At 61.1% G+C, this 54,678-nt stretch carries 58 protein-coding genes and 4 pseudogenes (2 of these 62 running past the window's edge); 22 read left to right on the top strand and 40 right to left on the bottom strand.

Annotated features, from left to right (window positions below; all coding sequences use genetic code 11):
* The 3 genes in view from AC1RQI_RS03160 to AC1RQI_RS03150 are tightly spaced (each overlapping or abutting the next) and all read right to left on the bottom strand, a layout consistent with a single transcriptional unit that may run on beyond the window.
* Positions 1–964: the 5' portion of a CobW family GTP-binding protein gene (locus tag AC1RQI_RS03160; protein WP_481903612.1), read on the bottom strand. Its footprint begins 14 nt before the window's first position; only the first 964 of its 978 coding nucleotides appear in the window; the start codon lies at positions 962–964; its stop codon lies off the left edge, out of view.
* Entirely contained in the window at positions 961–1,425 is a 465-nt protein-coding gene (locus tag AC1RQI_RS03155; RefSeq protein WP_481903610.1) for a cupin domain-containing protein, read from the bottom strand. The genes AC1RQI_RS03160 and AC1RQI_RS03155 overlap by 4 nt, the downstream gene beginning before the upstream one ends.
* Positions 1,425–3,164, bottom strand: a complete 1,740-nt coding sequence (locus tag AC1RQI_RS03150; RefSeq protein ID WP_416632911.1) for a potassium/proton antiporter — start codon at positions 3,162–3,164, stop codon at positions 1,425–1,427. The genes AC1RQI_RS03155 and AC1RQI_RS03150 overlap by 1 nt, the downstream gene beginning before the upstream one ends.
* Positions 3,165–3,319: 155 nt before the next feature.
* On the opposite strand from AC1RQI_RS03150, the gene AC1RQI_RS03145 reads away from it, so the two are divergent.
* From AC1RQI_RS03145 to AC1RQI_RS03125, 5 genes are all read left to right on the top strand, one after another.
* Entirely contained in the window at positions 3,320–3,706 is a 387-nt protein-coding gene (locus AC1RQI_RS03145) for a hypothetical protein (protein WP_481903609.1), read from the top strand.
* Positions 3,707–3,765: 59 nt separating this feature from the next.
* Positions 3,766–4,128, top strand: a complete 363-nt coding sequence (locus tag AC1RQI_RS03140) for a metallophosphoesterase (RefSeq protein WP_481903608.1) — start codon at positions 3,766–3,768, stop codon at positions 4,126–4,128.
* Positions 4,129–4,149: 21 nt separating this feature from the next.
* Positions 4,150–4,479 carry a metallophosphoesterase family protein gene (locus AC1RQI_RS03135; protein ID WP_481903607.1) on the top strand — a complete coding sequence of 110 codons (330 nt, stop codon included), beginning with the start codon at positions 4,150–4,152 and terminating at the stop codon, positions 4,477–4,479.
* A gap of 4 nt (positions 4,480–4,483) precedes the next feature.
* Complete coding sequence (locus tag AC1RQI_RS03130) at positions 4,484–5,008, top strand: L,D-transpeptidase family protein (protein ID WP_481903606.1); 525 nt, start codon at positions 4,484–4,486, stop codon at positions 5,006–5,008.
* Between the two features lie 104 nt (positions 5,009–5,112).
* Entirely contained in the window at positions 5,113–5,406 is a 294-nt protein-coding gene (locus AC1RQI_RS03125; RefSeq protein WP_416632915.1) for an Lpp/OprI family alanine-zipper lipoprotein, read from the top strand.
* 40 nt (positions 5,407–5,446) lie between these two features.
* On the opposite strand, the gene queE is transcribed toward AC1RQI_RS03125, so the two are convergent.
* Positions 5,447–6,109 carry a 7-carboxy-7-deazaguanine synthase gene (gene queE / locus AC1RQI_RS03120; RefSeq protein WP_481903605.1) on the bottom strand — a complete coding sequence of 221 codons (663 nt, stop codon included), beginning with the start codon at positions 6,107–6,109 and terminating at the stop codon, positions 5,447–5,449.
* A complete protein-coding gene (gene queC / locus AC1RQI_RS03115) occupies positions 6,109–6,771 on the bottom strand; it encodes a 7-cyano-7-deazaguanine synthase QueC (protein WP_481903604.1) in 663 nt (220 codons plus the stop codon). The genes queE and queC overlap by 1 nt, the downstream gene beginning before the upstream one ends.
* Before the next feature lie 362 nt (positions 6,772–7,133).
* On the opposite strand from queC, the gene AC1RQI_RS03110 reads away from it, so the two are divergent.
* Positions 7,134–7,379, top strand: coding sequence for a hypothetical protein (locus AC1RQI_RS03110; RefSeq protein WP_416632918.1), 246 nt, complete (start codon positions 7,134–7,136; stop codon positions 7,377–7,379).
* A 22-nt stretch (positions 7,380–7,401) separates the two neighbouring features.
* On the opposite strand, the gene AC1RQI_RS03105 is transcribed toward AC1RQI_RS03110, so the two are convergent.
* The 3 genes from AC1RQI_RS03105 to AC1RQI_RS03095 are packed head-to-tail and all read right to left on the bottom strand — an operon-like array spanning position 7,402 to position 11,946.
* Positions 7,402–7,785, bottom strand: a complete 384-nt coding sequence (locus tag AC1RQI_RS03105; protein ID WP_416632919.1) for a response regulator — start codon at positions 7,783–7,785, stop codon at positions 7,402–7,404.
* A 51-nt stretch (positions 7,786–7,836) separates the two neighbouring features.
* Positions 7,837–8,388 carry a hypothetical protein gene (locus AC1RQI_RS03100; RefSeq protein ID WP_481903603.1) on the bottom strand — a complete coding sequence of 184 codons (552 nt, stop codon included), beginning with the start codon at positions 8,386–8,388 and terminating at the stop codon, positions 7,837–7,839.
* A gap of 24 nt (positions 8,389–8,412) precedes the next feature.
* Positions 8,413–11,946, bottom strand: a complete 3,534-nt coding sequence (locus AC1RQI_RS03095) for a response regulator (RefSeq protein WP_481903602.1) — start codon at positions 11,944–11,946, stop codon at positions 8,413–8,415.
* A 92-nt stretch (positions 11,947–12,038) separates the two neighbouring features.
* On the opposite strand from AC1RQI_RS03095, the gene AC1RQI_RS03090 reads away from it, so the two are divergent.
* On the top strand, positions 12,039–13,160 hold the full coding sequence (locus AC1RQI_RS03090) for a hypothetical protein (protein WP_481903601.1): 1,122 nt from the start codon (positions 12,039–12,041) through the stop codon (positions 13,158–13,160).
* A gap of 4 nt (positions 13,161–13,164) precedes the next feature.
* Here AC1RQI_RS03090 and AC1RQI_RS03085 read toward each other — a convergent pair whose 3' ends face one another.
* From AC1RQI_RS03085 to AC1RQI_RS03075, 3 genes are all read right to left on the bottom strand, one after another.
* On the bottom strand, positions 13,165–13,425 hold the full coding sequence (locus AC1RQI_RS03085) for a hypothetical protein (protein WP_416632923.1): 261 nt from the start codon (positions 13,423–13,425) through the stop codon (positions 13,165–13,167).
* A gap of 109 nt (positions 13,426–13,534) precedes the next feature.
* The gene (locus tag AC1RQI_RS03080; protein ID WP_481903600.1) at positions 13,535–14,845 is read right to left on the bottom strand and encodes a serine hydrolase domain-containing protein; all 1,311 of its coding nucleotides are present in this window, start codon (positions 14,843–14,845) and stop codon (positions 13,535–13,537) included.
* A 63-nt stretch (positions 14,846–14,908) separates the two neighbouring features.
* Positions 14,909–15,748, bottom strand: coding sequence for an ion transporter (locus AC1RQI_RS03075; protein WP_416632926.1), 840 nt, complete (start codon positions 15,746–15,748; stop codon positions 14,909–14,911).
* 133 nt (positions 15,749–15,881) lie between these two features.
* Between AC1RQI_RS03075 and AC1RQI_RS03070 the strand changes: the two genes are divergently transcribed.
* Together AC1RQI_RS03070 and AC1RQI_RS03065 are read left to right on the top strand one after the other, a co-directional pair.
* Positions 15,882–16,484, top strand: a complete 603-nt coding sequence (locus AC1RQI_RS03070; protein WP_416632927.1) for a TetR/AcrR family transcriptional regulator — start codon at positions 15,882–15,884, stop codon at positions 16,482–16,484.
* Between the two features lie 43 nt (positions 16,485–16,527).
* Positions 16,528–17,754: an NADH:flavin oxidoreductase/NADH oxidase family protein gene (locus tag AC1RQI_RS03065; RefSeq protein ID WP_481903599.1), complete on the top strand. Its 1,227-nt coding sequence runs from the start codon at positions 16,528–16,530 to the stop codon at positions 17,752–17,754.
* A gap of 1 nt (position 17,755) precedes the next feature.
* On the opposite strand, the gene AC1RQI_RS03060 is transcribed toward AC1RQI_RS03065, so the two are convergent.
* From AC1RQI_RS03060 to AC1RQI_RS03015, 10 genes are all read right to left on the bottom strand, one after another.
* Positions 17,756–19,282 (bottom strand): methyl-accepting chemotaxis protein, encoded by a 1,527-nt coding sequence (locus AC1RQI_RS03060; RefSeq protein WP_481903598.1) that lies wholly within the window; start codon positions 19,280–19,282, stop codon positions 17,756–17,758.
* 124 nt (positions 19,283–19,406) lie between these two features.
* A complete protein-coding gene (locus AC1RQI_RS03055; protein WP_481903597.1) occupies positions 19,407–20,318 on the bottom strand; it encodes an alpha/beta fold hydrolase in 912 nt (303 codons plus the stop codon).
* Complete coding sequence (locus AC1RQI_RS03050; RefSeq protein WP_481903596.1) at positions 20,308–23,379, bottom strand: efflux RND transporter permease subunit; 3,072 nt, start codon at positions 23,377–23,379, stop codon at positions 20,308–20,310. The genes AC1RQI_RS03055 and AC1RQI_RS03050 overlap by 11 nt, the downstream gene beginning before the upstream one ends.
* A gap of 2 nt (positions 23,380–23,381) precedes the next feature.
* On the bottom strand, positions 23,382–24,464 hold the full coding sequence (locus AC1RQI_RS03045; protein WP_481903595.1) for an efflux RND transporter periplasmic adaptor subunit: 1,083 nt from the start codon (positions 24,462–24,464) through the stop codon (positions 23,382–23,384).
* A complete protein-coding gene (locus tag AC1RQI_RS03040) occupies positions 24,461–25,114 on the bottom strand; it encodes a TetR/AcrR family transcriptional regulator (RefSeq protein WP_416632934.1) in 654 nt (217 codons plus the stop codon). Before AC1RQI_RS03040 ends, AC1RQI_RS03045 begins: the two co-directional genes overlap by 4 nt.
* Before the next feature lie 77 nt (positions 25,115–25,191).
* Complete coding sequence (locus AC1RQI_RS03035; protein WP_481903594.1) at positions 25,192–25,857, bottom strand: SCO family protein; 666 nt, start codon at positions 25,855–25,857, stop codon at positions 25,192–25,194.
* A gap of 8 nt (positions 25,858–25,865) precedes the next feature.
* Positions 25,866–26,759, bottom strand: coding sequence for a heme o synthase (gene cyoE / locus AC1RQI_RS03030; RefSeq protein ID WP_416632936.1), 894 nt, complete (start codon positions 26,757–26,759; stop codon positions 25,866–25,868).
* A gap of 14 nt (positions 26,760–26,773) precedes the next feature.
* Positions 26,774–27,835, bottom strand: coding sequence for a COX15/CtaA family protein (locus AC1RQI_RS03025; RefSeq protein WP_481903593.1), 1,062 nt, complete (start codon positions 27,833–27,835; stop codon positions 26,774–26,776).
* A 14-nt stretch (positions 27,836–27,849) separates the two neighbouring features.
* Complete coding sequence (locus tag AC1RQI_RS03020) at positions 27,850–28,446, bottom strand: hypothetical protein (protein WP_481903592.1); 597 nt, start codon at positions 28,444–28,446, stop codon at positions 27,850–27,852.
* On the bottom strand, positions 28,447–29,106 hold the full coding sequence (locus AC1RQI_RS03015; RefSeq protein ID WP_416632939.1) for an SURF1 family protein: 660 nt from the start codon (positions 29,104–29,106) through the stop codon (positions 28,447–28,449).
* Positions 29,107–29,204: 98 nt separating this feature from the next.
* Between AC1RQI_RS03015 and AC1RQI_RS03010 the strand changes: the two genes are divergently transcribed.
* On the top strand, positions 29,205–29,414 hold the full coding sequence (locus tag AC1RQI_RS03010; protein WP_416632940.1) for a twin transmembrane helix small protein: 210 nt from the start codon (positions 29,205–29,207) through the stop codon (positions 29,412–29,414).
* A 17-nt stretch (positions 29,415–29,431) separates the two neighbouring features.
* Here AC1RQI_RS03010 and AC1RQI_RS03005 read toward each other — a convergent pair whose 3' ends face one another.
* Genes AC1RQI_RS03005 through coxB form a run of 3 tightly spaced genes read right to left on the bottom strand, consistent with a single transcriptional unit; the run spans position 29,432 to position 32,775 of the window.
* Positions 29,432–30,319 carry a cytochrome c oxidase subunit 3 gene (locus tag AC1RQI_RS03005; protein WP_416632941.1) on the bottom strand — a complete coding sequence of 296 codons (888 nt, stop codon included), beginning with the start codon at positions 30,317–30,319 and terminating at the stop codon, positions 29,432–29,434.
* 55 nt (positions 30,320–30,374) lie between these two features.
* Positions 30,375–31,961: a cytochrome c oxidase subunit I gene (gene ctaD, locus AC1RQI_RS03000; protein WP_416632942.1), complete on the bottom strand. Its 1,587-nt coding sequence runs from the start codon at positions 31,959–31,961 to the stop codon at positions 30,375–30,377.
* A gap of 31 nt (positions 31,962–31,992) precedes the next feature.
* Positions 31,993–32,775 carry a cytochrome c oxidase subunit II gene (gene coxB / locus AC1RQI_RS02995; RefSeq protein ID WP_416632943.1) on the bottom strand — a complete coding sequence of 261 codons (783 nt, stop codon included), beginning with the start codon at positions 32,773–32,775 and terminating at the stop codon, positions 31,993–31,995.
* Positions 32,776–33,046: 271 nt separating this feature from the next.
* Between coxB and AC1RQI_RS02990 the strand changes: the two genes are divergently transcribed.
* Together AC1RQI_RS02990 and AC1RQI_RS02985 are read left to right on the top strand one after the other, a co-directional pair.
* Complete coding sequence (locus AC1RQI_RS02990; protein ID WP_416632944.1) at positions 33,047–33,700, top strand: hypothetical protein; 654 nt, start codon at positions 33,047–33,049, stop codon at positions 33,698–33,700.
* Between the two features lie 22 nt (positions 33,701–33,722).
* Positions 33,723–34,109 (top strand): DoxX family protein, encoded by a 387-nt coding sequence (locus AC1RQI_RS02985; protein WP_481903591.1) that lies wholly within the window; start codon positions 33,723–33,725, stop codon positions 34,107–34,109.
* Positions 34,110–34,128: 19 nt separating this feature from the next.
* Here the strand turns inward: AC1RQI_RS02985 and AC1RQI_RS02980 are convergent.
* Positions 34,129–34,251: pseudogene (locus AC1RQI_RS02980) on the bottom strand (IS5/IS1182 family transposase); the annotation flags it as partial.
* Positions 34,252–34,562: 311 nt separating this feature from the next.
* Between AC1RQI_RS02980 and AC1RQI_RS02975 the strand changes: the two are divergent.
* Together AC1RQI_RS02975 and AC1RQI_RS02970 are read left to right on the top strand one after the other, a co-directional pair.
* Positions 34,563–35,213 (top strand): hypothetical protein, encoded by a 651-nt coding sequence (locus AC1RQI_RS02975; RefSeq protein WP_481903590.1) that lies wholly within the window; start codon positions 34,563–34,565, stop codon positions 35,211–35,213.
* Positions 35,214–35,353: 140 nt separating this feature from the next.
* Positions 35,354–35,599 (top strand): annotated as a pseudogene (locus AC1RQI_RS02970) (IS4 family transposase); the annotation flags it as partial.
* Between the two features lie 46 nt (positions 35,600–35,645).
* On the opposite strand, the gene AC1RQI_RS02965 reads toward AC1RQI_RS02970, so the two are convergent.
* The 4 genes from AC1RQI_RS02965 to tnpA are packed head-to-tail and all read right to left on the bottom strand — an operon-like array spanning position 35,646 to position 38,187.
* Positions 35,646–35,915, bottom strand: a complete 270-nt coding sequence (locus AC1RQI_RS02965) for a hypothetical protein (protein ID WP_481903589.1) — start codon at positions 35,913–35,915, stop codon at positions 35,646–35,648.
* Positions 35,905–37,527 carry an IS66 family transposase gene (tnpC, locus tag AC1RQI_RS02960; protein ID WP_481903588.1) on the bottom strand — a complete coding sequence of 541 codons (1,623 nt, stop codon included), beginning with the start codon at positions 37,525–37,527 and terminating at the stop codon, positions 35,905–35,907. Before tnpC ends, AC1RQI_RS02965 begins: the two co-directional genes overlap by 11 nt.
* Before the next feature lie 28 nt (positions 37,528–37,555).
* On the bottom strand, positions 37,556–37,900 hold the full coding sequence (tnpB, locus tag AC1RQI_RS02955; RefSeq protein WP_481903587.1) for an IS66 family insertion sequence element accessory protein TnpB: 345 nt from the start codon (positions 37,898–37,900) through the stop codon (positions 37,556–37,558).
* The gene (gene tnpA / locus AC1RQI_RS02950) at positions 37,897–38,187 is read right to left on the bottom strand and encodes an IS66 family insertion sequence element accessory protein TnpA (RefSeq protein WP_481903586.1); all 291 of its coding nucleotides are present in this window, start codon (positions 38,185–38,187) and stop codon (positions 37,897–37,899) included. Before tnpA ends, tnpB begins: the two co-directional genes overlap by 4 nt.
* Positions 38,188–38,254: 67 nt before the next feature.
* Between tnpA and AC1RQI_RS02945 the strand changes: the two are divergent.
* Positions 38,255–38,935, top strand: a pseudogene (locus AC1RQI_RS02945) (transposase); the annotation flags it as partial.
* 224 nt (positions 38,936–39,159) lie between these two features.
* On the opposite strand, the gene AC1RQI_RS02940 reads toward AC1RQI_RS02945, so the two are convergent.
* Positions 39,160–39,801, bottom strand: a complete 642-nt coding sequence (locus AC1RQI_RS02940) for a hypothetical protein (protein ID WP_481903585.1) — start codon at positions 39,799–39,801, stop codon at positions 39,160–39,162.
* A 32-nt stretch (positions 39,802–39,833) separates the two neighbouring features.
* Entirely contained in the window at positions 39,834–40,397 is a 564-nt protein-coding gene (locus tag AC1RQI_RS02935; protein ID WP_481903584.1) for a hypothetical protein, read from the bottom strand.
* A gap of 278 nt (positions 40,398–40,675) precedes the next feature.
* Here AC1RQI_RS02935 and AC1RQI_RS02930 point away from each other — a divergent pair.
* Positions 40,676–40,896, top strand: a pseudogene (locus AC1RQI_RS02930) (IS4 family transposase); the annotation flags it as partial.
* A 143-nt stretch (positions 40,897–41,039) separates the two neighbouring features.
* On the opposite strand, the gene AC1RQI_RS02925 reads toward AC1RQI_RS02930, so the two are convergent.
* Together AC1RQI_RS02925 and AC1RQI_RS02920 are read right to left on the bottom strand one after the other, a co-directional pair.
* Positions 41,040–41,303, bottom strand: coding sequence for a YheV family putative zinc ribbon protein (locus AC1RQI_RS02925; RefSeq protein ID WP_416632946.1), 264 nt, complete (start codon positions 41,301–41,303; stop codon positions 41,040–41,042).
* Positions 41,304–41,320: 17 nt separating this feature from the next.
* A complete protein-coding gene (locus AC1RQI_RS02920) occupies positions 41,321–43,372 on the bottom strand; it encodes a M3 family metallopeptidase (protein ID WP_416632947.1) in 2,052 nt (683 codons plus the stop codon).
* An 83-nt stretch (positions 43,373–43,455) separates the two neighbouring features.
* Here AC1RQI_RS02920 and AC1RQI_RS02915 point away from each other — a divergent pair, with 83 nt between their 5' ends.
* Both AC1RQI_RS02915 and AC1RQI_RS02910 read left to right on the top strand, forming a co-directional pair.
* A complete protein-coding gene (locus AC1RQI_RS02915) occupies positions 43,456–43,995 on the top strand; it encodes a gamma carbonic anhydrase family protein (protein ID WP_416632948.1) in 540 nt (179 codons plus the stop codon).
* Positions 43,996–44,131: 136 nt separating this feature from the next.
* Complete coding sequence (locus AC1RQI_RS02910; RefSeq protein ID WP_481903583.1) at positions 44,132–44,590, top strand: Hsp20/alpha crystallin family protein; 459 nt, start codon at positions 44,132–44,134, stop codon at positions 44,588–44,590.
* An 84-nt stretch (positions 44,591–44,674) separates the two neighbouring features.
* On the opposite strand, the gene AC1RQI_RS02905 is transcribed toward AC1RQI_RS02910, so the two are convergent.
* The 7 genes from AC1RQI_RS02905 to AC1RQI_RS02875 form a co-directional block, all read right to left on the bottom strand.
* Complete coding sequence (locus AC1RQI_RS02905) at positions 44,675–45,511, bottom strand: flagellar motor protein MotB (RefSeq protein ID WP_416632950.1); 837 nt, start codon at positions 45,509–45,511, stop codon at positions 44,675–44,677.
* Between the two features lie 12 nt (positions 45,512–45,523).
* The gene (locus AC1RQI_RS02900; RefSeq protein ID WP_481903582.1) at positions 45,524–46,297 is read right to left on the bottom strand and encodes a motility protein A; all 774 of its coding nucleotides are present in this window, start codon (positions 46,295–46,297) and stop codon (positions 45,524–45,526) included.
* A 91-nt stretch (positions 46,298–46,388) separates the two neighbouring features.
* Complete coding sequence (aroE, locus tag AC1RQI_RS02895) at positions 46,389–47,207, bottom strand: shikimate dehydrogenase (RefSeq protein ID WP_481903581.1); 819 nt, start codon at positions 47,205–47,207, stop codon at positions 46,389–46,391.
* Positions 47,200–48,126: an oxygen-dependent coproporphyrinogen oxidase gene (gene hemF, locus AC1RQI_RS02890; protein ID WP_481903580.1), complete on the bottom strand. Its 927-nt coding sequence runs from the start codon at positions 48,124–48,126 to the stop codon at positions 47,200–47,202. The genes aroE and hemF overlap by 8 nt, the downstream gene beginning before the upstream one ends.
* A gap of 33 nt (positions 48,127–48,159) precedes the next feature.
* Positions 48,160–48,732, bottom strand: coding sequence for an L-threonylcarbamoyladenylate synthase (locus AC1RQI_RS02885; RefSeq protein ID WP_481903579.1), 573 nt, complete (start codon positions 48,730–48,732; stop codon positions 48,160–48,162).
* Positions 48,733–48,791: 59 nt separating this feature from the next.
* Positions 48,792–49,949, bottom strand: coding sequence for a DNA-processing protein DprA (gene dprA, locus AC1RQI_RS02880; RefSeq protein ID WP_481903578.1), 1,158 nt, complete (start codon positions 49,947–49,949; stop codon positions 48,792–48,794).
* Positions 49,950–49,979: 30 nt separating this feature from the next.
* Positions 49,980–51,002: a LysM peptidoglycan-binding domain-containing protein gene (locus AC1RQI_RS02875; RefSeq protein WP_416632957.1), complete on the bottom strand. Its 1,023-nt coding sequence runs from the start codon at positions 51,000–51,002 to the stop codon at positions 49,980–49,982.
* 192 nt (positions 51,003–51,194) lie between these two features.
* Here AC1RQI_RS02875 and def point away from each other — a divergent pair, with 192 nt between their 5' ends.
* The 4 genes in view from def to trkA are tightly spaced (at most 30 nt apart) and all read left to right on the top strand, a layout consistent with a single transcriptional unit that may run on beyond the window.
* Positions 51,195–51,701: a peptide deformylase gene (gene def / locus AC1RQI_RS02870; protein ID WP_416632958.1), complete on the top strand. Its 507-nt coding sequence runs from the start codon at positions 51,195–51,197 to the stop codon at positions 51,699–51,701.
* 14 nt (positions 51,702–51,715) lie between these two features.
* On the top strand, positions 51,716–52,657 hold the full coding sequence (gene fmt / locus AC1RQI_RS02865) for a methionyl-tRNA formyltransferase (protein ID WP_481903577.1): 942 nt from the start codon (positions 51,716–51,718) through the stop codon (positions 52,655–52,657).
* A complete protein-coding gene (gene rsmB / locus AC1RQI_RS02860) occupies positions 52,654–53,970 on the top strand; it encodes a 16S rRNA (cytosine(967)-C(5))-methyltransferase RsmB (protein ID WP_416632960.1) in 1,317 nt (438 codons plus the stop codon). The genes fmt and rsmB overlap by 4 nt, the downstream gene beginning before the upstream one ends.
* Before the next feature lie 30 nt (positions 53,971–54,000).
* Positions 54,001–54,678, top strand: partial view of a Trk system potassium transporter TrkA gene (gene trkA, locus AC1RQI_RS02855; protein ID WP_416632961.1) — the 5' portion only. Its footprint extends 705 nt past the window's final position; only the first 678 of its 1,383 coding nucleotides appear in the window; the start codon lies at positions 54,001–54,003; its stop codon lies beyond the right edge, outside the window.

Here is a 54,678-nt window from a genome sequence, read left to right as displayed (position 1 = left end):
GGAGCTGGCCCAGGCGCTGATCCAGCGCCTGGGCATCCGGGGGCTCATCCATGATGACTTCCAGTCGGCTCTCCCCCGAAGGCTCAACCATCGCCTCGCTCAGGGCCCCGTCGGCCATGTTCAGCGCCACCCAACCGTCGTCCGTGCGCATCACGCCCTTGATCCGGCGCCAGTGGCTCCCATTGCAGAACGCCACAAGTCCCTGGTGATCAAAACAGTAGTCCGGGCTGAGTCGCCAGCCACAACTGTAATGGCCGTCACCGCTGTTGCAGAACTGCTGCCACGGCGTCTCAGTGAGCGGGGTTGGCGCGCTTGGGCCCGCCTCGTGATGGTGATCATGAGCGTGGGGATCGCTCGCGGGCCGATCACTGCGGGGTTGGGTGAGCCATTCCAGCGCCAGTTGGCCCCGCGCGGTTTCGCCGACCAGCGCCTTGGGGGGCTGAAACCCAGCGGCCCAAGCATGGAAACGGGCCCTGTCCGCGTCGGTGCAGAGATCGCACTTATTAGCCACCACCACATCCGCCACTGCGGCCTGGTCACGGAAATGCACATTATTCAGGACCCGCTCTTCCTGTAGCCGCCGCGGATCCACCAGGCAGAGCACGGACTGCAGGTGGAGCACCCCTTCGTAGCTGCCTCCGGTCAGGGTATCAATCACCTGGCTCGGATGGCCCAGCCCCGTGGGCTCAATCAACAGCCGGTCGGGCCTTTCCCTGCGGATCAGTTCGTTCAACGCCACCTGCATCGGCAGGCCCGCGACGCAACACATGCAGCCTCCCGGCACCTCACGCACGGCAACGCCGCCGGCCTCCATCAGGGCACCGTCAACGCCCACTTCGCCGAATTCATTGACCAGCACGGCCCAACGTTCGCCCTCCGGGCGCCGCTGCATCAGATCCAGAATCGCCGTACTCTTGCCCACACCCAGGAAGCCCAGGATCAGGTGTGCCGGTATCGTGCTCATCGTGCCAGCCTGCGGATCAGTCGTTCATCCTCCGGAAAAGCAGCCATCAGCATGTCCGGATCCCCCCATTCGAAATCCTCAAAATCAAATCCCGGGCTCACCGTGCAGCTCACCAGCACATAGCCTGTCTCGGGCGCGGGTTCGGCGGCAAACCAGGTGCTGGGCTCAATCGTCAGTGTCAGCTCGGACTGACTGCCCAGCTTATGGGTCGCGATGCCATTGTCGTCAGCGCAATGGACCAGTACTGGCCCACCCGCATGCCAGTGCCAGAGCTCGTGGCTGCACAGCCGGTGCCAGGCGCTGTACTGACCCTGCTCCAGAAGATAGTGAATCGCCGTCATGGTCGGACGGCTGCCGTGCTCGGTGCGGACATTGACGGGGCTGGCAAAGAAACGGCGATACCAGCCGCCTTCCGGGTGGGGGGCCAGTCCCAGCTCCTGTTTCCAGTGTTCTGCGTTCATCATGACTCCGTGTTTTGTGCGTTGGCGCTGCGACTGTGCAGGTTCAGGCCGATCCGGGTCACGGCATCGCCCGAAACCGCCTTGACCACCAGCTTGATCGGTCCCATCCGCAGCTTGTCGCCCACTACCGGATGCCCATGGCTCCGGCGGAAGCACTCGGATAATGTCTCGCCGGGATCATAGCCGGAAATGTCGATCCCATAGAAGAGCTCCACGTCCCCGACAGTGGCATCGCCATTGAGCACAAACTCACCAAAGAACTGGCGGTCCGCCAGAGGGCTGCTCCGCGAGTGGGTGTCGAAGAGTTTGCTCATCTCTTCCAGCTGCCCCGGCGAGGCCATAACGGCCACCAGATCGCCTTCCTGGAGCTCGGTCTGAGGATCCGGATGGAACAGCTGGCGGTCCCGGAACACACCGGCACAGATCACATGCCGGGGCAGCATCAACTCACTGAAGGGTAGCGGTTCCCGCCAACGCTCGCCGGTCAGCTCAAACACCATCAGCTCATGGTCACCCGATCCGGGCAGGTCCAGTGGCAACCGCCGGCGCGGTTCCTGGCCTGAAGGCACCTCAAGGTGGAGACGATGGGCCAGCGGCGCCAGGGTTGTCCCCTGGACCAGCAATGATACCAGCACCACACAGAATGCCACGTTGAACAACAGATGCGCGTGCTCGATGCCCGCCATAACCGGGAACAGCGCCAGCACAATGGGCACCGCCCCACGCAACCCAACCCAGCTGATGAAAACCTTTTCCCGGGTATGGAACCCAAAAGGCCAGAGCGTGGCCAATACCGCAATGGGTCTGGCCAGAAGAATCAGAACCGCGGCAATTGCCAACCCGGGCACCAGCAGGGCCACCAGCTCACTCGGCGTGACCAGCAGTCCCAGGATCAGGAACAGCGCCATCTGCGCAAGCCATGCCAGCCCGTCGTGCATCTGGAGTATGGCCGGCAGCATCCGGATCCGGCGATTACCCAGTACCACGCCACCAAGGTAGATCGCCAGGAAACCACTGCCTCCCAGACTGTTGATCCCTGCAAACACGACCAGACCGCCGGAAGCCACCAGCAGTGGATAGAAAGCCGGCACGAGCTGGACCCGGTTCACCAGCGCCGCCAGGAGCCGGCCGCCCAGCAGTCCTCCCGAGACGCCCAGGGCCAGCTGCTGGAACAGCAACCAAAGGCTGTCCAGCAGCGGGGCCTCGCCGTGGTTCTGGATGAACGACAACAGTACCAGGGTCAGGAACACCGCCATGGGGTCATTGCTACCGGACTCTATCTCCAGCGTGGCGCTGACCCGGTCATTGAGGTGCAGCCCACGTCCCTGCAGCAGGGAGAAAACGGCCGCGGCATCGGTAGAGGAGACAATGGCCCCCATCAACAGTGCCACCGCCACGGGCAGGTCAAACAACCAGACCGCCGCCATCCCCGTAAGCCCGGCCGTAACCGCCACGCCCAGCGTCGCCAGGCTCAACGCCGGCTTCAGCCCCACCCGAAAACTCTCACCGCGGGTCCTCAGCCCGCCATCCAGCAGGATAATCGCCAGGGCCAGGTTCCCAACCAGGAACCCCGTCCCGAAATCATTGAACGCCAGGCCACCCGGTCCATCCTCGCCCGCGAGCATGCCGATGGCGAGAAAAAGCAGCAGCACCGGCATCCCAATCCGGCTGGACAGGGGGCTGAGCACAATGCTCAGGCTGAGCAGCAGACCAACGAACAGCAACAGATCGGTGGTCAATCGAACCTCCGGAAGACCATTGTTTAACGCATCTTTTTAGTAGGATGACTGCATTCCATCATCTTTTCAGCTTCAATGATGGGAGTAGCCGCTTTGAAACACTGAGTGGAACAGGCCATCAACCGGCCTGCTCCAGCAACCTGGAGAAACCCTCTATGACGGATGAGGTTCTGGTTCTGGACGTGCGCTTCGCCGTCCACCAGCTCAAAAGCACTGACCTGGTCCCCGCGGAGGTCTTTCGTACCCCTTATTACTGGATCGGACGCACCGAAGGGTTTCTGTCGCTCATCTGTGATGAGTCGCTGTCACTGCCCGCCGCCGACACCAGCAATGGCTGGCGATGCCTCAACATCGGCACCGACGACCCGGTACTTCCTGAAGCCGCCCAGAAGCTGCGCAACAATGGCATCAGCCTGGTGCCCCTGCCATCCGGCGCGGGCGCCTACGGCCTTGTGCCGGAGCGCCAGCTTCCCGAAGCCCGCCGCCAGCTTGAGGCGGCGGGCTACCGGGTCACGGAACAGGACGGCACGGGTTCCGCCTGAAGTCTGTCCTTGCTAGGTTAGGGCAGACAGCAACCGGACAACCCGAGCCCCCGCCCATCATGCACGAGCTGACACAGCATCGCTATTTCCGGCGCAACCAGCGCGGCCGTGACTTTGTCGTGAGTGACCTCCATGGACGTCTGGACCGGCTCGACCACAAACTGGAACAGCAGGCGTTTGACCCCGAGCGTGACCGGCTTTTCGCCGTGGGTGACCTGGTGGACCGGGGCGACAACAGCGCGGCCCTTATCGAGCGACTGGAGGAACGCTGGTTCTTCAGTGTACTTGGCAACCACGAACTGATGCTGCTGGACGCACTGGCGGACCCCAGCGCCCGTGTCCTGCATGAACACAACGGGGGCCGCTGGTTCCACCGCCAACCCGCCAGTGCTCAGCAATTCCAGGGAACGCTTCTGCAATAGCACCTGGCGCTGGCTTTCACGGTGGAGACCATAAACGGCAGCATCGGCATCATCCACGCCACGGCCCCCTCAGACTGGCGCACAATCCAGGAAGTGACGCTTGATCCCGGCCAGTGGGAGGAGCTTGTCTGGGATCGGGCCGACTATAATCAGGCCCTGAAAGCACCCGCCATGATGCCCCCGGTGCGCCATATCACCCGCGTGGTCCATGGTCATGTTTCCTGCGAGCGGCCGATCAACGCCGCCAACCGTTTCTGGATTGATACCCTCTTCCGGGGGGGTGACGTCACCCTGATGCCGATCCCGGCCCTGCTCGGCATCCCTGAGCACCAGCGCTCCAGCGCCGGCTGAGACCATGAGGGCAACCAGGCGCCGACTTGCGACAGCTGCCATCGGGTTAAGCCTTCTGGCGCTGGTGCTGGCCACCCCCTCCACCGCGGCCAGCACCAGGAGCCAGCAAGCGGACAAAGTGCTTGTGATCAAGAGCGAACGCCGCCTCTACCTGATCCGTGACGGCAAACGGGTGGCGGATTTCCGCGTCTCGCTGGGGGAGGAACCCGAAGGCCACAAGCTGTCCGCCGGGGACAACCGTACACCGGAAGGTCAGTACACTCTGGACTGGCGGAACCCGGACAGCGACTATTACCGTTCCATCCACATCTCCTATCCCAGCCCCCAGGACCGACGGAAAGCGCGCTCCTGGGGCCTGGATCCCGGTGGGGACATCATGATCCACGGCTTGCCCAACGATGCTGGCGAATGGGCCTTCGCCTTTAAAGGACTCGACTGGACCGATGGCTGCATTGCCGTGAGCAACCAGGCCATGGATTCAATCTGGCGTCAGGTTACCGTTAATACACCCATCGAAATCAGGCCGTAAAACCGGTTTTCACATTCGGACACTTTGATACACTTAATGTTGTATGGACTCGTCAAGACTCAGAGTCCCGCCGAACTTTAACCCGACGTAGAAAGGGGACAATCATGAAAAAGCTGACGCTTGCCGGAGTTGCTCTTACCGCTGTTGCCCTGGGTGGCTGCGCAACCACCAATCAGGAAGCTGCGGACAAGGCGGATAACGCTCTGGATACCGCGGAAGATGCCATGAGCACAGCGGAAAGCGCCGACAGCAACGCCTCGGATGCCCAGACTCGCGCGGACGAAGCCTACGAAATGGCCCAGGAAGCCCTCAAGCGGGCCAAGAATGCGGAGCAATCGGCTGAAGAAGCCAACGAACGCGCCAAGCGCATGCTGGACCGCGCTACCGGTAAGAAGTAATGCGGGTTGCGGAAGCCGCTCTGACGCGGCTTCCTCCCTGTCACTCGACCCCCACCATCTTGTGCATCTGAACACTCAATCGCCATCGGGGGTTTGCCATGCAATACCGTATGGCCTCCTGTGTGCTCGCATCCCGAACCAGGTCGCGCTCGGCGCCCGCCCCCGGGGATGACATAGGGGACAGCAGTCGTGCCCCTGCCTCGATGTCATCATAGTCCGCAGGATCCTGCCCGGACTGTGGATACACCAGTTTCAGTTCATCACAACGCCGGATCCGGATGGTGGTATCGGCCTTGGGGCTGACACAGAGCCAGTCGATGCCCTCGGGCGCTTCCAGCGTGCCATTGGTCTCCACCGCCACAAAAAAACGCCGGTCATGGAATGCCGCCAGAAGCGGCTCATCCAGCTGCAAGAGGGGCTCACCCCCGGTACAGACGACCATGGGCGACTCCTCACCGTTACCAGAGCCCGGCCATAGAGCAGCGATATGGTCAGCGAGCTCCCCGGGCGTGGCAAAATGGCCGCCATTGGGCCCATCCGTGCCCACAAAGTCCGTGTCGCAGAACTGACAGACAGCCGTGGCGCGGTCCTTTTCCCGTCCACTCCAGAGGTTGCATTTGCTGAAGCGGCAAAAAACGGCAACCCGCCCCGCCTGCAGCCCCTCACCCTGGAGGGTGGCAAAGGCCTCCTTGATCCGGTACATCAGGACGCTTCCTCATAGGGCAGGGGATCGGTGATACCGTGGGCGGCGAAGGCCTCCAGGCGCTCAGTGCAAGCCCCGCAGCGGCCACAGGCTTGTTCCCGGCCGTTGTAGCAGGTCCAGGTGTGGCTGTAGTCCAGATCCATGGCCAGTCCTTCACCCAGAATCTGGCCCTTGGTGAAACGCATGAACGGCGCCTCTACCCGCACCGGCTCATAGTTCGCCACGCGCGCCACCCGATCCATCTGCTCGATGAACTCGGGGCGGCAGTCCGGGTAGATGGCGTGATCGCCGCCATGGGCGCCATACCACACCGCCTCGGCGCCCCGGCTTACCGCATGGCCAATGGCCAGTGACAGCAGAATCATATTGCGGTTGGGGACCACGGTTGCCTTCATGGTCGCCTCCTCATAATGGCCCTCCGGTACGGGCTCGGAGTCGGTCAGGGCAGAACCGGCCAACAGGTTCTGGATACCAGTGATATCAACCACTTCATGATCGATTCCCAGCGCCTGCGTCACCGCTCGGGCGCAATCCAGCTCGCGTGAATGACGCTGGCCGTAATCAAATGAAAGCGCATCCACGCGCCAGCCCTGGGCCAACGCCTTGTGCAGCAGCGTGTAGGAGTCCATGCCCCCTGAGTAAATGACAACAATACGGCTCATTGGGGTTCCTGATATGGTTGGATCTGGCCCTATTCTATCAACCATGAACCGGTTGCGGAGGGTCTGTAAGGGCTACCCGCAGCTGCCCTTGAAAAAGCCCCGCGCAGGGATACACTGAGGGTATGGAGTCAAAAGGCGTTTATACCATGGCGACAGGTGGTAACCCATTAAGGGTGACATCCATTACGACACGAAAGAACCCGCGGACGACCGCGGGCTCCTGAATGGTGTACCGCACCGGAGGGAGCCCTGCGGGGTTGCCTCCGGTCGGTTGGGCTGATGCCCGTTCCGAAAGCCCGGAGGTGACTGCCTTCGGGCTTTTTCGTTGCATTGAATCCGATGAACGCGGACAGGAGGGGGACATGAGCCAGAAAACCAATCATACGAGTAACCGGATCCGCCGTCCGGGGCGGCTGCCGTTTCTGGACGCCATCTGCAAGCGGCTCAACCAGCGCGTCAACCTGGAAGACGAACGTTCCGTCCTCGCTCTCTATGAGCGGGGCTGGATTTTCCATGGTGTGCTGGGGACGCCGAGCGAGGCGGAAAGCCGTTATATCCGCTCCCTGGCCGCCCGCTATAATTCCTGGATCCAGAAGCAGGTGGCGTGAACGGAGGGCACACAACAGCGGCTCAGGTGCCGCTGTTGTGGATCATCATGTAATTGTTGACCACATCCTGGATTTTTTCGCGGGAATAGGGTTTCACCACATAGCCGTTAGCACCGGCGGTTATCGCCCGCTGGATACTGTCAATGGAGTCATCGGCTGTCACCAGTACCACGTGCTGCTGCCGATCAATAGCCTTGATCTCGTTCATCAGCTCGTGACCGTCACGGTCTGGAAGGCCCAGGTCCAGCATCACGATCTGAAAGCTGTCCGCATTGAAAGCCTCAAGCGCAGAAGCCGCATCCGTCGCTTCCACCACCTTGACCACGCCCACCGCATAGAGCATTTCGGTGAGCATCTGGCGCATTGTGGGCTCATCCTCAACCACAAGAACGTTGAGATTCGTCATTCTTTTCCCTCGTTTGTTCTCCGGCCAACCAACTATAGCAGGCGTGCACCGCTACGCCTCATCACTTGACATTCTCTGACCCTCGCCATCTTTCCGCGGCAGGTCCAACTGGCGCTCACCTTCAGAAGGCTCTTCTTCTGGGGACGCCGTCTCAAACAGAACCGGATCGGGTCGCGTCAGGAGATTACTGATGCTGATGGCCGTGGTATAGAGCGAAATCGCCACGATCAACAGGATCGGCTGGATGAATATAACGACCCAGGGCACCTCCTCGCTGGCGGTGATCAACAGCAGCATCAGGATGGCCGGCCCGAGAACCAGAAGCAGCGTCAGCGCCAGAAAAAAGACAATCCGTTCACGGAACGGACTGAGATTGTGGTCGGTGATCAATCCAAGCACAAACTTGCCGAGGGCCAGGCCTCCCAGAATAGCCGCTGCAATCGACAGATCCGGCGCCATCAGGGTGGCCTCCGGATGACCCTGCCAGGCACGGGTCAACGCCAGCACGGCGAAAGGAAAAAGAATGAAGATCACGTCCGCGTAGGTTCCGTACATCATGTCGACGGTGTCGTGGGCTGTACGATTGTCCGGAAGCTTGTTCATAGCGTCATACCTGTTGCTGTTTGGCTATTCGCGCCCTTCCAGAGCCTGCCGGATCAATGCGGCAAGTTCCGGATAAAGGTTGGCCGCGTGGGTCATCTCCTGATTTTTGAGGGCACGCTCCACCTCAAAGGCCTTCTCCGTGATCAGCGGGTACCCCACGGCCCCCGCCGTTCCCTTGATCTGATGAACCTGGCGCTGCAGTTCCGTCCAATGTTCCTCCCGGATCGCCTGGTCCATGATATTGAGCCGCTCTGGAAGCCCGTCCAGGAACTGATCCACCAGGTGCTGGACGTCCGGATCCATTGACGGATCCTGAGCAGCATCCCCTGATTCTGACGCCCCTAGATGCTTCTGGAGCAGCATCCGCAACTGCTCCGAATCAATGGGTTTGTGCAATACCCCCTCGCATCCGGCCTCCCTAAGCGCATCGACTTCCGCTTCATCACCGGCCGTAAACGCAATGATCGGTCGCCGGAAACCGGTTTGACGCAACATGCGGGTGGCCTCAGGGCCGTCCATCTCCGGCATGTGACTGTCCATCAGCACCATATGCACGGTTTCCCCCATGGCGGTGGAGACCGCCGCGGAACCCGTATCCACTGTCAGGACAGTGGCCCCCAAACGCCTCAGCAACCGCTCCACCAGCCGACTGTTGTCCTTGTTATCCTCCGCCACCAGAACGGTTCCATGGTGCTGCGCCGCTTCACCTCGAGCCTCGCTGCGAACCATCAGATAACGCCCCAGAACCTCATAGAAACGGCGCTTATCGATGGGTTTGGCCAGGAAATCGTCACACCCGGCTTCCTGGTAGTCCTGCAGGTCCTCGGCCATCACGTTGGCGGTCAAAGCCACGATCGGGGTCTTGAAACCGGCATCGCGGATGGCACTGGTGGCATCCCGCCCATTCATGACCGGCATCTGGATGTCCATGAGAATCAGGTCCCAGGATTCTCTCGTAGCACGCTCCAGGGCTTCGGCGCCATTGACCACATGGACTACTTCCGCGCCCGTGCGGCGGATCAGAAGGTCCACCAGTTGGCGGTTCACTTCATTGTCCTCAGCCACCAGGATCCGGCCACTCAAGTGGGGCGCATGCAGCATGGGCAACTGGCGGCGGCGCTGGGTCATCTCCGAGGCATCCCGGACCATGTGCACCCCTTCCAGTGATCCGCTGTCGATGGTGACCTCAAACTCACTGCCCTCACCGTAGACGCTGTCCACCGTGATATCGCCCCCAAGCAGGCCCGCCAGGTGCCTGGAGATGCTCAACCCCAACCCTGTGCCGCCGTATTGGCGGGCAGTGGCGGCGCTGCCCTGGGCAAACGGATCAAAGAGGCGCTCCATCTGCTCCGGCTTCATGCCCATGCCGGTATCCACAACCTTGGCATACAGCGTTTCCTGTTCCGGGTCACAGCGGATCGCGATGTGGATGCTGCCCTTCTCGGTAAACTTGAGGGCATTACCGCAAAGGTTGATCAGAATCTGCCGGAAGCGCGTAGGGTCCGTCTGGATGACTTCCGGTAGTGGGTATTCGCACTGGATGAAGAACGACACCCCCTTCTCCCGGGCCCTGGGTGTGAAGAAGGCGCGCACTTCGTCGAGCAGCTCGGGGAGATTGACTTCCAGCCGCTCAACTTCGAGTTTATTCGCATCAATCTTCGAATGATCAAGAATGTCGTTGATCAGGTCGAGAAGATGCCGACCGGAACGAACCACTGTCTCGGCACTGCTGCGTTTCTCGGACTCGTTGAGATCCGGTTCCATCAGGGTTTCACCATATCCAATGATGGCGGCCAGCGGCGTCCGGATCTCGTGGCTCATATTGGCAAGGAACTGGCTCTTGGCAGCTGCGGAGTTGCGGGCAATTTCCTTTTCCAGGCGCTCGTTCTCCCGCTCCTTCTCAATCTCCTGGCGCTGGCGGCGCTCGGTCACATCCACACAGGTGCCTTCCAGGTGGCTGGGCTCACCCTCGTCGTTATAGATCGTGCGGATGGAGATGTTCGCCCAGCGCTCCTCGCCCTGGCGGGTTTCAAAGGCCGCCTCCACGCCGTGGACCTCACCCTCCTTCTCCAGTTGTTGGATCACCCAATAACGGACGCTTGACTGGGAGAAGCAGGCCTCCAGCGCATCCGGCACCCCCTGGATCAGCTCATCCACGGAGCTGTAGCCCAGAATCCGCGCCATGGATGGATTGGCATCCAGAAAACGGCAACGGGTGGACATCTGGAAGATCCCCTCCATAGCATTCTGGAACAGGGCCCGATAGCGACGTAGGTTGGCGACGGCCTGCTGGTTCCACTCCAGGGCCTCGCGCTGGACCATCTTGATCCGGTTGGCGAAGGCCAGCGACAGCAGGATATTCTGTGCCACAAACCCGAGCTGGGGGGCGTGGCTGGTGAAGCTGTTCAGCGGGTAGTAGCCCATGACAGCAGTACCGTAGAAAAAAACTCCGCCCAGCGTACAAAGCCAGGAAACAAAATAGATACCGGAACTTGGCAACTCGTTGCGCCAGGCCCAGTAGCTGAGTGCGATGATCACAACCGCCAGGCCGACTGACCCAATGACCGTCCACTCCATCGCCAGGTGATAATCCTGGAAAAGGCTGAGCACGAGGGTGGTAATGGCTGCGTAGAGGCAGAGCTTGAGCACCTGGTCGAGGTGAGCAGCCCGGTTACGCGTATCCAGGAGTTCACGCGCCATCATGGTGCCGAAGATCCAGCTCAGCTGGATGTAGAACTGCAGGTATTCCTTGTGGAACCAGGGTTGGAGACCGCCAAACACCTGTATGCCATGCACCTGCTCGGTCATCACGAACAGCATCGCAAACAGGATGTAAGTGGTGTAATAGATGTAACCCGGTTCGCGGACCACCAGGGTGACGAAGAAGTTGTACGCAAAGAGGGCAAACAGCGCCCCCATGAACAGGCCCTGAATCCATTCATCCACCGAGACCTTGGCGAGGAAGCTCTCCAGCTCCCACAGATTCAGCGGCAACCGCATGGTATTGCGGGTTTCAACGCGCAGAATCAGGCTGTAACGCTTCCCGGGCTCCAGATCCAACCGGAAGGCGGGGTTGGGCACCGCGAACTCGCGCTCGGACCAGTCCTCGGCGTACCGGTGGCGATGTTCCGCCACGATCTCGCCGCGCTCATCAACGAGGAACAGATCCGCCTGGTCCACCAAGGGCAGCATGAGCTCGAGCACCCAGTCGGCGGCCGGTTGATTGCCCCGGCGTAAGACAAGATCGCGCTTCACCCAGAATACGGATTCGGTATAGCCGTAGTTGAGGACCCCTACGGTATGCTCGTTGAAATCAGGCGTTCTGCCAGCGATTACCTCCTGCAGGCTGTATTCATGGGCCTCGTCCTGAAGGTAGTGGAAGCAGCGCCCAAGGTTGAAGGACCCCTTCCCCGCCCGGATCTCCGCCGGCGAATCCAGGCAGCTCCCCGGAGCTTGCGCCCGGGCCCCGCCCGCCACCAGGGCCACACCAAGGCAAAGCGCTGCCAGTGTCAGCAGCAACCAGGCAAGGCGGGCATGGGCGGGCAGTCTGGCATTCAAAACTGTGATCTCTCCGAACGCGGGGAAAGCAATAACGGATTATGCTGCACAATGCGCATTCACCGGAACAGTATGGTCGTTGGAGTGGATTAATGAAAACACGCTTGAGCTTACGGGCCTATCACGCACCCCTGGCCATTGTGCTGACGCTGCCTCTGGCGGGATGCAACCTCGACAACAGCACCATGGACGGCGCACCGGGCTCATGCACGAACAGCTTCAACGTTGAGGATCCATCGCAAGTCGAGTACAGCTCACTGACCATCGACGGGGACCCGCAATCCAATCCCGAACAGGCCAACCTGGACAGGACACTGTTCCGACCGTTCGCGCGCATTGCCAAACCGGCACAGACCGCGGATCAGAAGGCAGCCGACGCCTACGCGTTTTTCGGCCAACAGACGGAAGCCTTCATCGGATTCGACAAGGCCAACCTGCCAGGGTATGACAAAGTCAGAAACGGCTTTGACCTGCTGGAAGCCATGGCCGCGTCCGGCAATGTGGCCCCGCTCCAGACCGCTCGTGAGGCCATGGCGAACTGTGTGCGTGAGGACGCCCCTGGCAGCTTGAGAATCAATTCGCTTAAAGTGACGGAACAAGGGGCAGCTTCGGAGGGTGATGACGATGAACGCGAATCCTGGGAGCTGGGCGTGAACTACGCGCATAACCCGGAGCCATTGAGCGACCCGACCCCCTTCGGCCCCAACATTGCGCGTGTTGCTTTTACCCCTGAAAGCTTCGTGTTCACGCTCTACCCGAACCAGGCTTTTGAGGGCATTGGCCCCGCCTCCGGCTTCAAACAGCCCACCAAACTGATCGCGGGCTTCAACGCGGACTTCGAGGAAACCCTCAACGAAGAAGAAAACAGCGGCGATTCCAACGAAGAAAGCGATAACGGGAGTCCGGATTCGGTCATCTTCGAATCCTTCCTTGCAAACACCCAGGATGACCGGGGCGAGGAACGCGGCCAGACCGACCGGTGGTCATGGAGCTCGGAAGAGGGGACAGACGCCTTCAACAGTGTTTCCGGTATTGATACCGCCCAGTGTGTACGTATTACCGCTGATTACGCCGGCGACGTAACGGGCGATCGCATCACCGTGGAGCTCGACACGGAGCCATGCCCGCGCATCAATGACCCGAGCGACTTTGAGGCGGAAACGTCCTTCACCTACCAGTCAGCCTCTCCCGACACGCAGCAGGAAAGGGACTGAAGGGTCAGCGGTTACTGCAGGTGGGGTCCATCCCCCACTGCTCCATGAAGGCCCGCTTCTTACGGATCAGACGTTCATAGGTGCTGACAATGCTGGCACTGTGCGCGGTCGGGGATTGGCGCAGCGCATCCACCCGCTTCTGGAGTGAACGCAGCTCGCGGCATAAGCGCTGGTGTAGGTGATCATGGACACTTTCGAACTGATCGAGGGCAACGTCCGCCTCGGCATCAGCCCTTGCCACATCCTGGTGCTCACTTTGCATCATAATAACCCGTCCCTGCCTGGTTATATCGAATACTTTTTATTCATTCTGCCGCGCCTGTCAACCCATTGCAATACACTCTAAATACAATTTCACCATTTTACAAAATCGCTCAATCGCCAGTCCGGGCTCCCTGCAGGACGCCCAGAGGTCGCTCGGATTCCGGAAGTACCGGAAAACTGCGGCAAACCTGGCGCACAAAGCCCGCTAACACCGGCAGATGATGCCCCAGAATGGGGATGCCGGTATTGAGCAGGGACACACTGATATCACGGGCTGGATCGGCCCAACACCACTTGTTGATCAGCCCTACATGACCGAAGGCCTCCTCCGAGCGTGGCCCCCAAAGCCCCACCGGGTCCGCTCCCAGCATGAAGCCGGCGCTGAAACGCATTGGAATCATCATGGTGTGATCGAGCTGCATGCGGCCATAGGCCTGAACCGCCCGGATCACCGTCTGCTGGTCGCAAATGCGCCGGCCATTCCACGTGCCGCCGTTAAGCATCATCTGGAAAAAACGCCCCATCTCCTCGGCCGTCCCGCACAGATTGCCAGCCGGAATAACCGCCTCCTGAAAGCGCGGGTCGTTGCTGACCTCCGCCACCGTGTTGATATCCCCACCCAGTGCCCGGCGAACGATGTAGGAAACCGGAAATACCAGCTTGGGACCCGTGGCGTAGTTCCAGGCCAGATCCAGTAAGTTGTCGTGGTCGATGCCATAGGTGAAGTAACGCATCCCCATGGGCTGACGGAGGCGTTTGTCCAGCAGTGTTTGAATGCTCTCGCCGGTGACCCGGCGCACCACCTCCCCCAGGACGTAACCGCCGGTAATGGCATGATAGGCCACGGTGCTGCCGTCCGCCTCAATGGGGCGGGCATCGCACAGCAGCTTCCAGATGTAGCGTTCATCCCAGAGCGCATCAATGGGGGTATTCCGGGGCAGGCCGGGTATGCCGCCACGGTGGGAGAGGATCTGGTGGATGGTGATGTGCTTCTTGCCATGGCGGGCAAACTCCGGGCAATAGAAGCTGACCGGATCCAGAAGGTTGATAAGCCCATCCTCCGCAAGCATGTGCACAAGCAGGGCGGTCACCGCCTTGGAAGCGGAAAAGTAGCAGACCGGTGTCTCCGGCGTCATCGCCAGCCCGCCACTTTCCGGCCTGTCCTCGGGTCCGTTGCCCTGGGCATGGCCGAGCGAACGGTTGAGCAGGAGCTGGCCCCGGTGGCGCAGGGTGATCTGGATCCCTGGATGCGTCCCGGTCCGGTACAGGGCAACAACCCTGTCCCAGACGGCCTCCACCGCTTCCGGAGTGGCACCCGCTGTCTCCGCCGGCTGCTCGCGATCCGCGTCCACTTCCGTCACGGCATCCAGCTCCGTCGGGACATGGCTGCTGTGCAGCCGTTTTCTGAGCCATTCGTTCATAGGGGCTGCTCCTTCCTTTCATGCCCTCGATCAATGTGGCATTCCTTTATGATGGCACAGGAATCAGTCTTCACGAGTGCCATCCCGCCGCTGCAGGCCGTCTTCAATGCGATCCAGCTGCTGCTGGAGCTCACGCATGCGTTCATGGATCTGGTGCACTTCCACCGCCTCGCCCTCACCGTTTTCCGCATCCACGCGCTGGCTCTCCTTCTCCATGACCTGCAGGACAATCCCGATCATCATATTCAGGAAGATAAACGCCGTCAGGAACAGAAACGTCAGGTAATAGATCCAGCTCAGTGGGTAAACCTCCTGAGTCTCGTACATGACATCCGTCCAGTCCTCGAACGTGGCGATACGGAACAGTGTCAGCATGGAGCGCGCAATATTGCCCCAGAGGAACTCATTGATATGGCCAAACAGGAAACTGCCGAAGGCCCCATAGATGTAGAAGATGATGAACATCAACAGCAGGACATAGCCCATGCGTGGAATCGCCTTGAACAGCGAGGCCATGAGAATACGCAGCTCCGGGATCAGCGACACCAGGCGCAGGACCCGGAAAATGCGCAGCAGGCGCGCCAGCAGTACCATCTCCGAATCGTCGATGGGGATCAGGCTAGCCACCACGATGATGAAATCGAAGACATTCCAGCGCTCGCGGAAGAAATCCCTCAGCCGCTCCTCCGCCGCCATCCGGATCAGGATCTCAACCAGAAAGAACACCGTCACCGCCCAGTCCAGGACGCCCATCACCTGATCAAACCGGCTGACGCCTTCATAGGTTCGGGCACCAATGAGCAGGGCGGACACGATGATGATGGTGATCACGGCGCCTTCGAAAAGACGGTTGCGGTGCAGGGCATCAAGCCGGCGCTTCAACTCGCTGGCACTCTGGACCATTCATGACCTCCCCTGTTGAACGCAAAACGCCATTATCACTGATCTGGTCCACCCTGAACGAGTGTTTGACGCCTCTTGGCAGAACAGATAGTGTTCAACACATTAATAGACGACCGGTCTAATTGGCACAAAGATGACAAAACCCCAACGCAACCCCAATCTCCGCCAGGAACTGCTTGAGGCAGGCGTCCACCTGCTCTCCGAACAGGGCTATCACGGCACCGGCATCAAGGAGATCCTCGACCGTGTCCAGGTGCCCAAGGGTTCCTTCTACCATTACTTCAGCAGTAAGGAAGGCTTCACTGCTGAAATCATCGAGGATTACACCGAAGGGCTTCTGGCGCTGATGGACCAGCACCTTGCCCAGCCGCGCGAGTCCGCCCGCGAGACCATCCGCCAGATGTACGGGATCATGATCACCGAGTTTGAGCGTCGCGGCTGTCTCCGGGGTTGCCTGCTCGGCAACCTCGCCGCGGAAATCGGGGCAGCCAGCCAGCAGTGCCAGCGGGCCCTGCAGAAAGGCTACCGCGACTGGCGGGAACGCTTTGTGCCACTCGTTGAAAAGGGCCAGCACACCGGCGAGTTCCGCGATGACATCCCGGCCAGCGCCCTCAGCGATATTTTCTGGAACCACTGGGAGGGCGGCATCCTGCGCATGAAGCTGGAAGGCCAGGCGGATCTGCTGCGCGCGGATCTGGATTGGCTTCTGGACCGCCTGATGGCGCCCGCACCCTGACCCCCACCGGAGTGGCGATCCACCCATTGACGGAGTAGCTGTTATGACCACCCCCCAATTGAACGATGAAGTGACGCTGCAGCGCGGGCGTCCCATCAAGAACCGTCTGGCCAAGTCGGCCATGAGCGAACAGCTGGGCAACGCCCGGCACGATCCCGACGAACGGCTTGCGCGCCTGTACCGCAGCTGGGCGGATGGCGGCATCGGACTTGCCATGACCGGCAATGTCATGATCGACCGGAACGCGCTGGGCGAGCCCAGGAACGTGGTGCTTGATGAGCAATCCGACCTGGAGGCATTCCGTCACTGGGCCGAACAGGGCCAGGCCAACGCCACCCAGCTGTGGATGCAGCTCAACCATCCCGGCAAACAGATCCCGAAGTTCCTGAACAGCCAGCCCGTGGCGCCGTCGGCAGTGCCACTGGGGGGCGGCCTGGAAAAGATGTTCGCCACCCCCCGCGCCCTGGAGGCCGACGAGATCAACACCATCGTGGACCAGTTTGCGCGTTCCGCGCGCCTGGCCCAGGAAAACGGCTTCGCGGGCGTCCAGATCCATGGCGCCCACGGCTACCTGGTCAGCCAGTTCCTGTCGCCCCGCCACAACCTGCGTGAGGACGAGTGGGGCGGCTCAGCGGAAAACCGGCGCCGCTTCGTACTGGCGGTCTACCATGCCATCCGTGACACCGTTGGCCCGGACTTCCCGGTGGGCATCAAGCTCAATTCCGCGGATTTCATGAAGGACGGCTTCAGTGAGGAGGCGTCCATGGACGTGGTCCGGGCACTCTCGGAGGCCGGCATCGACCTGATCGAGATCTCCGGCGGCACCTATGAAGCGCCGGCCATGACCGGGTTCAGGGCGAAGAAGGAAAACGCGCGCGAGGCCTATTTCCTGGATTACGCGGACGCGGTGCGGCGCCATACGGACGTACCGCTGATGGTCACGGGTGGCTTCCGTTCCGCCCCGGCGATGCAACAGGCACTGGATTCAGGCGCCACCGATTTCATCGGCCTGGCGAGACCCCTGGCTGTGGACCCGGAGCTGCCCCGCACACTGTTGAGCAACCCCCAGGCCAAGCTCGCCATCAAGCGTCCGTCCACCGGCTTCAAGGGGCTCGATAAGGCGCTGATGCTCGACATCACCTATTACGAGTCCCACCTGGCGCGTCACGCTGACGGCAAGAAGCCCAAGCCCCGGCTCAGTCCCTGGATCACGGTGGCCAACACCTTCGGGGCCATGGGGCTGGACGCCTTCAAACCGCGCCGCGGCTGACTCAGACGCGGAAATTGCCCACCAGCTGGCGGAGCTCCCCGACCAGCTGGGACACCTCCTCGCTGGCGGATTCGGTGGACTGGGTATCCTGGGCCGCCGTTTCCGCCACCTCCACAATGCGCTGCAGGCTCTGGTTGATCTCTTCGACCGTGGTGGTCTGTTCTTCCGCAGCGCTGGCGATCTGTACGTTCATCTCGTTGATGGTTGAAACCGCCTCACGAACCTGGGCCAGTGACGACTCGGCCTCGGACGCCTTCTCGACCGTGGTCTCGCCGCGCTCCTTGCTCTGCTGCATCACCGAAACAGCGCGCTGGGCGCCTTCCTGCAGCTTCTGGATCTTCTCATTGATTTCGCCGGTACTGCTCTGGGTACGGCTGGCGAGATTACGCACCTCGTCCGCGACCACGGCGAAGCCACGCCCCTGCTCACCGGCACGCGCCGCCTCAATGGCCGCGTTCAGTGCCAGCAGGTTGGTCTGCTCCGCAATCCCGCTGATGTCATCCACCATGGAGGTGATGTCGCTGACCGCCTGATCCAGGTCGTTGATCACGTTCGCGCCGCTTTCAATCTCTTCCGCCAGGGTCCGGATCGCGGCCGTGGCTTCCTGGACCACGTCCCGGGCGCGCACGCCTTCATCATCCGCTTTCTGGGTCGCACCGGCAGCGTTGTTGGCGCTTTCCGCCACCCCGTGGGCGGTACTGCCCATCTCATTCATGGCAGTGGCCACCTGGTCCGTTTCCGCGCGCTGGTTGTTCACACCGCTGGCGGTCCGGGCTGACAGGGTCTGGAGCGATTCCGTGGACTCGTTGATGCGATCAGCGGTACCCACCACCTGTCGGACCAGGTCCTGGATCTTGGCAACAAAGCCGTTGAAGGCCTCGGCCACAGCGCCCACCTCATCCTGGCGGGCCACGTCCAGGCGCTGGGTCAGGTCCCCCTCGCCCCGGGAAATGTCTTCCAGTGCCTTCTGGACCTGGCGGATGGGGCGAATCACCAGCTGCTGGGTCAGAACCACCACCACCCCCACAATAATGACAATCATCACCACGGTCTGGGTCACGGTCCGGATCAACGAGTCCCGCTGCATGGTATTGACCGTGGACGGATCCGCCACCACCGCGAGACGACCCACGTTATTGCCATCATGGGTCAGCTTCTTTTCCGAAATCCGTTTGGAGTTCTCTGGCAGGCTCTTGCTTTTGACAATGCCACCACTGCTGTCCAGGCTGCGCCCGACCACCATCTCGCCCTTTTCATCAAAGACGTAAATGCCGCCAATGCTGACCCCGCCCATTTCGGACTCAATCAGTGTCGCCAGCTTGTCGAACTCGTAGTTCCAGAGCATGCCCGGAACACTCAGCGCCATCCGCTCCATGGACGCATTGACCTCGCGCTCCAGCTGCTGCTCGAGCGAACTTTGCGTCTGACTGTAGTTGATCCAGCCAAACACCAGCATCAACGCGAAGAACACCAACGCAGTGATCAACACGAACCGGAAGAGAATCGAGCGGGTTAGGCGAACTTGCATCAATAGGCCCTGCTGCTATCTGGATGGTGATTTTATGCGAACATCGCATTGCTACGTAAAGGTTAGTTAATAGACGGGCATGACACCACTTTGAAATCGTAAAGGTTGGTTTCCGGCGTCACACTCAGTGCCGCTGACTCGCCTCCCGGGCCTGGGCCAGAACCTGGTCCACGATAGGGTCAACCAGCGCATCCGGGATGTCGTGCCCCATGCCCCGGATCCATTCCAAACGGCTGCCGGGAATCAACCGCTGCAGCCGGCGAGCCGCCTCGGGCCGGATCAGGGGATCGGCAGTGCCATGCAGGATCAGCGTGGGCGCATGAATCCAGCGACTGAAACCGGATAGATCCCCGGTAGCAAAAATACCCCGCATCTGTCGCAGTATCCCATTGGGGCGGTAGCTGCGGCGATAGTCGGAACGCAGGTGCTGCTCCGTCGCGGCCAGATCACACGGATAAGCGGGGCTCTGGATCCGCTTCCAGAGCCCCAGTCCACGGGCCACCGCGGCCTCCTCGTCGTGGCCCTTGATGCCCCCGCCCTGAAGCCACCACAGCACCTCCGGCTTCGGCATGGGCAGGCGCGGGCTGTTGTTGGATGTCATCACCAGTGCGAGCGTACGCACCCGCTCAGGATGGGCAGCGGCGAGGAGCTGGCCGATCATGCCCCCCATGGAGACTCCCTTCACGTGGGCACTGTCGACGCCCAGCGCCTCCATGACCCCCACGGTGTCGCGGACATGATCATGCAGGGTGTAGGGCGCATCGAGATCCAGCCCCAACCGGTACCGCACCATCGCGACCAGGGGATGACCACCCACCGGGGCCTCGATCGCCGAGGAGAGGCCAATGTCACGGTTATCGTAGCGGATCACCCGAAAGCCCTCCCGGGCATAGCGCTCCAGCATGGGCTCCGGCCACAGCGTCATCTGGGCGCCCAGGCCCATGATCAGCAACAGGGGCGGGCCATCCGGGTCGCCCCTTTCCTCAACGCAGAACGTCAGGCCATTACTTTGGATATAACGGGTTTCAGGTGTCACGTGTTCCTCCTCTTCCGGGCAGCCATCGCTCACCCAGCAACAATAGAATCGGGGTAACCAGCAGTGTCAGCACAGTGGCAAAAGCCAGACCGCCGGCAATAGCACTGGAGAGCTGGGTCCACCACTGGGTGGACGGGGCGTTGATGCCGAGCGAGGGCGTCAGCAGATCCACGTTCACGCCCAATACCATCGGCATCAGCCCGAGAATGGTGGTCACGGCCGTCAGCAGTACCGGGCGCAACCTCAGGCAGCCGGTTTCGAGCGCCGCCTCGTAAGGCGAAAGACCATCACGGCGCATCACGTTGAAGGTATCAATCAGAACGATGTTATTGTTCACCACGATCCCCGCCAGCGCAATGATCCCCATCCCCACCATGACCACCCCGAAGGGCTGGGCATTGAACAACAGGCCGAGCAGCACACCCGCGGTGGACAGCACAATGGCGGAAAGCACCAGCACCGCCTGATAGAGGCTGTTGAACTGGGTCACCATGATGGTGAACATCAGGAACAGGGCCACCACGAAGGCGGTGCCCAGAAAACGCGCGGATTCCTTCTGGTCCTCGTTCTCGCCCGCCATCTCCATGCGGATGCCATCCGGCAGCGCGGGCAGGGCTGCCCGCAGTGCCTCGAGGCGCTCATTAACCCGCTCGCCGGGTGCGACATCGGCCTTGATGGTTACCGCCCTCTGGCCATCCACACGGTTGACCACCCCCGTCTTGGGCGAGGGCTCAAGGCTCATGAAATTGGTGATGGGAACCTGGCCGCCACGGGTTTTAAGGGTCAAACGCTCGAACTGATCAAGATTCCGGCGCAACTCCGGCAGTCGGACCCGGATGTCCACTTCATCACGCACCCCCTCCGGACGGTAGGTGGACAACACCAGCCCGTTGGTCACCAGCTGCACCACGTTGCCCACACTCACCACATCCGCCCCGAAGCGGGCCGCGGCTTCCCGGTTGACGTCAATCTGCCATTCGATCCCCGGCAGGCTGCGATCGTCCTCAACATCCACGAAACCGCCGATCTCGTCCATCGTAGCGCGGATCCGGTCCGCGGCCGTATCCAGCTTCTGCTCCCCGAGACCACGCACCTGCAGCTCTATGGGTTTACCCTGGCCGGGGCCCTGTTGCTGCTTGCGGAACTCCAGGACGACTCCCGGAATATCCGCGGTATGCGCCTTCAGATCGGCCAGGATGCGGCTGGCGGGGCGGCGTTGTTCCCAATCCACGAACTGGAACTGGATGGTCCCGATCACGTCTGGCGCCATCTGTCTTCCAGCGTTGACCCGGGAACGGGCGTAGAGCGCTTCTACCTCCTTGAGGCCATAGAGCCGCTGCTCAACCTCCCGGACAATGGCGTCGCGTTCATGCACCGACAGATCGCCGCGCGCCCGGATGTGGATCTGGGCGGAATCGGGTTCCACCTCGGGGAAGAACTCAACGCCATGGTTAAATGCACCGTAGGCACCATAGATCCCAATCATGGCCAGGAACAGGATGACCAGGGTCATACCCGGATGGGTCAGGCACCGGTCCAGCAGTCGGCGGTAGGCGTCACCGAAACGACTGGGCTGATTATCACCAGCAGCACCGCCACCCCCCACCACGCCCCCGAGGATGGGCAGGAAAATGAGGGCCATGGCGAGCGACATGAGCAGACAGAGTATGACGGTGATCGGCAGGAACTTCATGAATTCCCCCACAACCCCGGGCCAGAACAGCAACGGGATGAAAACGGCGAGGGTGGTCGCGGTTGAGGCGATAACGGGCCAGGCCATGCGGATGGCGGCCTCGGCCCAGGCCTGGCGGGGCGGCATGCCGTCAAGCCGGTTCCTGTCCGCGAGCTCGGACACCACGATGGCACCATCCACCAGCATGCCGGCCACCAGGATCAGGCTGAACAACACAACAATGTTCAGGGTATAGCCCAGCGCCCAGATCAACAGGATGCCCGTCAGGAAGGCCCCGGGAATGGTCATCCCCACCAGCAGGGCCGAGCGGGGTCCCATCACCGCCACCACGATGATCAACACCAGCACGATGGCGGTCAGTACGTTGTTCAGCAGATCGGAAAGGATGTCATCGACTTCCTCCGACTGATCCATGATGGTTGTCATCCGTACAGCGTCCGGCAGCCGTGGCCGCGCCTGATCAAGCAGGGCCTGGACCTTGTGGACGGTTTCGATGATGTTGGCGCCGGCGCGCTTGGAGATCTCCAGTACCACTGCCGGTTCACCGCCGATGCGCGCAAACCCCTGCGGGTCCTTGAAGGTGCGCTGCAGGGTGGCCACATCACCAAAGGTCACCACTGAATCGTCGGCCACCTTCAACGGCATCGTCATGACATCGTCAATGCTCTCCACCAGGCCAGGTACTTTCAGGGCCATGCGACCGGCGCCGGTATCGAGGCTGCCGGCCGGTATCAGTTGGTTGTTGCGGGCAACGCGGTTGCCCAGGGTGGCGTAATCAATCCCATAGCCCTGAAGCACCTGTGGGTCCACAACCACCTCGACCATGTCCTCGCGATCACCGGCGATTTCCGCTTCCAGGACCTGGGGGATGGCCTCGATCTCGTTCTGCAGATCCCGCGCCATGGTGATCAGTTGCTGCTGGGAAAGCGGCCCGGAGAGTCCGACGCTCAACACCGGGAACAGGGCCACATTGACCTCGTTGACCCTGGGCTCCTCGGCTTCGGCGGGGAGATCGGCACGGGCGATATCCACTTTCTCGCGCACATCCTGAAGGGCCTGATCCGAGTCGAAACCGGCATCAAACTCCAACAGCACCGAGGCATGGCCCTCGCTGGCGGTGGCGCTCATCTGTTCCACCCCTTCCAGGGAACGCAGCTCCTGTTCCATCGGGCGGACCAGGAGACGCTCACCATCTTCCGGGCTCACGCCTTCGAGGGTCATGGAGACGTAGATCATGGGGATAGCGATGTCGGGGTTGGCTTCCTTGGGAATGGTCTGGAAGGAAACGATCCCGGCGACCACCAGAAAGATCAGGATGAGGATGGTGGTGCGGGCCCGGTCCATGGCCGCAAGGATAAGCCCCCGCATGATCAGCCCTCGTCCCCATCGGCCGGGACGGGCACAACGCGGTCGCCTGCCCGCACGAAACCAGCACCCCGCGTAATGAGGCGTGTGCGCAACGGCAGCCCTCCGACCCAGGCGCCATCGCTGTCGGTACTGAGCAGCCGCACGGGCGTGAACGCCACGCGGTTATCGGATGTAACATGACGGACGCCCAGCCGCCCCTGGCCGTCCAGGCGCAGACGCGCCGGCGATAGCCGGGTTGCCAGCTGCGGCTCAAGGGCAATGCGCAGCGTGGCGCTGGAGCCGGCCACACGCCAGCTCTCCGGGTTGGGTACCACCGCTTCCACCTGGTAACTGCGCGTCTCCTTATGGGCGGCACTGGCCACAAAGTGCAATTCGCCCTTCAATACGCGGCCATCCAGCAGTTCCACCATCACACTCTGCCCTTCGGAAAGCTTGCCCGCTTTCTGCTGGGGAACCCGGCCACTCACTCGCAGCCGGTCGGTCTGGACCAGTTCCACGATGGGCTCGCCGGGCTGGAGTTCATCGCCAACGCTCACCTCCCGACGGTTAACCGTGCCGGTAAAGGGCGCAGCCGGAGTAACGCTGTCCAGAGCCACCTGGGCCTGCTCCAGCGCTGCATTCGCGGCGGCCCTGTCCGCGCGCCGGGCGAGATACTCGGACTGGGATGCCAGGTCCTGGCCACGCAGCTTCGAGGCCGCCTCAACATCCGCCTGGGCACGTTCAAGCCTTGCCCGTGCCTGCGCCACCTGTTCCTCGCGGTCTTCCTCGCTTAACCGGGCCACGGGCTGGCCTGCGTTCAGGCGGGCACCCAAGGGCTCGAGCGTTTCTACCTGGGCCGTGATACGGCTCCGCACCATGACCGAGCGCCAGGGCTCAACCTGCCCCTGCACCACCACTTCCGGCTGGAAGGGGCGGGCGTCGCGTTCACTCACCGCCACGCGGGCCGGCTCCGCTTCCGTGTGCTCGTAGGGGTCCTCCATGGTTCCGACGCTGCGCCGCACCTCGCCACTGGCAAGCCACAGCACCAGAAGCACGGTTAATCCCACTGCCAATGCCACGGGTCCCCGAGGAATGCGGTTCATCATGAAGCTGCCTCCTCGCTGAGGGTTGGGTCCGTCCCGGCCAGACCGGCAACGATGAACCCGACGACATGGTCAAAGTAGGCCTCAAGGCTGGGGGTGTCATGACGTTCCGGCCCCAGGCCGCCGGTGGCGATACGCTCCATGACACCCTGGAAGATGGCGTCCACGCCCCAGAACAGCCCCTCAATCGGCTTATCAGGAACCTCGCCCGCTTCAATAGCGGCCCGCACCAGCTCACGGAAAAACGCCTGGTACTCGCTGTCCAGTGCCTCCATGGCGGAACGCTCCGCCTCCCCAAGGCGGGCCTGCAACTCCGGGCGGTCGCAGTGCAGGCACAGTTGCACGTCCACGGGATGGGCGCGCATCAAGGCGAAGGCTTCATACAGGACACGACGGATGGTCATCAGGGGCGTTCCGGCCCATTCAACGGCCCGATAGTGCGCCAGGCACTCGTGGGAAAAGCGCAAGGCGAGGCGAGCGTAAAGGCTCTCCTTGCTGCTGAAGTGCTTGTAAACGGTCCCCTTCGCCACGCTGGCCTGGTGCGCCACCTGCGCGATGGTCACGCGGTCCCAGCCCCTATCACGGAACAAAGACAGAGCGGTATCCAGCAGCAGTGTCTCCCGCTGCTGGAAAAGTTCATCCTGATAGCGCACTGGTGCCGGACCTCTGCTGGTGACCAACGGTCATTGTATGACCGGAGGTCATGCCCGGCAAGCAGGGACCAGGGGGATCAGTTACCCCCGGGCTGCCAGCTTTGAAGTGCCTCGTAGGTGCTGGCTACCGTTTGCGCGTCAAACGGCTTCTGGATCATCCCGGCAAGACGGCCGTTGGGTGAAATGATGGACAGGTGGCCGCTGTGCTTCACAACGGGATTACCATCATCATCCGTACTGTGGGTGAACGTGGCGTTCAGGTCGGAGGCCAGCCCCCGCAGCGAGTCGATATCGCCCGTAACGCCCCGGAAATCGTCCCCGAAAAAAGTGATATAACGGTTGAGGACCGCTGGCGTGTCCCGTTCAGGGTCAGCGGTGATCATCAGGAACTGGGGCTCGGTCGCCCGCTCGGAGATGCGCCTGTCGGCCCTGGACAGCGTCGCCATGGTGGTCGGGCAGATGTCCGGGCAGTGGGTGAAGCCCAGGAATGCCAGCGTCCACTGGCCCTGGAGCAGGGATTCATCAACAGCCTCACCCTGGGAATCGGTCAACTGGAAGCTGTCGATGGGGCGCGGTTGCTCATAGAGGTAAACATTGTCCGCGGCCACCTCAGGCGGCTCACTGCTGCCGGACGGACCGTGCTGGGAAGCCACCCAGACGTTGTAGATGGTCAATGCCATCACCCCGGCGGCAGCCAGGGCCAGAATGACAACGGTAATGGCGATATTGCGGTTCTGGGACATCAGCGCTCCTAGAAACGGACAAAGTGGTCAACAAGCAGAACCACGAACAACAGCATCAGGTAGGTAATGGAATACTTGAAGGTCTGCAGCGCCACGCGCCGGTCATCCCCCCACCAAAGTCGAAACGCATACTGCAGGAAACGCAGGCCCAGCAGGGTGGCCCCGACCAGATAGATCATCCCGGACATACCGGTAGCCACCGGCAACAGACTCACGGCGAGCAGCATGAAGGTATACAGCAGGATATGCAGCTCGGTGAAACGGTTGCCATGGGTAACCGGTAGCATGGGGATATCCACCTGGGCGTATTCCTCCTTGCGGTGGATCGCCAGGGCCCAGAAATGGGGAGGCGTCCAGGCGAAGATGATCAACACCAGCAACAGGGCGTTGGGATCCGCCGTGCCCGTAACAGCCGTCCAGCCCAGCAGCGGGGGCATGGCACCAGCAAGACCACCGATTACGATGTTCTGGGGTGTGGCCCGCTTGAGGAAGACTGTATAGATAACCGCATAGCCCACGAGGGATCCCAGCGTCAACCAGGCCGTCAGCATGTTCACCTGCCAGACCAGCACCAGCATGCCGGCGAGTCCCAGGGTAGCACTGAAGCCCAGGGCGTCCGCGTTGCTCAGGCGGCCTGTAGCCACGGGCCGCCGCCGGGTCCGCGCCATGCGGGCGTCGATTTCATGGTCCACGACATGGTTGATAACAGCGGCGGCGCCGGAAAGCAGGGCAATACCGAGATTGCCCCAGAAAACCGTAGCCAGTGATGGCAGGCCGGGCTCGGCCACCAGCATACCGATGATGACCGTCAGCAGCATCAACGCCACCACCTTGGGCTTGGTCAGCTCAAGGTAATCACGCCACGTAATGGTCTGTTTCGCGGAAGCGGTATTGTCACTCATAGGGAATCCGGTACTCACGTATTCGGGGGCGCGCCACGCAGTCGTTCAACCCGCACCAGAAGATTCACGCAGCCCAGCAACAGAAAGGCGCCGAACGCATTGTGGGCAATAGCAACTGCCAGGGGAATCTGGAGAAGGATGTTCAGAACACCCAGAATGACCTGCGTTGCCAGCAGCGCCAGGGCGATGCTGGCGGCGTGGGCAACCGCAGCCCCCCGCGCTCTTTTGATTAATGTTAAGAATAACGCACCAAGGACCACCAGAACCACCATGGCACCGATACGATGACTCTGGTGGATGGCCACACGGGCCTCGTTGGTCAGCCGCCCACCCAGGTAATTCGGGCCCACGGACTGGAACAGGTTGAAGCCCTCGGCAACATCCATCTCTGGCCAGAGCTGGCCCTGACAGGTGGGCAGATCGGTGCAGGCAACGGCAGCGTAATTGGCGGCCGTCCAGGCGCCAAGCGCGATCTGCAGAACAAGCAGAACAAGGCCGCCATAGAGCCAGGGCCGGAGCGCCAGCACTCCGGCCCTGGGCTCGGGAGGCAGATCACCACTCCCCCGGGGGAGTTCCAGGCGCCGGAACAGAAGGAACATCAGGCAGAAGGTGGTAAAGCCGCCAAGAAGGTGGGCCGCCACCACCTGGGGCCAGAGCGACAGGGTCACGGTCCAGGCCCCGAACGCCGCCTGCAGCACCACAAAGCCCGCGGCAAAGGTCGCCAGCCCAGCCGGAGCGCCTTCCCTGCGATGCCGGATGCAGGCTGCGGCAATCCCGAAAATCACCAGCCCCAGGGTGCCGGCAGCATAGCGATGAATCATTTCAGGCCAGCCCTTGCTGGCATCAAAGGGTGCCTCCGGAAAGCGCGCCTGGGCCTTGGCAATGGTCTCGTCCCCACTGGGGACGGTGAGGTGGCCGTAACAACCCGGCCAATCCGGACATCCCAGGCCTGCGTCGACCAGCCGTGTCCAGGCCCCCAGCAGGATCACAATGGTCGCCAGCGCCAGGGCGGCCAGAGCGGCCCGACGTAGACGGGGAAAATCAGTGACTCGCGGATTGCCGGGATCGGTATACATCGTCGGTTCCAGGTTCAGCCCAGAGGGGAAACTTCCAGAAGGTGTTCAAGGTCTTCAAGCACATCGTCCCCGGTATGGCGCTGGTCATAGCGCAGCACCAGGTTGCCCATGGGATCCACGATAAAGACCGTGGCCTTGGCGCCATCCGCCGTGTACTCGGCAAGGGGGTTCGCCTGATCGGCCGAGAAGAGCCTCAGCCTGCGGTCATCGGCACCCTCCGGCACGGTACCAGTGGCGCTGATGAAGCCCCGGCGGACACGGTTCCATTCGCGGTGCAACAACTGATGGACGCTCCCGGTGCGATCCAGCCACTGCACACAGGCCTCCCCACATTCAGCCGCGGTGACGAGGATCCACCATTTGGCGTCTTCATTCTCGGGTAGCAGGTAGCTTTGGAAGGGCTTGCCCTGGGCGTCCCGGATACCCTGGCCCAGAGCCTGCTCCTGGCCGTCAACGAATTCCCCGTTGTTGGTTGTACTGCTCGGCATCCCCCAGCCTGTGTAGTACATGACCGTGGCGGCCATCAGGGGCAGAATCGCAATCAGGAACAACAGAGCCGCCTTGCGGCGGGCACGTTGGGTCTGTTCTTCAGTGAAACTATTCTGGCTCACTCAGGATTCCTCGTCTCGGCGGAAGCTGATTGCAATGGTCAGGCTCAACAACACCAGCGCCAGCCCGAACCACTGCACGGCATACCCATAATGGGTGGCCGCGTCCATCCGGTCCGGCTCCCAGCCGGTGCGTCGTGCTCCAGGCTGGCGATCATCAACCAGGCGAATGGGCACGCCAGCAACACCGGGGAGGGTGCTCCTGGCCTGTGAACGCGACAAGCTGGCCACACGCCTTGGCCAGCCATCCGGGTTGACCGCATCAACCGGCCCCAGTACCAGGGGCTCGGGCCAGTCCCAGACCCGGCCCTCCAGCGTTGTGCTTCCCTCTGGGGTTGCCGGGCGCGGCAAGCGATCACGGTTATCCGGGGCGGGAACCCAGCCGCGGTTCACCAGAACCGGCCCATCCCCGGTATGAAAAGGCTGCAGAACCTCATAGCCCGGTCGCCCCTCCCGGGTTCTGTTATCCAGAAGCCACTGGATCTGCTGGTCATAGTGGCCCGAAAGCGCAACGGGCTGTCCTTCCAGGGGGGCCTCGACAGGCCACTCAACCGGCGCTTCGCTCTGCGACCAACGGTCTTGGCGCTCCGCCTTCGTGAAGCCGCGGTTGAGTTGCCAGACCCCAAGCCCAATAAGCAGGGCCACGAGCACAGTGGTGGCCACCCATACTTTTGGATTCGGCTGCCAGCGCCAGTGCCTCGGGGCCCCGTTCATGGTCTGTTATAGTGATGCAATTGATTCATTTTCAAGAGACTTCCGCCATGTTCATCAAGTTTCTGATCGTCCTCGTCCTGATTGCCATCATTGCCAGCCTGGCCAGCAGCTTCTTTTTCATGATGAGGGACGATGGTAACCGCCACCGGGCGGTGAATGGACTAGTGGTCCGCGTGTCGCTGTCCGCGTTGCTGATCGTTCTGATCGGGGTGGCCGTTATGACGGGTAATCTCGAAATGAATGCGCCGCCTTTCTAGGCGGCGCACCACTGGATTCACAGTACGTAGACAAAGGTGAACAGCATGATCCAGACCACGTCCACAAAGTGCCAGTACCAGGCGCCGGCCTCGTAACCGAAATGGTCATGGGCGCTGAAATGCCCCTTGATCAAACGGATCAGGATGACACTGAGTATGATGCCGCCCAGCAGCACATGCAGTCCATGGAAGCCGGTCATCAGGAAGAACAGGCTGCCGTAGATGCCGGAATCCAGTGTCAGCTGGAGATGGCTGTAAGCTTCAATGTACTCTTCGATCTGGAAGAATAGAAAGATCGCACCCAGGACCACGGTTGCCCCGAGCCAATAGATGGTCGGCATGCGCTTGTCGTACTTCAGCGCCTTGTGGGAGAAGGTCAGGGTGATGGACGAGGCGATCAAGAGCAGTGTGTTGATCAGCGGCAGGCCCCAGGGGCTGATCACATCATGCGGACCCGCATACTGGCTGCTGTCCGGGTTCTGCAGCAGTGGCCACTGGGCTTCGAAGCCCTGCCAGAGCATGTTCGCTGCGCCCTTGGCGCCTTCGCCGCCCAGCCAGGGCACCACGAAGACGCGCACATAGAACAGGGCGCCAAAGAAAGCAGCGAAGAACGCCACCTCGGAAAAGATGAACCAGCTCATGCCCTGGCGGAAGGAGCGGTCCATCTGGGCATCGTACAATCCGGCCCGGCTCTCCCGGATCACATCCCGGAGCCACCCGGTGATCATGTAGATCAGGACCAGCATTCCGACCGTGAAAAGGACCCAGGCCGTAGTGGTGGGATCCCCGTTGGACTGGTTCACCAGCAGGGTGGAGAGCCCGAAAAAGGTCAGGAGCATCCCGATACTGCCCACAATGGGCCAGATGCTCGACTCCGGGACGTAATAGCTCTGGTTGCTCGACATGCAGCCTCCGCTGTTCTTATTCCGTTACGGTTACCGTTGCTCCGGACCGCCGGGGTCAGTCGACCCGCGGCGGCTGCTCAAAGGTGTGGTAGGGCGCCGGAGACGGAACCGTCCACTCCAGACCCTCCGCGCCTTCCCAGGGCTTGGCCTCAGCCTTGCGACCGCTCTTGATCGCCCGGTAGACGATGACGAGCAACAGCAGCTGACTGGCACCGAACAGGAAGGCCCCCACGGTCGAAATCTGGTTGAAGTTGGCGAACTGGATCGGGTAGTCCGCATAACGCCGCGGCATACCGGCAAGGCCCAGGAAGTGCATAGGGAAGAAGGTGATGTTCAACCCAATGAACGACAGCCAGAAATGGGCCTTGCCCAGCGCCTCGCTGTACATACGGCCGGACCACTTGGGCAACCAGTAGTAGACGGAGGCGAAGATGGCGTAGATCGCACCCGGGATCAGGACATAGTGGAAGTGGGCCACCACAAAGTAGGTGTCGTGATACTGGAAGTCCGCCGGGGCAATGGCGAGCATCACGCCCGAAAGCCCACCCACGGTGAACAGCACCACAAAGCCGATGGCGAACAGCATGGGCGTTTCGAAGCTGATGGAGCCACGGAACATGGTGGTGATCCAGTTGAAGATCTTAACCCCGGTGGGCACCGCGATGATCATGGTCGCGTACATGAAGAACAGCTCGCCGGGCAGCGGCAGGCCGACCGTGAACATGTGGTGCGACCAGACCAGGAACGAAAGGATCGCGATGGCGGCCGTGGCGTAAACCATGGAGGTGTAGCCGAACAGCGGCTTACGCGAGAAGGTCGGAATGATCTGGGAGATGATGCCGAAGGCCGGCAGGATCAGGATATAGACTTCGGGGTGACCGAAGAACCAGAAGATGTGCTGGTACAGCACCGGATCACCACCACCGGCGGCATCAAAGAAGGCGGTACCGAAGTGGATGTCCATCAGCATCATGGTGACCGCGCCCGCCAGTACCGGCAAAACAGCAATCAGCAGGAAGGCGGTGATCAGCCAGGTCCACACGAACATGGGCATCTTCATCAGGGTCATGCCGGGGGCACGCATGTTGATGATGGTAGCGATGACGTTGATCGCCCCCATGATCGAGGAAATCCCAAGAACGTGGATGGAGAAGATGAAGTAGGTGGTGCTGTCCGGTCCGTAGGTGGTGGACAGCGGTGCGTAGGCCGTCCAGCCAAAGTTGGGCGCGCCGCCGTCCATGAAGAGCGTGGACATCAGGATCAGCGAGCCGGTGACCAGGAGCCAGAAACTCCAGTTGTTCATCCGGGGCAGCGCCATATCCGGAGCCCCCACCATCAGGGGGATCATCCAGTTGGCGAGCCCCACAAAGGCGGGCATGACCCCCCCGAAAATCATGATCAGACCATGCATGGTGGTCATCTGATTGAAGAACGCGGGCTGCACCATCTGCAGGCCCGGCTCGAACAGCTCGGCACGGATCACCATGGCCATGGCGCCGCCCGCGAGGAACATCGCGAACGAGAACACCAGGTACATGGTGCCAATGTCCTTGTGGTTGGTGGTAAACAACCACCGTCCAATCCCCTTGGCGGGGCCGTGATCGTGGTGATCAGCGGCGTGAGCGTCTGCAACCGCACTCATGATGAACCCCCGTTACTCAAACGCTGAATACTTAACCGTCTTCGCCGGTTTGCTCGGCGACCCATTCACGGTATTCGTCTTTCGGCACCGCCTTGACCTCAACTGGCATGAAGGCGTGCCCCTGGCCGCACAGCTCAGCACACAGACCGTGATAGGTGCCGGGCTCCTGGATCTTGGTCCAGTTCTTGTTGATGAAGCCGGGAATCGCATCCTGCTTCCAGCCGAATTCCGGGACCCACCAGCTGTGGATCACATCATTGGAGGTGATCAGGAACCGGATCTTGGTATCAACCGGAAGGACCAGCGGATTGTCCACGGAATAGTTGTAGTCGTCGCTCTTTTGGATCAGGTCCTTGCGGGCATCGCGCGGCGTGTCCTGGGAACTGAAGAAGCTGATGTCTTCATCCATGTATTCGTACTGCCAGCGCCACTGGTAGCCCGTGACCTTGATTTCCATCTCCGCATCAGAGGCGTCGTACATGTCGACCAGCGTCCCCGTTGCCGGGATGGCCATCATGATCAGGATGAGGAAGGGAATTATGGTCCAGATGATCTCCACGGTGGTATTTTCGTGGAAATGGGCCGGTTCCGCCCCTTTGGAATGGCGATAGGCCAACACGGACCAGAGGATGGCCAGAAAAACACCAACGCCGATCACAACGCAGATCCAGAACACCCACATGTGAATGCCGTAGATTGTGTTGCTGATGGAGGTGACACCTTCAGGAAGGTTGACGCCCCAATCGGCAAAGGCGCTGGATGGCGCCGTTACAGCAGTCGCCAGGGCACCGGCACGCAGGGCCTGCACGCTCATACCTCGTCTCCAACAAGAATTGTGTTTCGGGCCCGCATGCTTTGCGGCCGGGCTGTGGCGTCGCTCCCGGAAGCACGCGGGCAATGTCCGTCTGAGTCTCTAACGCAAAGTTACGCAGAGTTTATCGTTTTTTGCGCACATGACAACCGTCAAGAACTTATTCTAGCGTGTCGGGCTGGCGGCGACCACCTGCCGGGCAGCGCGCGCAAACTCGGCTACACTGTGAAGAGTTGCGCCCCGCTGCGGTCCATCCACCAGTGCTGTACGGTCCATGACACCGGAGTCCATCACCCAGATCATCACACAGGCTATTGACCGGGAATCCGCCACCGGACACTTCCGGGAACGGCTTGATGCCAGGGCCCAGGACCTGCATGGGCTGTTCGAGGTGGATGCGGAGGACCCGGCAGCGGCACTCCATAACTTCACCCGCGAATACGTGGAGATGACCCCGGGTGTGATCCACTGTGTTCAGGTTTGCGCCCAGCGTGCCGGTGTTGAGACGCTTTTCCAGCCCTTTATTGAGACAGCCACGGGCTACTTCGCGCACCCTTCTGTACTGCTGGCGGGCTATGAGGGCCTGGAAGGGCTCCTGTTCAAGGCCTATCAGTGCCACCGGCTGATGGAAGAGATGTACGAGAACAACCGCTCCTTCCGCAACAGCAACCTGCTGGAGCCGGAAGCCACCCAGGCGAACCTTCTCGTGCACCACCTCATCGGTGAGCCTTTTGCGAATGAACTCGATCAGGCCATACTGATCACCGTGCGCCAGATCGTCGGCTCAGGTGACTATTACAGCCTCGATCTGGCGCCCTTTGTCGCCCAGGCCAGTGACGAGGCCTGGGACTGGATGCGTGAATACTGGACCAATCTGCTGGCACGGAACGGGATCCACTTCCGGTTCTCGTTCCGCTCGGCACTGTAACCCATCAAACAGGGAGCGCTTAGTGCTCAATCAACCGGACCTTGCCCGTCTCATGCTGCGTCTGGCGCTGGGTTTTCTGATCCTGCTGCACGGCATCAGCAAGCTGATCAACGGGATCGGACCGATCGAAGACCTTCTGGCGGCCCACAACCTGCCGGTGTTACTGGCCTGGGGCGTACTCATCGGCGAGATCCTCGCCCCGGGCATGCTGATCCTGGGCATTCACACCCGTGTCGCGGCGATATTGATCGCGGTCAACATGCTGTTCGCCTTCGTACTGGCACACCAGCATCAGGTGCTGGCGCTCAAGGCCAACGGGGGGTGGGCCCTGGAACTCCAGGCCCTGTTCCTGATAAACGCGCTCGCCATACTGCTGCTTGGGCCAGGCCGTTACCGGGTCCATTCATAAGTAGATGTCAGGTCACGGAATACCATTGGTTGCCTTTGCGGGTCTGGTGCATTTCCGGGTCCCGCTTGCCAGAGCTATGGTTGGTCGAGCTGGGCGCGGAAATGATGCTGGCATCAGCGATGCTGCCTTCGTGCAGCATCAAGGCCCCGGCGCTCCAGGCGCTTGTTCACTTCCTTGACAGACACCGCCTAGGCCTCCGATTTATGCCGGCGGTTGGGAGTGACTTTTAGCAGCCTCCACAAGTGGATCAGGCACTACGTCTTTACATGATTCGCTTTTGCATATTGTTTTAGCCAAACCTGAATACTTTATAACTATCAATATATTTTTTACCATAAAAAATAACACTAAAATCTCCGTTGACAAAAATATTTTTTGGTTAAAAACTGAAGTCGAGCTTTTAGATAAAGCTCTCGTTTCACGACAAATTGTTATGCAAATAGGGAGGTTATAATGACAACTCGTATTATGACATTCATAATGGCTACTATGCTGGTTTTCTGGGCCCCAACATCTATTTCAGAAGAAAAAAAAATTACTGTTACTGATAGCAAAGGAAAATCCCACACAGTTACTCAAAAGACACAGCGCATCGGAAATAACAAGAGAATAATTATCCCTGGAAAGCGTTCGGAGAAGCTAAAATCAATTCATAAAGATATCTGTAATTCAATGGGTGGAAAAGACATAACAGATCAAGGAATAACGACTTTATCAGGGTCAGCAGTAGACGCTGTTACGTGTCATATCCCGAAAAGCAATTCTAAAAAAAGAAACAAAAATAAAACTATAGATAAACAATCCTTTCTTTTCCCTCCAGCACTTGATATTTATCCACCCCACGGTACTGTTCAGACTGGCGAACGTTTTCGGGTAAATGGGTACTTTAAGTATGCAACTGACGAGGGAGGACGTTTTAATTCCAAGATGACTGCTGACGGTTGTGGAGCCTCTAAGGGAGGCATGGCTCCCGCTGACGCAGAGGGTGAAATTGCAATGAGCGTACTTTGTCAGGCATTTGAATCCGGAAGTTACACTACTTCCCTTAAAGCATGCATACCTGGGCTATGCGCTTCCGGAAAAGGCCTTATTACAGCCCAATAACGTCATTTCCCCGGAGCTTAGCAGTCCCGGGGGTATTCCAATGCCATCAACTTAATACATTTTCCCAAAAATATCATATAATTAAGGCTCACTAACCGGAACGGGAGACACGGTTTTGAGCCAACAACACGACCCAGCGGTTGACATCAGCCCCCAATCCTTGCTTACAAATCGTACAAAAAGTAACCAGCCTGCTTGATTGCTCTGACTTTATTGCTACCCCTCGGCATAAAGCGACCGATTTCACGCGAAAACGCTGCCTGAGTTTCCGCAACCTGATTCTTTTCCTGCTCAACCAGCCCAACAGCACCCTTCAGACCGAGCTGGATCAGTTATTTCAAACGCTTCACCAATCGCCGCTCGAAAGCCAGAGCGTCACCGCGCAGTAAGCGTTCATTCCAAGACGTGGTAGACGCATCCCAGGCAAGCTGATCACTTCACCTCATTAAGCGGCTTCAGTAATTCCGGCGAGACCTTGTACTGTTTGGTGCCGTCTTCGGCGAGCACGATCACGCTCTTGCGGTTGATCTTGGTGACGATGCCAAACGCCGGTCCCTCGCGAGTCTCGAAGGTCACCTTGAGCCCGACGCGCATCTGGCTCAGCGCCTGCAAGTTTTCCTGCTCTTTGAGTTCATCGATACGCTGGCAGATAGCCTCGTTGAGCTCCAGCAACTGATCGAGGGTCATCTCATCAATGCGCATCGGCGACAGGCTCCGGTTGTCTGTGCGGGTGGCGTGAGTCGATCAGCGAGCGTAGCGGCTGGTCAGCGTAGTGCGTCTTCCACAGCCGCGGCGTCAGTTTCGCCGCCTCTCGGGCCGGATGCTGGCTGATGCGCTGCAGCACGTCCACCAGATAGGTGTATGGATTGATGTCGTGCAGTTTGCAGGTGCTGATCAGGCTCTGGATGAGGCCCAGGTGCTCGGCGCCGAGTTCCGTCCAACAGAACATCCAGTTCTTCTTGCCCATGGGAATGGGGCGCAGGGCCCGCTCCAGGTGATTGGTGTCCGGTTGTACGTCTGGATCTTCCAGGAACACGGTGAGGCTCGCTTCGCGCCTGATGACGTAGTTCAGGGCTTTGGTCAGCGCCTCACTGGGCAACAAGCCGCCGCGCTCCAGTTGAGCTCGGCACCACTGGAAGAACTCGTGGACCACGGGTTTGGAGTGTGACAACCGATACTGGCGTTTTTTCTCGCCATTGAGCTTCTGAGCGCGGATCGTGTCTTCGTGGTGATACAGCTGGGCGATCTGCTGTAGCGCCTCGCTGGCCTGCGCCGGGTACTCGTTCTGGGCCTCAATGAAGTAACGCCGGGCATGCACCCAGCACTGGGCATGGGTGACGCCTTCCTGTGCCGCGGCATAGCGGGCGTAGGCGGCGTAGCCGTCGCTGATCAGCGTGCCGGTGAACTGCTCGCTCAGCACCCGTTCGATGTGGCCACGCCCCCGGCTGTTCGAGTAGGTGAACACCACCTCATCGTCATCGCCGTACAATGGCCAGAACCAGCCGGCTTTCATTTTGCCTGGCTTGGAGCCGGCCCGGCCCCGGTGGCCGGCTTTAATCGGCGTCTCGTCCATGGCCAGCACCCGACTGCGCAGTACGTTGTCGGTCTGGGCATCGACGATGGGGCGCAGCAGATCGATGGCCCGCTTGACCAGGTTGGTCAGCGTGCTGCGGCTGACGGTGACCCCGGCCTGCTGAATGCGCTGGTGCTGGCGATACAGCGGCAGGTGGAACTGGAACTTGTCCACCAGCAGCCCGGCCAACAGGCTGACATCGGCCAGGCTGTTGTCGAGTACATTAGACAGCGCCGGGGCGGTCACCGGCTTCTCGGTGCCTTTGCGACGGAACACCGGGCGTTCGCACTTGAGCACCACATAGCTGGCCGCTCGCTGGGCCAGCCGATAAGTGGTCTTAGTGCCGATGACGTCGTACTGGTCGGCGTCCGGGCCGGTCAGTTCCGGTGGCAGGTGCTCAACGACTTCCACCGGCACATCGGCGCTAAAGCGCAGCCCGGTGTCGTTGAGGCAGTCATCGTCGCGCTGCTTCTTGCCGGTGCCCCTCTGATAGGCCCTAACCGTTCGCTTGTCATCCTCGGGCCGCTTCTCCGGCTGAGGCGCCTCATCCGAGTCGAACAGCCGGCTCTGCTCGGGGATGTCGTAGACCTGCTTCTCGGACTTGGGACCGAAAAGCTGCTTCTTGAACCAGTCCAGCTGGCGTTGCATCCCCTGAACCTGATCGCGCAGCAGCGCGTTCTCCTCGGCCAGGGCCGAGTGAGACGGTGCGTTGGATTCAGGGGTGCAAGCGGTTGATTTCATGGGCGCCATTATACCGGACTCCAGCCGCTTACGCTGCTCCAAAGCGCTTGAATCGACGAACTTTTTCCACCTCGATGCCATCGATCAGCAGCTGCAGATCCGCCAGGGTCAAGGCCCGCTGGCCAGACGCTGATGGACGCACCTGGAACTGGCCCCGCTCCAGGCGCTTGGCCCACAGGCAATAGCCGGTGCGACTGAAGTAAAGCATCTTCATCTGGGTCTTTCGCCGGTTGATGAAGACAAAGTACTGGCCGCTCAGTGGATCGTGATTGAGCTGATTGCGCACCAACGCGCTCAGCCCCCGGAAGGACTTGCGCATATCGGTGGGCTCGGTGCACAGCCAGATCCGGGCCTGGCTATCGAGCCCGATCATCCGTTCTGGCTCAGCCGCAGTTCAACGCCATTGCCCAGGCTCAGCACAATATTCCAGCCCGATCCGGAAGATGACGATGCGCCCATCAATGAAGACAGATCCACAAAACCCGCCTCAGCGGAACCGGCGGACTCGCCAACCGGCACATCACACAGGCGTTTACGCCAATTGCAGAAGCTGGCATAACCGATGCCCTGTTGCTTACAGAACTGCATGGCGGACAGGCCGCTGTCGCGCTGCTGATCAACCAGGGCCTGCCATTGTTCAGGAGTGCGGCGCTTGCTCATGGGAGTAACCTCATATTGGAGAATTTGAGGCTACTGTAGGGCGCTATTCGCTGGAGTGGCAGGGTGTCTTAGAATGAACGCTTACACCGCGCAGGCGTTCAGCAAGGCCCGGAACAAGCTGAATCCCTCAGCGCTGGTGGCTCTGAATGACGTGCTCCAGCGCCAGCTTGAGCAACAGCGGCTGCGCCGACGCTGGCAGGGCTCGATGGTTCACCTGCCACTGGAATCACACCAGGCCCAACATTTTGGCAGCCACAGTGGCTTGCCCGTGGCGCGTCTTTCGACACTGTACGATCTATGCGACAACCAGACCCTGCACGGGCTGCTGGTGCCCACGGACGTGGATGAGCGCGGATGCGCTGCGCTGCATCTTGACCACGCCCCGGACAACAGCCTGATCGTTTTTGACCGCGGCTATCCGGCCCATTGGCTGTTTGGCGATCTGCGCCGGCGCAACCAGCATTTTCTGATGCGCCTGAGCACCGGCTACAACCAACAGGTGAACGACTTTGTCGCCTCCGGCGAGTCCGAGGCAACACACCAGTTCAGCTGCACCAATTGGTTGTCACGAAAGGTCTGTGAACAATCCGGTGTGGACCCGGACACCGTCGTCGCCATGCGGTTGATCCGGGTGACGCTGACGAGCGGCGAAGTGGAAGTGCTGGCAACCTCGCTGCCCGATACCGACTATCGGCGGCTAAAACAGACCCTGAAGCTGGAAAATTTCAGCGGGCGCTCGGTCATTGCCCATTATAGTCGCGAGTCCACGACTTCGCCGTGCCTGGCCGTTGTCACACCGGGTACGCTGAGCGCGGATATAGCTTGCTGGTGGGGGTGGTTTTGCTTAAGTTGATGGCATTGGGAGTTCAAAAGGTGTAGGTTGCCGAACCACTATGCTATACCTCGCTGGGTGAAAAGGACGATTTGTTATAACATAGTGAGCTCACGAATTACCCAGACAGAACACTAGGATTAGTCGCACCGCCACTGATTCAGCTTTTTTTCGATAAATTCGTCGATTTCCTCGTGAAGATGAAGGTTCTCCTCGTCGATCTCGTAGTCAACACGTAGAGGACCGGTCCTCAGGTAGAGCCTGTCGCATTCAAACCTTACGGGTCTGTCCTCCAACGACATTCGAGTGCAGACTCCCCATTTCTTGTATGTTGCGCCGTCCTTTTCTAGGACTTTCAGCGGCTCGAGAGGTAGGGGGGGCTGGTCCTGAATAAACAGATCCGGGGAAGCTTTCATCCTGACGAAGGATTCCGGACTATCAACTTCCAGCGACTTTTCAGAGACAGGATACAGCGATAAATAGAGCCCCTGAGACCGGACGTCATCACCATCCATAACCTTTTCTTTGTAGCCCTTTATGTTTATACCCACTTCCTCACGGTCTATTGACGCACTAACATCGTAGCCTTCTGACTCATCATAGAGATGGGCATCCGAAGGAGGAACAGAGGGTAACGGAACCGCATAGGCCTCTGGGATACAGATGTCAGTGTCCTCGAGTGTGTACACGCTGCCAATCCCGGCAGTGACCTTGATGACCCATGCTACCCCTACTAGTAGAACAGCCAGTAAAGGCGTAGTAAGGATTTTGGTAGTGGACATCCGTTTCTCCAGCTCCTTCGCTATAGGGGTGCTCACGGTTCCGGATCACAGTCGTGACAGTACATCCAGCCATAGAGTTTGAATTCCCACTCATTAGGAATCAGCTTGAACCAGGTTCCGCCATAATATTGACCAGGGATGCCTTCGTCTTCAAAAACACCATGATGGTACTGTGCCAATTGTTTCAGACTTAAACGACCGGGATGTTTTCCAGTATTGGTCAAGTGATCAACATTCACCTTTCTGCTGTGCTGTCTCGCAATCTGAACGCCGATCTCTTCAATTTTCTTCCGCTCATCGCCTTCAAACCCGGCTTCTTTCAAGCCAAGTCTGAGATTCACGATCGTGGAATCGGCCATAAAGGTCCAGTACCGGTAACCACGGTGATTCCAGTACTCTTTATCGCCGTAGGCGATCACGCTTCTCACTTTATGCGGATTGTCGCACCACAGGGCATACCCGATCCGGGCAATAGGGTCCCTTTTGGCCACCCGGCTTCGCCAGAACCGCTCCAGATTTTCCTGGCGGTTTTCGGGGTTGGATTTCGCGTTCTGAAGGTAAAGGCGTTCCTGGGGCGTTATCTTGAGGTCTGGCATCGCAATGTCCTTATCAGCGTCATGGCTCAATCGTCCTTATTGAGATTGGAGAAAGTTGGGCGCTTACCCACCATGAAAGATCATAAGCAGGCCTTTCTCGCCCGTCAAGAGCGGTGTGATTCGATAAATAAAGAACGATTTGCTTAGGTATTTGTAAATGGCCATTTATTCTGACCCACCTTTGGCCAATAAAATTGACCCACAATTCATCCCGTTTTATTCATCAGCCCCGGCGGATCCGGGTCGGAGCTGCTCTTTCGCTTGAATCGCCCATCCTTGGGCGCTCGGTCACGGCCGTGCTTCAGGACTTTCACGCCCAACTGCTGCTGAAAAACCTCGCCATGCTGAAGCAGCACTCGCAGCAGCCGCGCATCGAGCGCCAGAACCAGCACCGCCAATGGCGCTGCAAAGCCAACTTCACCCAGGGCGTGTCGCGGCTCAAAACACGCTCGTGGCGCTTGTGCTCGAGCCCTGTGCCGGGCCCTGGCGCGTCTGCTGATGCGAAAAAGTCTGCACGTCCAGAGCCTGTCGTCTCCGTCGAGGCGCAGCCGATCATCCACTCACCAGGCCGGGCCGTTGCCGAGTCCACTCATAAGGAGAGCAGCGTAAGAAAACCCGGCACACCTTCTGTCCGGCCCATGATCAGTGAGGATCCCCCGAGCCCGAGGGCAGGATCCGTACCGGCTGGGGGGTATCATCCTTTCTGGGCGGGTCGGATTCCGAGGGCTCTACCCGGGTCTTGAGCGCCTCCGAGGCCGGGGTCATGTCCGCCGCCTCCGGCTGGCGGTCCTCGAAGCCGCAATCGACGCATTCGCGAAACGTCCCCTCATCCGTCGTAAACATCACAATCCGGTCCATGGCACTACAGCGGGGGCAGACAGCCCCGGCGATGAAGCGCTTCTTCACTCTGGATCTCCCGCGGCTCAAGCCGCACTGTCCGGTTGCACAATACCCGACTGACGCAGCAGCGGTTCTTCGCTGGGCTCACGCCCCCGGAAGGCTCGATAGAGCTCCGCGGGCGCACGCGAGCCGCCTTTTTCGAGGATGTTCTCACGGAAGGCCCTGCCGGCTTCAGGATCAAAGATCCCTCGCTCCTCGAACAGCGAGAAGGCATCCGCCGCCAGCACTTCGGCCCACTTGTAGCTGTAATAGCCCGCAGCATAGGGTCCGGCGAAGATATGCGCGAACGACTGGGGGAAACGGTTGAACGACGGCGGATGCACCACGGCGACCTGATTGCGGACTTCCGTCAGCAGCGCCAGCGGATCCACCGGGTTGGCCGGGTCGTACTCGCTGTGCAGGCGGAAATCGAACAGCGAGAACTCCAGCTGGCGCACCATCTGCATGCCACTCTGGAAGTTGCGCGCCGCCAGCATCCGCTCAAGCATGTGATCGGGCAACGGCTCGCCGGTTTCATAATGGCCAGCGATCAGCGCCAGCGATTCTCGATCCCAGCACCAGTTCTCCAGGAACTGGCTGGGCAGCTCCACAGCGTCCCAGGCCACGCCGTTGATGCCGGAAACATCCGCCACGTCCACCTGTGTCAGCATGTGATGCAGGCCATGGCCGAATTCGTGGAACAGCGTCACCACCTCATCGTGGGTCAGCAGCGCGGGCTGGTCCCCCACCGGCGGTGTGAAATTGCAGGTCAGGAAGGCCACCGGCAACTGGACGCTGCCGTCATCATGGCGCCAGCGGATGCGGCAATCCGCCATCCAGGCGCCGCCACGCTTGCCCTGACGCGCATAGAGATCCAGATAGAAGAAGGCCAGGGGCTGGCCGCCGCGTTCCATGCGGTAGGCGGCGACGTCGTCATGCCATGCGGGGATACTCTCATCCGCCACAATGCGCACATTGAACAGCTTCTCGACAATGCGGAACAGCCCATTGATCACCCGGTTGACGGGGAACCACGGACGCACCTCTTCCTCTGAAATGCTGAACCGGGCCTGGCGCAGCTTTTCGCCGTAATACCCCAGGTCCCAGGCTTCCAGCGGTTCCGGCCCACCCTGTTCCCGCGCGAAGGCGCGCAGCTGCGCCAGCTCGCGCTCGGCCACGGGCTTGGCGCGCTCGGCGAGCCGGTTCAGGAAGCCCAGCACTTCGTCCTCGCTCGCGGCCATTTTGGTGGCCAGGCTCAGCTGGGCGTAATGGTCGTAACCCAGGAGCTGGGCCTGCTCGTGGCGGCGCTTGAGGATCTCATCGATCAGAGGGCTGTTGTCCCAGCGCCCGGCGTCCGGGCCCTGGTCGGAAGCGCGGGTCGTAAAGGCCTCGTAGACCTCGCGGCGCAGCGCCCGGTTGTCACAGTAGGTCAGCACCGGGTAGAAGGAGGGAAAGTCCAGCGTGATCACCCAGCCCTCGAGTCCACGCTGCTGTGCCGCCTGGCGGGCGCTGTCCAGCGCTGTCTGTGGCAGCCCGGCAAGCTCGGATTCGTCGGTTACATGGCGGTACCAGTTCTGGGTGGCATCCAGCACGTTGTCGCCAAAGCGGCTCTCCAGATCCGCCAGTTCCTGGGAGAGCGTTGCAAAACGCGCTTTTTGCTGTTGTGGCAGATCCACGCCACCCAGCCGGAAATCACGCAGGGTCTGGCGGATTGCTTCCTGCTGGTCCTCATTGAGCCGTGTGAATTCATCGCTGGCCGCCAGGCGCTTATAGGCCTCGCACAGCGCTTCGTTCTGACTGATCTCAGAACTGTATTCGGTGATCTTCTGCAGACAGCGCTTATGCACCTCGCGGATCGCGTCATCATTGATCACGCTGTTGAGATGGGCGATCACGGCCCAGGCGTTGTTAAGGCGATCATCCAACGCCTGCATCGGCTGAGCCAGGCTGGCCCAGGTTGGCGCCTGCTGGTTGGCCAGCTCCGCCAACTGTGCCCGGTTCTCCTTCAGAATCCGGTCGATGGCCGGTTCCATATGCTCGATATCAATGGCATCGAACTTGGGCAGCTGGTCCTGCGCCAGCAGAGGGTTGTTCATGGAACGTCTCCTGCGTGTGACCTTGAGCCAATCATAATGACATACTTCCGCAAACCACCCGAAGTTCAGATGGAGGTACCACTGTGACCCGGATCCGCAGCCATAAGGCGTATCATCCCCAGCTCGGTGACCGTGTGTGGGTTGACCCAACGGCCACCGTCATCGGCGACGTAACCCTGGGCGATGACTGTTCAGTCTGGCCCATGACCGCCATCCGTGGCGATATGCACCGTATCCGCATCGGCAACCGTTGCAGCATCCAGGATGGCTCCGTCTGCCACATCACCCACGCCGGCCCCTATAATCCCGACGGCTTCCCGCTGACCGTGGGCGATGACGTCACCGTGGGGCACAAGGCCCTGCTGCACGGTTGCACCATCGGCAGCCGGGTGCTGGTGGGCATGGGCGCGATCATCATGGATGGCGCCGTGGTGGAGGATGAGGTGATCATCGCCGCCGGCACCCTGGTGCCACCAGGCAAGACCCTGGAGTCCGGCTACCTGTACCGGGGCAGCCCCGTACGCCAGGGCCGAGCCATCACTGACGAGGAACGGGCGTTTTTCACCTATACCGCCAACAACTACGTCAAGCTCAAGAACGAGTTCCTTGTAGAGGCCCCTTGAAAACGCTGCCAGCGTCCACACGTCCGTAATAGGGCGTTAGGGAAGCGGACTGATAGTCCGGCGCCGGTCAGCCACGCTCCCCTGACGAAGCTGTTGTCCCGAATGATTTCAGATTCGTTGAGAGGAGGTGATAACGATGACAGCCATGACTCGCTGGAATCCCTTTGCCGAGTTCGAAGACATTCTCGACCGGTACAACCGTCAACTCGCTAACCGTAATCCGGCCCAGGCCAGTAACGGCAACCGCGAGATCCTGCAGAAGACCGACTGGGCCCCGGCCGTGGACATTACGGAAAACAAGGATGCCTTTGTCATCACCGCGGAACTGCCTGGTATCCGCAAGGAGGACGTGAAGGTTTCGGTCCAGGACGGTGTGCTCACCATTCAGGGTGAACGCAGCTTTGAGAATGCCGAGGATGATGAGCGTCGGCATCGCGTGGAGCGATTCTACGGCCATTTCTCCCGCAGCTTCACACTGCCGGAGAATGTGGACGACGAGAACATCAAGGCCAACTACCACGATGGCGTGCTTGAGCTGACCCTGACCAAGCAGGAGAAAGCCAAGCCCCGCGCCATCGAGGTGGAAGTCAACTGACCCCTCGGGGCAGGACGCCCCATGGTGCTCCGGCGCCGGCCCTGGCCGGCGCCTTTTTTATGGCCCCTTCAAGCCGCTAATGCTTCAACCACCATCGCCGTCGACATCACAGTCCGGCTCATAGATCTCGATCTCCACTCGCCGGTTACGCTCCCGGCCTTCAGGCGTGTCGTTGTCCGCGATGGGCTTGGTTTCAGCGCGCCCCGCCGCTACCACGTTTTCCGCTGGTATGGCCCGGTTAAGCACCAGTTCGTGGACCAGTGACACAGCCCTGGCGGCGGACAGGTCCCAGTTGGAACGGTAACGGTCGCTGACAATGGGTCTGTCGTCCGTGTGGCCTGTAACGATCACCTCGCCGTCACAACGGGCCACAATGTCCACAATATCGTTCACCACCGGGCGGATGCCGGGGATCAGCTCAGCACTGCCCACTGGGAAGGTCGCTTCCTCGTTAAACCGGATGACAACCCGCTGGCGATTAAACCCCACGTCAATCTTTTCCTTGCTGACCGCTTCCTCCATCTCCGAAATCAACATGCTGGCCAGCTGCTCCACACCGGGATGGACATCCGGGCGGGGTGGGGTCGCCGAGCGCTCATCACGCAGTATAGCCTCGCCTTCGGACGGCGCGGCGGGAGCACCCTCCATGGGTATGGGGACATCCTCACTGATGGCGGGCGAATCGGCCTCCTCGTCCGCGAGCCCCTGCGGTTCCGGCAGCTCTCCCGGCGCCATATTGAACGCCTGGACCAGTGACTGGACCATGGCCCGGTACTTTTCCGTATCCATGCTCGAAAACGAGAGCATCAGGATGAAAAACGTCAGCAGCAGCATGAACATGTCCGCCAGGGTGGTCATCCATCCCGGCGAGGTGCTGCTGGTGTTCCCGCCTCTACGCCGGCGCTTTGGAGGCATCGCCATCAACGCCCTCCATCAGGCCTGCTGGTCCTGTTCAAGCCGCTGGCGCGCACTGGGTGAGAGGTACGCCGACAGCACATCCTGCATAACCCGGGGATTCTGGCCCTGCAGGATGTTCTGCATGGAGGTCAGCACCAGGGTCATGTTGCGCTGCTCGTCCTGCATCTTGAGCTGGAGCTTGTCCGCCAGTGGCAGGAAGATCACCTGGCCAATGACCACGCCGTAGAAGGTGGTCAGCAGGGCCACGGCCATGGCCGGACCAATCCCGGATGGGTCTTCCATCTGGTTGAGCATCTGCACCAGCCCCACCAGGGTTCCGATCATACCCAGCGCCGGCGCGGAATCGCCAATGCCCCGGAACACTCTCTCGGCGTTCTCGTAGCGTTCCAGGGTCTGCTGGAACTCATGGGTCATGGCCTCTTCAATGAACTCGGGCGGGTGACCGTCCACCGCCAGCTCAACGCTCTTGGCCAGGAACGGGTAGCGGAGTTCGTAATCCTCCAGCCCAAGGATGCCCTTCTTGCGAACAATCTCCGCCAGGTCCCGGATCTGGAGAATCAGGTCCAAAGGGTCTTCGGTGCGGTCCCGGAAGGCTTCACCAAACGCCATGCGAAAGGCACTGAACACGGAGCTCAGGCGATGCTTGATCAACGTCACCGCCAGCGTCCCCACCACCACGATCAGGAAGCCAGGAATATTGAGAAACGACGCAAGGCCCGAACTGGTCGCAATCGCCGCGACGATGGTGGTGATGCCAACCAGCAGGCCGAGTAATGTCAGAAGATCCATGGCGCCTCACTCCGTGCCCAAACGTCGCGGGAGCACGCTCCCGGTGACACTTCCGTGCTCCCAGCATAGTCCAGATTCAGCGGTCGGGCCTTCACCCCCGCAGTTGAGCGATGACCGGCTGTGTTTCCGGGCGCACGCCCCGCCACTGGTAGAAGGACTCCGCGGCCTGTTCCACCAGCATGCCCAGTCCATCCAGACGCAATGTGGCGCCCTGCTGTCGGGCCCAGGCATTGAAGGCGGTTTCCTGCTGACTGTACATCATGTCATAGCACACGGTGGCCGGGACTATAAGCCCCTCGGGCAACGGCGGCAGCTCCCCCTGGAGGCTGGCGCTGGTGCCATTGATCACCAGATCGAAGGCCCCGTTAAGGGCCTCGAAGGTACTGGCGGCCACGGCGCCGGTATCACCAAACAGATCCCCTAGCCCTTCGGCCCGTGCCAGAGTGCGGTTGGCGATCACCACCTGGGCTGGCGATTCACCAAGCAACGGCTCCAGGACCCCGCGCACCGCGCCACCGGCCCCCAGCACCAGAATGCGGGCGCCAGCGAGGGTCACACCATGGTTGATGCTCAGGTCACGCACGAGCCCGGCCCCATCGGTATTGTCGCCAACCAGGGTTGCATTCCCATCCCGCCAGAGCGTGTTCACCGCACCGGCGCGACTGGCCCGCGGCTCGTGACGACCGGCCATCTCCCAGGCCTGCTGCTTGAACGGTACCGTTACATTCAGCCCCGAACCGCCTTCAGCGAAAAACCGCTCCACGGTGTCGTGAAACCCTTCAAGGGGGGCCCAGAGCCGCTCATAGACCAGGTTATCCCCCGTCTGCTCAGCAAAGGCCCCATGGATGCGGGGCGACAGGCTGTGTTCGATGGGGTTGCCGACCACGGCATAGCGGGCCTGTTCAATCATCCGTCTCCTCCAGCCAGTTGCGCGGTTGCAAGAAGTAGTCACCCAGCCGTGCCTCAGGCGTGCCGGGCTCCGGCTGCCAGTTGTAATCCCAGCGTACCAGTGGTGGCAGCGACATCAGGATGGATTCCGTACGCCCTCCGGATTGCAGCCCGAACAGGGTTCCCCGGTCATAGACCAGGTTGAATTCCACATAACGCCCCCGGCGGTAGAGCTGGAACTGGCGCTCGCGGTCCCCATAGGGGGTGTGGCGGCGTGCTTCCACAATGGGGAGATAGGCCGGCAGGTAACTGTCCCCGATGGAACGCATCAGTTCAAAGCTGTGCTCAAAAGAGTGCTCATTGTAGTCATCGAAAAAGAGCCCCCCGATGCCGCGCTGCTCGGCGCGGTGCTTGAGGTGGAAATAGTCGTCACACCACTGCCGGAAGCGATGCCAGGTCTCGTCGCCAGCGGGCGCGCAGGCGGCACGGGCGGCTTCATGCCAATAGCGGCAGTCTGCCACGAAACCGTAATAGGGCGTCAGATCAAAACCGCCGCCAAACCACCATACCGGAGCCCGGTCGTCGGGCCTGGCAATGAAAAAGCGCACATTGGCGTGGGAGGTGGGCACATAGGGATTCCGCGGATGGATCACCAGCGATACCCCCATGGCTTCCCAGCTGGCACCCGCCAGCTCCGGGCGGCTGGCGGAGGCCGAGGGCGGCAGCTCAGCACCCATGACGTGGGAGAAGTTCACGCCGCCCTTCTCAAACAGGTCACCGTCCTCAATCACGCGGCTGCGGCCGCCCCCACCCGCCTCACGCTCCCAGGTTTCTTCCTGAAAGTCGGCGCTGCCATCCAGCTGGCCCAGGGTGTGGGTAATCCGGTCCTGCAGTTCGATCAGGTACTGGTAGACGGCGTCCGGATCAGGGGTGTTGTTCATGGATACTCCTTGAGGGTTCGCGGGCAAGCGCTGTCAGTCACGCAGAAGGGTACCATCCATGGGGTCGATGATGCGGCTGGGGCGGCGGGCACCGCCCAGGGCGCCGGGAAGGATGCCATCAAGGGCAGCGCCAAAGTGCTGGCTGACCTGCCAGGACCAACGCAGCGGCGGCCCCCCGGCCCGATTACACGAAGTCGAGATCAGCGGCCCTCCAAAAGCCCGGCACAGCCGCCGCACCTGGGGGTGGTCAGGGATCCGTACCGCTACCCGGTGATGGCGCCCGCGTACGCACTGCGGCACTCGCTGCGCGGGATCCGGCAACAACAGGGTGTTCGCGCCCGGCCAGTAATGATCCACCGCCTTCAATACCGCCTTCGGCGCCCCGGTAAGCAGCTCATCCAGCTGGTCTGTATCGGCGGCGACCAGGATCAGGCCCTTGGACCAGGGCCGGCCCTTCAGCGCCAGAATGCGCTCCACAGCTTCCAGGTTCCATGGATCACAGCCGACCCCCCAGACCGCCTCCGTGGGATAGGCCCAGACGCCCCCCCGGCCCAGCGAATCCGCGGCCCGTTCAATATGCCACCAGTCCGGACTCTGTGCCGTCACCGGTTGTCCTCCGCCTTCAGAATCATCAGGCGGAAGTCTATCCATCCGCGAGCCCCGCGTCAGCCCATCCGGCGACGATAGCCACCGGTGGTGGACTCCACCAACCCCTCCATTTCCAACAGCAGCAGGGCCTGGAGCAGATCAGCAGCACCAAGGCCCGTGGCCTGGCAGAGGCTGTCGGAATCCACCGGTTCGTAGGTTACCGCCTCCAGGACCTGATGACTCAGCGGGTCCAGATGGGCAGGGGTGTCCTCGGGGGCCGCTAGCTGTTCCGGCGTCTGCGACAGCGAATCCCAGACACCCAGCTCGGAGACAATGTCGTCCACGGTCTCCACCAGCACCGCCCCTTCCCGGATGAGCCGGTGACAGCCCCGGACACCCGGCTGGTGAATGGAGCCAGGGATGGCAAAGACCTCGCGCCCCTGCTCCATGGCCAGCCGCGCGGTGATGAGCGAGCCACTGCGCAGCCCCGCCTCAACGATAAGAACACCCTGGCACAGTCCGCTGATCAGCCGGTTGCGCTGGGGGAAAAGGTGGGACCGGGCCGGTGTGCCCGGTGGCAGCTCGGACACCAGTAAGCCGTCGGCCTCAAGCATCTGCGCGGCCAGTTTCTGATGGCGGCGCGGGTAGGGACGGTCCACGCCGTTGGCCAGAACCCCCAGGGTGATACCGTTGCCTTCCAGAGCGCCCTGGTGGGCGGCCCCATCAATGCCCAGAGCCAGGCCACTCACCACGCTGAACCCGCCTTCGGCAAGGGCATGGGCAAAGCGCCGTGCATGGTTGAGCCCATCCCGGCTGGCGTGACGGCTGCCAACCATGGCCAGGCAGGGTCGGGCCAGGGCGGCCATATTACCCCGGCAATAGAGTACCGGCGGCGGGCCATGGATATGCCGGAGCACCCTCGGATAGTCGGGATGGCGCCAGTGAATCACCCTTATTCCAAGCCGTTCACACTCCTGCCGGGCATGGGCCAAACGCTGCCCTGTGGCCGGTTCCAGGCCCTGGGCCTGCCAGCCAGTCAGACTCTGGCGGGTGGCCGGGGGCAGTCCGAGGGCCTTGAGGCTGTCCGGCGGCATGGCCAGAACGCGGGTGGGCTCCTCAAGCTGATCCAGAACCGTCTGCCAGTGTTCCGGTTTCATGCCAGGCAGCAGCGCCAGCAGATGATGGGCGTCGCCTGTTTCCGGGTCGGGGAGAGGGGGTCGTTCCATGACCGTCATTGGGGACGTCCTCTGTCTAAAGGGGTTGTTTCAGGGGTTGCGGACCTCGTCCATGACCTCCAGCGGGCGGGTCGCCTGAAGTACCAGTCCGTAGCTGAGCTTGTCATAGGTACGGAACACCATCAGCAGCCCAGCCCTTTCGGACGGCAGGCGGAGCAGGTCGTCGGTCTTCGGATCCCGAGCCTTGTCACCCTGCTTGTAGGCCGCGAGCACATGGCCCGCTTTAAGCCCTTCGCGCTCACCACGGTTGATCACCACCACATTGTACTGACCGATATTGCTGACGCCATCCTCAACATCGATCATCCGCCCCCGAATCTCGTCCTCCGGTGCCCGGGGCTGAAAGCGCGTAGTGATTTCACGCTCTTCAGTCGGCAGCAGCCTGTCTTCCGGTTCAATTTCTTCGCGGCTGGCGGTCAGGTCCACACTCAGAATCTCGCCGTCGATCTCGGCTACACGACCACGTCCCATGGAACGCGCTTCAAGCCCGAGAAACTCACCGGTTTCCGGGTCCACATGCCGGGTACCGCGACGGAAAACCGCCAGGGTTTCGCCACGAGCCCCATCGCCCCTGGCGTAGACCCGGTCTCCCTCGCCAGCGATGACCTGCCCGTCCCGGCCCTGGACGATATAGGGCGCCTGCTCAAGCGTCGCTTCATCAACAATCCGGGTCTTGGAGAGAAAACTCCGGATTTCATCCAGGGGTATGGTGGGAATGGGTGTGTCCAGAGGCGTTGCCTCTACTTCCGGGGAAAGCTTGATCTCCCGGTCCTGGTCCGTCGCGCGGCTCAACCTTGGCTTGCCATCCACCCAGGTCAACTCCAGAACATCACCGGGGTAGATCAGGTGGGGATTCTCCACCTGCGGATTGGCCTGCCAGATCTCCGGCCAGTTCCACGGTTGCTGGAGAAAGCGTGAACTGATGTCCCAGAGCGTATCCCCTGGCTGGACGGTGTATTGTTCGGGATGGTCATCCCGCAGCTGCGTCTTTGCAGTCACCCCGGTGGCGCCCAACCCGACGGCCACCGTGAGCAGAATCGACAGAATCCTCATGCTCGGTTTCCTTGCTGGCTTGTATCGATCGATCGACGTCATCATGTCACCACTATAGAAGAAATAACGCCATTTGCGATCCCGGACCTCCCATCCGGTCCGCCCTGTGCAACGCGATTGTAGGCAGTCCCGTTTGTGCGGCCATCGCCTGATGCGTGATAATGATGGCAGTATCCTCTTCGGAGCACCACCATGACACTCAACATACTGGAATTTCCGGATCCAAGGCTGCGCACCGTAGCGGAGCCAGTGGCATCCGTCGATGACGAGGTGCGTAAGCTGGTCGATGAGATGATCGAAACCATGTATGCGGCCCCCGGCATCGGCCTGGCAGCCACTCAGGTTAACGTGCATCAGCGGGTATTGGTCATCGACCTTTCCGAGGACCAGAGCGAACCGAGGGTGTTCATTAACCCGGAACTTGAGGTGCCGGAGGGCGAGAAAGAGCCCATGCAGGAGGGATGTCTATCCATACCCGGCATCTATGAGGACGTTTCCCGCGTCCAGGCCGTGCGGGTCCGGGCGCTGGATTACCACGGTCAGCCCTTTGAAGAGGAACACGACGGGTTGATGGCGGTCTGCCTGCAGCACGAAGTCGACCATCTCAATGGCAGGCTTTTCATCGACTACCTGAGCCAGCTCAAGCGCAGCCGGATCCGCCGTAAGGTCGAGAAGCAGCAGCGCCAGAAAGCATCCTGAGGAGCCACCCAACCGTGCGCATCGTTTTCGCGGGCACCCCGGATTTTGCAGCGGCCAGCCTCAAGGCCCTGATGGAAGCAGGGCATGAGATTCTTGCCGTCTACACCCAGCCGGACCGGCCTGCCGGGCGCGGCCGGAAGGCACGGCGTGGTCCGGTATCCCAGCTGGCCCATGATCAGGGTCTCCGGATTGAACAGCCGGAGACCCTGCGCAGCGCCGAGGCCCAGGCTAGGCTGCGGGAACTGGCTCCAGACGTGATGGTCGTGGCCGCCTACGGCCTGATCCTGCCCCAGTCCGTTCTGGACATCCCGGATCACGGCTGCCTGAACGTACACGCCTCGCTGCTGCCACGGTGGCGGGGAGCCGCCCCCATTCAGTGGGCCATCGCGGCCGGCGACAGCGAAACCGGCATCAGCATCATGCAGATGGACGCCGGCCTGGATACCGGTGATGTGCTCAGCCGCCACCGGATCACCATCGCGGATGATGAAACCGGCGGCAGCCTGCACGACCGGCTCGCGGAACTGGGTGGCGAGGCGATCACCAGCGTTGTGCACGAGCTCGCCCACGGCAGCCTCAAACCCGAGCCCCAGGATGACCACAGGGCCACCTATGCCCGCAAGCTTGAGCGCAGTGATGGGCGCATCGACTGGCAGGGCTCGGCGCCGTCACTGGCACGGCGTATCCGCGCCTTTAATCCATGGCCCATGGCCCATACCACGGTGGCGGATGAAGCCCTGCGTGTGCTCGATGCGGAACCGGTGAACACGGAAGTGGCGGATGCCGAGCCGGGAACAGTACTTGAGCGCGAACGCTCCGGCGCCCTTGTCCAATGTGGCGAGGGCGTCATCCGCCTGACCCGGGTCCAGCTTGCCGGCGGCCGGCCCCAATCCATCAATGACCTGATCAATGGCGGACGCGCCCTCCTTATCCCCGGTCAGAGGCTGGGTGAATGAGCGCCGCGACAGGGGGCTCCCTGCGCGCCACCGCCACCCGCATCATTCATCAGGTGGTTCACCACGGCCAGTCACTCGGTCAGCTTCTCCCACCAGAGCTTGAGGGGCTCCCGGCAGACGAACGCGGCCGGCTCCAGGACTGGTGTTTCGGCAGCTGCCGCTGGTGGCACCGTCTGAACGCGGAACTGCAGCAGCGGCTGCACAAGCCCCTGCCCAAGCGTCACGGACTGCTGGAATCATTGCTCATCCTGGGGCTCTACCAGCTTCGCCACACCCGGATTGCACCACACGCGGCCATCCACCAAAGCGTTGAAACCACGCGCGAACTCGGTGCCCACCAGCTTACCGGGCTGGTCAACGGCATCCTGCGCAAGAGCCTTCGCGACGGCGAACCCGAGCCGACGTCCGGGGCCGTCCAATACAGCCATCCTGAGTGGCTGGTCGCCAAGCTCAGCGCCAACTGGCCCGACCACTGGCAAGCCATGCTGGCGGCCAACAACCGTAAGCCGCCCATGACCCTGCGTTTCCATCCCGGGCATCATGACCAGGCGTCCGCTCTGGCGGCTCTGGCTGACGCCGGACTGAGTGCCCACCCGGGCGAACTCGCCGCGCACGCCCTGCAGCTCGACGAAGCCTGCCCGGTCACGCGTATTCCCGGTTTTGACGAGGGCCATTTCAGCGTCCAGGACGAGGCCGCCCAGCTGTGCACCCAGCTGCTTGAGCTGGCACCGGGCCAGCGGGTACTGGATGCCTGTGCTGCCCCTGGCGGCAAGACCGGCGCCATCCTGGAGCAACAACCCGATCTCGGGGCCATGGTGGCACTGGATTCGGATCGCGAACGTCTTGGCAAGATCACGGAAAACCTGGAACGCATTGGAACCAGTGCCCGCCTGGTGGCCGCGGATGCCGCGGACCCCGACAGCTGGTGGGATGGTACCCCTTTCGACCGCATCCTGCTGGATGCCCCCTGCAGCGGCACCGGCGTCATTCGCCGTCACCCGGATATCAAGGTGCTGCGCCGCGAAGGCGACATCCGCGAGCTGGCGGACACCCAGTTGCGCCTGCTTGAAGCCGCCTGGCAAACCCTCGCCATGGGTGGCCGGTTGGTCTATGCCACCTGCTCTGTGCTACAGCAGGAAAATTCGCGTATCATTCAGCGCTTCATCAACGGCCACATGGATGCCCAACTGGTTCCGCTGACGGTGGACTGGGGCATCGAGACCGGTTACGGTCGCCAGTTGATCACGGGGGAGCGGGCACAGGATGGCTTTTTCTATGCCTGTCTGGACAAGAACCCGGCCCATTGGGTCTGACGGATCCGGCGAGGGGGTCACCTATTACCCATGAAGATCATTATTCTCGGCGCAGGCCAGGTTGGGGGAACGCTCGCTGAAAACCTGGCCAGCGAAGCCAACGACATCACCGTGGTGGATAACAATCCAGGCCGGCTGCGCGAACTCCAGGACCGGCTGGACATCCAGTCCGTACTGGGGCACGCCTCCTATCCACGTGTTCTCAAGCAGGCCGGGGCTCAGGACACGGACATGCTGATTGCCACCACCAACAGTGACGAAGTCAACATGGTGGCCTGCCAGGTGGGCTGGACCTGCTTCCGAACCCCCACCAAGATCAGCCGGGTGCGTACCGGCGCCTATCTGGCCCGTCCGGAGCTGTTCGAGCGGGACAAGAAGGAAGGCTTCCCGGTGGATGTGCTGATCAGCCCGGAGCAGGTGGTCACCGAACACATCACGCGCCTGATCGAATACCCCGGCACGCTCCAGGTGCTTGACTTCTCACGGGGTCTGGCCCGACTGGTGGCGATCCGGGCGACGGAAGGCGGCCCACTGGTGGGCCATGAACTGTCCTACCTGCGCGAGCACATGCCGCGCATCGATACCCGGGTGGCGGCCATATTCCGGCGCGACCGGCCCATCATCCCCCAGGGCGACACCGTGATCGAGGAGGGCGACGAGGTCTTCTTCATCGCCGCCAGCGACCATATCCGCTCGGTCATGAGCGAA

The organism is Salicola sp. AFF1 (assembly GCF_056783195.1).
Note: the sequence above shows the minus strand (reverse complement) of the source record. Positions and strands in the feature narration are given on the sequence as shown.

What these genes read in the sequence shown, in the direction of transcription:
- AC1RQI_RS03155 (WP_481903610.1), bottom strand. Translation starts at nt 1,425, where the DNA reads ATGAACGCAGAACACTGGAAACAGGAGCTGGGACTGGCCCCCCACCCG.
- AC1RQI_RS03145 (WP_481903609.1), top strand. Translation starts at nt 3,320, where the DNA reads ATGACGGATGAGGTTCTGGTTCTGGACGTGCGCTTCGCCGTCCACCAG.
- AC1RQI_RS03140 (WP_481903608.1), top strand. Translation starts at nt 3,766, where the DNA reads ATGCACGAGCTGACACAGCATCGCTATTTCCGGCGCAACCAGCGCGGC.
- AC1RQI_RS03130 (WP_481903606.1), top strand. Translation starts at nt 4,484, where the DNA reads ATGAGGGCAACCAGGCGCCGACTTGCGACAGCTGCCATCGGGTTAAGC.
- AC1RQI_RS03125 (WP_416632915.1), top strand. Translation starts at nt 5,113, where the DNA reads ATGAAAAAGCTGACGCTTGCCGGAGTTGCTCTTACCGCTGTTGCCCTG.
- queE (WP_481903605.1), bottom strand. Translation starts at nt 6,109, where the DNA reads ATGTACCGGATCAAGGAGGCCTTTGCCACCCTCCAGGGTGAGGGGCTG.
- queC (WP_481903604.1), bottom strand. Translation starts at nt 6,771, where the DNA reads ATGAGCCGTATTGTTGTCATTTACTCAGGGGGCATGGACTCCTACACG.
- AC1RQI_RS03110 (WP_416632918.1), top strand. Translation starts at nt 7,134, where the DNA reads ATGAGCCAGAAAACCAATCATACGAGTAACCGGATCCGCCGTCCGGGG.
- AC1RQI_RS03105 (WP_416632919.1), bottom strand. Translation starts at nt 7,785, where the DNA reads ATGACGAATCTCAACGTTCTTGTGGTTGAGGATGAGCCCACAATGCGC.
- AC1RQI_RS03100 (WP_481903603.1), bottom strand. Translation starts at nt 8,388, where the DNA reads ATGAACAAGCTTCCGGACAATCGTACAGCCCACGACACCGTCGACATG.
- AC1RQI_RS03090 (WP_481903601.1), top strand. Translation starts at nt 12,039, where the DNA reads ATGAAAACACGCTTGAGCTTACGGGCCTATCACGCACCCCTGGCCATT.
- AC1RQI_RS03085 (WP_416632923.1), bottom strand. Translation starts at nt 13,425, where the DNA reads ATGATGCAAAGTGAGCACCAGGATGTGGCAAGGGCTGATGCCGAGGCG.
- AC1RQI_RS03080 (WP_481903600.1), bottom strand. Translation starts at nt 14,845, where the DNA reads ATGAACGAATGGCTCAGAAAACGGCTGCACAGCAGCCATGTCCCGACG.
- AC1RQI_RS03075 (WP_416632926.1), bottom strand. Translation starts at nt 15,748, where the DNA reads ATGGTCCAGAGTGCCAGCGAGTTGAAGCGCCGGCTTGATGCCCTGCAC.
- AC1RQI_RS03070 (WP_416632927.1), top strand. Translation starts at nt 15,882, where the DNA reads ATGACAAAACCCCAACGCAACCCCAATCTCCGCCAGGAACTGCTTGAG.
- AC1RQI_RS03065 (WP_481903599.1), top strand. Translation starts at nt 16,528, where the DNA reads ATGACCACCCCCCAATTGAACGATGAAGTGACGCTGCAGCGCGGGCGT.
- AC1RQI_RS03060 (WP_481903598.1), bottom strand. Translation starts at nt 19,282, where the DNA reads ATGCAAGTTCGCCTAACCCGCTCGATTCTCTTCCGGTTCGTGTTGATC.
- AC1RQI_RS03050 (WP_481903596.1), bottom strand. Translation starts at nt 23,379, where the DNA reads ATGCGGGGGCTTATCCTTGCGGCCATGGACCGGGCCCGCACCACCATC.
- AC1RQI_RS03045 (WP_481903595.1), bottom strand. Translation starts at nt 24,464, where the DNA reads ATGATGAACCGCATTCCTCGGGGACCCGTGGCATTGGCAGTGGGATTA.
- AC1RQI_RS03035 (WP_481903594.1), bottom strand. Translation starts at nt 25,857, where the DNA reads ATGTCCCAGAACCGCAATATCGCCATTACCGTTGTCATTCTGGCCCTG.
- cyoE (WP_416632936.1), bottom strand. Translation starts at nt 26,759, where the DNA reads ATGAGTGACAATACCGCTTCCGCGAAACAGACCATTACGTGGCGTGAT.
- AC1RQI_RS03025 (WP_481903593.1), bottom strand. Translation starts at nt 27,835, where the DNA reads ATGTATACCGATCCCGGCAATCCGCGAGTCACTGATTTTCCCCGTCTA.
- AC1RQI_RS03010 (WP_416632940.1), top strand. Translation starts at nt 29,205, where the DNA reads ATGTTCATCAAGTTTCTGATCGTCCTCGTCCTGATTGCCATCATTGCC.
- AC1RQI_RS03005 (WP_416632941.1), bottom strand. Translation starts at nt 30,319, where the DNA reads ATGTCGAGCAACCAGAGCTATTACGTCCCGGAGTCGAGCATCTGGCCC.
- ctaD (WP_416632942.1), bottom strand. Translation starts at nt 31,961, where the DNA reads ATGAGTGCGGTTGCAGACGCTCACGCCGCTGATCACCACGATCACGGC.
- coxB (WP_416632943.1), bottom strand. Translation starts at nt 32,775, where the DNA reads ATGAGCGTGCAGGCCCTGCGTGCCGGTGCCCTGGCGACTGCTGTAACG.
- AC1RQI_RS02990 (WP_416632944.1), top strand. Translation starts at nt 33,047, where the DNA reads ATGACACCGGAGTCCATCACCCAGATCATCACACAGGCTATTGACCGG.
- AC1RQI_RS02975 (WP_481903590.1), top strand. Translation starts at nt 34,563, where the DNA reads ATGACAACTCGTATTATGACATTCATAATGGCTACTATGCTGGTTTTC.
- AC1RQI_RS02965 (WP_481903589.1), bottom strand. Translation starts at nt 35,915, where the DNA reads ATGCGCATTGATGAGATGACCCTCGATCAGTTGCTGGAGCTCAACGAG.
- tnpC (WP_481903588.1), bottom strand. Translation starts at nt 37,527, where the DNA reads ATGAAATCAACCGCTTGCACCCCTGAATCCAACGCACCGTCTCACTCG.
- tnpB (WP_481903587.1), bottom strand. Translation starts at nt 37,900, where the DNA reads ATGATCGGGCTCGATAGCCAGGCCCGGATCTGGCTGTGCACCGAGCCC.
- tnpA (WP_481903586.1), bottom strand. Translation starts at nt 38,187, where the DNA reads ATGAGCAAGCGCCGCACTCCTGAACAATGGCAGGCCCTGGTTGATCAG.
- AC1RQI_RS02940 (WP_481903585.1), bottom strand. Translation starts at nt 39,801, where the DNA reads ATGTCCACTACCAAAATCCTTACTACGCCTTTACTGGCTGTTCTACTA.
- AC1RQI_RS02935 (WP_481903584.1), bottom strand. Translation starts at nt 40,397, where the DNA reads ATGCCAGACCTCAAGATAACGCCCCAGGAACGCCTTTACCTTCAGAAC.
- AC1RQI_RS02920 (WP_416632947.1), bottom strand. Translation starts at nt 43,372, where the DNA reads ATGAACAACCCTCTGCTGGCGCAGGACCAGCTGCCCAAGTTCGATGCC.
- AC1RQI_RS02910 (WP_481903583.1), top strand. Translation starts at nt 44,132, where the DNA reads ATGACAGCCATGACTCGCTGGAATCCCTTTGCCGAGTTCGAAGACATT.
- AC1RQI_RS02905 (WP_416632950.1), bottom strand. Translation starts at nt 45,511, where the DNA reads ATGGCGATGCCTCCAAAGCGCCGGCGTAGAGGCGGGAACACCAGCAGC.
- AC1RQI_RS02900 (WP_481903582.1), bottom strand. Translation starts at nt 46,297, where the DNA reads ATGGATCTTCTGACATTACTCGGCCTGCTGGTTGGCATCACCACCATC.
- aroE (WP_481903581.1), bottom strand. Translation starts at nt 47,207, where the DNA reads ATGATTGAACAGGCCCGCTATGCCGTGGTCGGCAACCCCATCGAACAC.
- hemF (WP_481903580.1), bottom strand. Translation starts at nt 48,126, where the DNA reads ATGAACAACACCCCTGATCCGGACGCCGTCTACCAGTACCTGATCGAA.
- dprA (WP_481903578.1), bottom strand. Translation starts at nt 49,949, where the DNA reads ATGACGGTCATGGAACGACCCCCTCTCCCCGACCCGGAAACAGGCGAC.
- AC1RQI_RS02875 (WP_416632957.1), bottom strand. Translation starts at nt 51,002, where the DNA reads ATGAGGATTCTGTCGATTCTGCTCACGGTGGCCGTCGGGTTGGGCGCC.
- def (WP_416632958.1), top strand. Translation starts at nt 51,195, where the DNA reads ATGACACTCAACATACTGGAATTTCCGGATCCAAGGCTGCGCACCGTA.
- rsmB (WP_416632960.1), top strand. Translation starts at nt 52,654, where the DNA reads ATGAGCGCCGCGACAGGGGGCTCCCTGCGCGCCACCGCCACCCGCATC.